This is a genomic window from Bacteroidota bacterium, assembly GCA_016195025.1.
GTDB lineage: Bacteria > Bacteroidota > Bacteroidia > Palsa-948 > Palsa-948 > Palsa-948.
Genome location: JACQAL010000019.1, coordinates 1 through 57671 on the forward strand (window position 1 = coordinate 1; position 57671 = coordinate 57671).

General features: G+C 39.8%; 58 protein-coding genes, 1 tRNA gene and 2 pseudogenes (1 of these 61 running past the window's edge). 39 read left to right on the forward strand and 22 right to left on the reverse strand.

The annotated features are described in order from the left end of the window. Positions 1-5: 5 nt before the first annotated feature. From HY063_04115 to HY063_04125, 3 genes are all read right to left on the reverse strand, one after another. On the reverse strand, positions 6-1532 hold the full coding sequence (locus HY063_04115) for a tetratricopeptide repeat protein (GenBank protein MBI3500959.1): 1527 nt from the start codon (positions 1530-1532) through the stop codon (positions 6-8). Positions 1533-1541: 9 nt separating this feature from the next. After that, on the reverse strand, positions 1542-2003 hold the full coding sequence (gene tnpA, locus HY063_04120) for an IS200/IS605 family transposase (GenBank protein ID MBI3500960.1): 462 nt from the start codon (positions 2001-2003) through the stop codon (positions 1542-1544). Positions 2004-2121: 118 nt separating this feature from the next. After that, the gene (locus HY063_04125) at positions 2122-2379 is read right to left on the reverse strand and encodes a hypothetical protein (GenBank protein ID MBI3500961.1); all 258 of its coding nucleotides are present in this window, start codon (positions 2377-2379) and stop codon (positions 2122-2124) included. A 167-nt stretch (positions 2380-2546) separates the two neighbouring features. Between HY063_04125 and HY063_04130 the strand changes: the two genes are divergently transcribed. The 5 genes from HY063_04130 (at position 2547) to HY063_04150 (ending at position 5978) form a co-directional block, all read left to right on the forward strand. After that, complete coding sequence (locus HY063_04130) at positions 2547-2771, forward strand: hypothetical protein (protein MBI3500962.1); 225 nt, start codon at positions 2547-2549, stop codon at positions 2769-2771. A gap of 33 nt (positions 2772-2804) precedes the next feature. Next, entirely contained in the window at positions 2805-3524 is a 720-nt protein-coding gene (locus HY063_04135; protein ID MBI3500963.1) for a hypothetical protein, read from the forward strand. Positions 3525-3794: 270 nt separating this feature from the next. After that, positions 3795-4265 (forward strand): hypothetical protein, encoded by a 471-nt coding sequence (locus HY063_04140; GenBank protein ID MBI3500964.1) that lies wholly within the window; start codon positions 3795-3797, stop codon positions 4263-4265. 112 nt (positions 4266-4377) lie between these two features. Beyond that, positions 4378-5037 carry a hypothetical protein gene (locus HY063_04145; GenBank protein ID MBI3500965.1) on the forward strand — a complete coding sequence of 220 codons (660 nt, stop codon included), beginning with the start codon at positions 4378-4380 and terminating at the stop codon, positions 5035-5037. A 185-nt stretch (positions 5038-5222) separates the two neighbouring features. Continuing rightward, positions 5223-5978 carry a PorT family protein gene (locus HY063_04150; GenBank protein MBI3500966.1) on the forward strand — a complete coding sequence of 252 codons (756 nt, stop codon included), beginning with the start codon at positions 5223-5225 and terminating at the stop codon, positions 5976-5978. A 61-nt stretch (positions 5979-6039) separates the two neighbouring features. Here the strand turns inward: HY063_04150 and HY063_04155 are convergent, their stop codons facing one another. Beyond that, positions 6040-6684, reverse strand: coding sequence for a hypothetical protein (locus HY063_04155; GenBank protein ID MBI3500967.1), 645 nt, complete (start codon positions 6682-6684; stop codon positions 6040-6042). 123 nt (positions 6685-6807) lie between these two features. Beyond that, positions 6808-7440 (reverse strand): hypothetical protein, encoded by a 633-nt coding sequence (locus tag HY063_04160; GenBank protein MBI3500968.1) that lies wholly within the window; start codon positions 7438-7440, stop codon positions 6808-6810. Positions 7441-7509: 69 nt separating this feature from the next. Between HY063_04160 and HY063_04165 the strand changes: the two genes are divergently transcribed. Together HY063_04165 and HY063_04170 are read left to right on the forward strand one after the other, a co-directional pair. Beyond that, positions 7510-7653, forward strand: coding sequence for a hypothetical protein (locus HY063_04165; GenBank protein MBI3500969.1), 144 nt, complete (start codon positions 7510-7512; stop codon positions 7651-7653). A 621-nt stretch (positions 7654-8274) separates the two neighbouring features. Beyond that, positions 8275-8766 carry a hypothetical protein gene (locus tag HY063_04170; GenBank protein ID MBI3500970.1) on the forward strand — a complete coding sequence of 164 codons (492 nt, stop codon included), beginning with the start codon at positions 8275-8277 and terminating at the stop codon, positions 8764-8766. Between the two features lie 246 nt (positions 8767-9012). Here the strand turns inward: HY063_04170 and HY063_04175 are convergent, their stop codons facing one another. After that, positions 9013-10263, reverse strand: a complete 1251-nt coding sequence (locus HY063_04175; GenBank protein ID MBI3500971.1) for a hypothetical protein — start codon at positions 10261-10263, stop codon at positions 9013-9015. Between the two features lie 9 nt (positions 10264-10272). After that, positions 10273-10737 (reverse strand): hypothetical protein, encoded by a 465-nt coding sequence (locus HY063_04180; protein MBI3500972.1) that lies wholly within the window; start codon positions 10735-10737, stop codon positions 10273-10275. Between the two features lie 112 nt (positions 10738-10849). On the opposite strand from HY063_04180, the gene HY063_04185 reads away from it, so the two are divergent. Continuing rightward, positions 10850-11266, forward strand: a complete 417-nt coding sequence (locus tag HY063_04185) for a hypothetical protein (GenBank protein MBI3500973.1) — start codon at positions 10850-10852, stop codon at positions 11264-11266. 5 nt (positions 11267-11271) lie between these two features. Here HY063_04185 and HY063_04190 read toward each other — a convergent pair whose 3' ends face one another. Further along, positions 11272-11457, reverse strand: coding sequence for a hypothetical protein (locus HY063_04190; GenBank protein ID MBI3500974.1), 186 nt, complete (start codon positions 11455-11457; stop codon positions 11272-11274). 57 nt (positions 11458-11514) lie between these two features. On the opposite strand from HY063_04190, the gene HY063_04195 reads away from it, so the two are divergent. Then, the gene (locus HY063_04195) at positions 11515-12810 is read left to right on the forward strand and encodes an NAD(P)/FAD-dependent oxidoreductase (GenBank protein MBI3500975.1); all 1296 of its coding nucleotides are present in this window, start codon (positions 11515-11517) and stop codon (positions 12808-12810) included. A 179-nt stretch (positions 12811-12989) separates the two neighbouring features. Then, a tRNA-Met gene (locus tag HY063_04200) sits at positions 12990-13063 on the forward strand. On the opposite strand, the gene HY063_04205 is transcribed toward HY063_04200, so the two are convergent. The 3 genes and pseudogenes from HY063_04205 to HY063_04215 all read right to left on the reverse strand — a co-directional run bounded on the left by HY063_04205 (position 13023) and on the right by HY063_04215 (position 15907). Next, positions 13023-14192 carry a recombinase family protein gene (locus HY063_04205; GenBank protein ID MBI3500976.1) on the reverse strand — a complete coding sequence of 390 codons (1170 nt, stop codon included), beginning with the start codon at positions 14190-14192 and terminating at the stop codon, positions 13023-13025. The genes HY063_04200 and HY063_04205 overlap by 41 nt on opposite strands. After that, a pseudogene (locus HY063_04210) lies at positions 14187-14696 on the reverse strand (recombinase family protein). The gene HY063_04205 and the pseudogene HY063_04210 overlap by 6 nt, the downstream one beginning before the upstream one ends. 275 nt (positions 14697-14971) lie before the next feature. Beyond that, positions 14972-15907: a hypothetical protein gene (locus HY063_04215; GenBank protein MBI3500977.1), complete on the reverse strand. Its 936-nt coding sequence runs from the start codon at positions 15905-15907 to the stop codon at positions 14972-14974. 321 nt (positions 15908-16228) lie between these two features. On the opposite strand from HY063_04215, the gene HY063_04220 reads away from it, so the two are divergent. From HY063_04220 to HY063_04275, 12 genes and pseudogenes are all read left to right on the forward strand, one after another. Further along, entirely contained in the window at positions 16229-17308 is a 1080-nt protein-coding gene (locus HY063_04220; protein MBI3500978.1) for a Fic family protein, read from the forward strand. A gap of 275 nt (positions 17309-17583) precedes the next feature. Next, entirely contained in the window at positions 17584-18060 is a 477-nt protein-coding gene (locus HY063_04225; GenBank protein MBI3500979.1) for a hypothetical protein, read from the forward strand. A 348-nt stretch (positions 18061-18408) separates the two neighbouring features. Continuing rightward, positions 18409-20658 (forward strand): annotated as a pseudogene (locus HY063_04230) (type I restriction enzyme HsdR N-terminal domain-containing protein). Positions 20659-20745: 87 nt separating this feature from the next. Continuing rightward, positions 20746-22008: a DUF2130 domain-containing protein gene (locus HY063_04235; protein MBI3500980.1), complete on the forward strand. Its 1263-nt coding sequence runs from the start codon at positions 20746-20748 to the stop codon at positions 22006-22008. A 279-nt stretch (positions 22009-22287) separates the two neighbouring features. Next, on the forward strand, positions 22288-22704 hold the full coding sequence (locus HY063_04240; protein MBI3500981.1) for a hypothetical protein: 417 nt from the start codon (positions 22288-22290) through the stop codon (positions 22702-22704). Continuing rightward, positions 22701-23105, forward strand: a complete 405-nt coding sequence (locus HY063_04245; GenBank protein MBI3500982.1) for a hypothetical protein — start codon at positions 22701-22703, stop codon at positions 23103-23105. The genes HY063_04240 and HY063_04245 overlap by 4 nt, the downstream gene beginning before the upstream one ends. Beyond that, positions 23102-23686, forward strand: coding sequence for a hypothetical protein (locus HY063_04250; GenBank protein ID MBI3500983.1), 585 nt, complete (start codon positions 23102-23104; stop codon positions 23684-23686). The genes HY063_04245 and HY063_04250 overlap by 4 nt, the downstream gene beginning before the upstream one ends. 204 nt (positions 23687-23890) lie before the next feature. Then, a complete protein-coding gene (locus tag HY063_04255; GenBank protein MBI3500984.1) occupies positions 23891-24214 on the forward strand; it encodes a hypothetical protein in 324 nt (107 codons plus the stop codon). Positions 24215-24218: 4 nt separating this feature from the next. Next, positions 24219-24557 carry a hypothetical protein gene (locus tag HY063_04260; protein MBI3500985.1) on the forward strand — a complete coding sequence of 113 codons (339 nt, stop codon included), beginning with the start codon at positions 24219-24221 and terminating at the stop codon, positions 24555-24557. A gap of 5 nt (positions 24558-24562) precedes the next feature. Then, positions 24563-25264 (forward strand): PD-(D/E)XK nuclease family protein, encoded by a 702-nt coding sequence (locus HY063_04265; GenBank protein MBI3500986.1) that lies wholly within the window; start codon positions 24563-24565, stop codon positions 25262-25264. Between the two features lie 12 nt (positions 25265-25276). Next, positions 25277-25519, forward strand: coding sequence for a hypothetical protein (locus HY063_04270; GenBank protein ID MBI3500987.1), 243 nt, complete (start codon positions 25277-25279; stop codon positions 25517-25519). Positions 25520-25521: 2 nt separating this feature from the next. After that, entirely contained in the window at positions 25522-25701 is a 180-nt protein-coding gene (locus HY063_04275; protein MBI3500988.1) for a hypothetical protein, read from the forward strand. 740 nt (positions 25702-26441) lie between these two features. Here HY063_04275 and HY063_04280 read toward each other — a convergent pair. After that, positions 26442-28697, reverse strand: a complete 2256-nt coding sequence (locus HY063_04280) for a hypothetical protein (protein MBI3500989.1) — start codon at positions 28695-28697, stop codon at positions 26442-26444. A gap of 706 nt (positions 28698-29403) precedes the next feature. Then, the gene (locus HY063_04285) at positions 29404-30672 is read right to left on the reverse strand and encodes a hypothetical protein (protein MBI3500990.1); all 1269 of its coding nucleotides are present in this window, start codon (positions 30670-30672) and stop codon (positions 29404-29406) included. Between the two features lie 362 nt (positions 30673-31034). Between HY063_04285 and HY063_04290 the strand changes: the two genes are divergently transcribed. Next, positions 31035-31445, forward strand: coding sequence for a hypothetical protein (locus tag HY063_04290; protein ID MBI3500991.1), 411 nt, complete (start codon positions 31035-31037; stop codon positions 31443-31445). Between the two features lie 137 nt (positions 31446-31582). Here the strand turns inward: HY063_04290 and HY063_04295 are convergent, their stop codons facing one another. Both HY063_04295 and HY063_04300 read right to left on the reverse strand, forming a co-directional pair. Beyond that, complete coding sequence (locus HY063_04295; GenBank protein MBI3500992.1) at positions 31583-32305, reverse strand: recombinase family protein; 723 nt, start codon at positions 32303-32305, stop codon at positions 31583-31585. Between the two features lie 81 nt (positions 32306-32386). After that, positions 32387-32599, reverse strand: a complete 213-nt coding sequence (locus HY063_04300) for a hypothetical protein (protein MBI3500993.1) — start codon at positions 32597-32599, stop codon at positions 32387-32389. Positions 32600-32901: 302 nt separating this feature from the next. Between HY063_04300 and HY063_04305 the strand changes: the two genes are divergently transcribed. The 5 genes from HY063_04305 to HY063_04325 all read left to right on the forward strand — a co-directional run bounded on the left by HY063_04305 (position 32902) and on the right by HY063_04325 (position 38663). Further along, on the forward strand, positions 32902-33777 hold the full coding sequence (locus HY063_04305) for a hypothetical protein (protein MBI3500994.1): 876 nt from the start codon (positions 32902-32904) through the stop codon (positions 33775-33777). Positions 33778-33797: 20 nt separating this feature from the next. Next, positions 33798-34442, forward strand: a complete 645-nt coding sequence (locus HY063_04310) for a phosphatase PAP2 family protein (GenBank protein MBI3500995.1) — start codon at positions 33798-33800, stop codon at positions 34440-34442. 34 nt (positions 34443-34476) lie between these two features. Continuing rightward, positions 34477-34851: a DUF1987 domain-containing protein gene (locus HY063_04315; protein ID MBI3500996.1), complete on the forward strand. Its 375-nt coding sequence runs from the start codon at positions 34477-34479 to the stop codon at positions 34849-34851. Positions 34852-34953: 102 nt separating this feature from the next. Further along, positions 34954-36000 (forward strand): RNA-binding S4 domain-containing protein, encoded by a 1047-nt coding sequence (locus HY063_04320; protein ID MBI3500997.1) that lies wholly within the window; start codon positions 34954-34956, stop codon positions 35998-36000. A 77-nt stretch (positions 36001-36077) separates the two neighbouring features. Next, the gene (locus HY063_04325; GenBank protein ID MBI3500998.1) at positions 36078-38663 is read left to right on the forward strand and encodes an AsmA family protein; all 2586 of its coding nucleotides are present in this window, start codon (positions 36078-36080) and stop codon (positions 38661-38663) included. Positions 38664-38666: 3 nt separating this feature from the next. On the opposite strand, the gene HY063_04330 is transcribed toward HY063_04325, so the two are convergent. The 3 genes from HY063_04330 to HY063_04340 form a co-directional block, all read right to left on the reverse strand. After that, complete coding sequence (locus tag HY063_04330; protein MBI3500999.1) at positions 38667-39599, reverse strand: outer membrane beta-barrel protein; 933 nt, start codon at positions 39597-39599, stop codon at positions 38667-38669. A gap of 180 nt (positions 39600-39779) precedes the next feature. Next, the gene (locus HY063_04335; GenBank protein ID MBI3501000.1) at positions 39780-40118 is read right to left on the reverse strand and encodes a DUF86 domain-containing protein; all 339 of its coding nucleotides are present in this window, start codon (positions 40116-40118) and stop codon (positions 39780-39782) included. Beyond that, positions 40111-40398: a nucleotidyltransferase family protein gene (locus HY063_04340; GenBank protein ID MBI3501001.1), complete on the reverse strand. Its 288-nt coding sequence runs from the start codon at positions 40396-40398 to the stop codon at positions 40111-40113. Before HY063_04340 ends, HY063_04335 begins: the two co-directional genes overlap by 8 nt. A gap of 13 nt (positions 40399-40411) precedes the next feature. On the opposite strand from HY063_04340, the gene HY063_04345 reads away from it, so the two are divergent. Continuing rightward, positions 40412-40648 (forward strand): hypothetical protein, encoded by a 237-nt coding sequence (locus tag HY063_04345; protein ID MBI3501002.1) that lies wholly within the window; start codon positions 40412-40414, stop codon positions 40646-40648. On the opposite strand, the gene HY063_04350 is transcribed toward HY063_04345, so the two are convergent. Then, the gene (locus HY063_04350) at positions 40625-42562 is read right to left on the reverse strand and encodes a cyclic nucleotide-binding domain-containing protein (protein MBI3501003.1); all 1938 of its coding nucleotides are present in this window, start codon (positions 42560-42562) and stop codon (positions 40625-40627) included. The two genes, HY063_04345 and HY063_04350, sit on opposite strands and share 24 nt — an antisense overlap. Positions 42563-42751: 189 nt before the next feature. Beyond that, positions 42752-44350, reverse strand: a complete 1599-nt coding sequence (locus HY063_04355; protein MBI3501004.1) for an OmpA family protein — start codon at positions 44348-44350, stop codon at positions 42752-42754. 289 nt (positions 44351-44639) lie between these two features. On the opposite strand from HY063_04355, the gene HY063_04360 reads away from it, so the two are divergent. The 3 genes from HY063_04360 to HY063_04370 all read left to right on the forward strand — a co-directional run bounded on the left by HY063_04360 (position 44640) and on the right by HY063_04370 (position 47579). Further along, positions 44640-46193 (forward strand): PQQ-binding-like beta-propeller repeat protein, encoded by a 1554-nt coding sequence (locus tag HY063_04360; protein ID MBI3501005.1) that lies wholly within the window; start codon positions 44640-44642, stop codon positions 46191-46193. A 92-nt stretch (positions 46194-46285) separates the two neighbouring features. Then, on the forward strand, positions 46286-46903 hold the full coding sequence (locus HY063_04365) for a hypothetical protein (protein MBI3501006.1): 618 nt from the start codon (positions 46286-46288) through the stop codon (positions 46901-46903). Positions 46904-47348: 445 nt separating this feature from the next. Beyond that, positions 47349-47579 carry a hypothetical protein gene (locus HY063_04370; GenBank protein MBI3501007.1) on the forward strand — a complete coding sequence of 77 codons (231 nt, stop codon included), beginning with the start codon at positions 47349-47351 and terminating at the stop codon, positions 47577-47579. Here HY063_04370 and HY063_04375 read toward each other — a convergent pair. Beyond that, on the reverse strand, positions 47540-48310 hold the full coding sequence (locus HY063_04375; protein ID MBI3501008.1) for a hypothetical protein: 771 nt from the start codon (positions 48308-48310) through the stop codon (positions 47540-47542). The genes HY063_04370 and HY063_04375 overlap by 40 nt on opposite strands. Before the next feature lie 64 nt (positions 48311-48374). Continuing rightward, positions 48375-48767: a hypothetical protein gene (locus HY063_04380; protein MBI3501009.1), complete on the reverse strand. Its 393-nt coding sequence runs from the start codon at positions 48765-48767 to the stop codon at positions 48375-48377. 135 nt (positions 48768-48902) lie between these two features. Here HY063_04380 and HY063_04385 point away from each other — a divergent pair, with 135 nt between their 5' ends. From HY063_04385 to HY063_04415, 7 genes are all read left to right on the forward strand, one after another. After that, positions 48903-50708 carry a DUF4154 domain-containing protein gene (locus HY063_04385; protein ID MBI3501010.1) on the forward strand — a complete coding sequence of 602 codons (1806 nt, stop codon included), beginning with the start codon at positions 48903-48905 and terminating at the stop codon, positions 50706-50708. Between the two features lie 307 nt (positions 50709-51015). After that, entirely contained in the window at positions 51016-52668 is a 1653-nt protein-coding gene (locus tag HY063_04390) for a T9SS type A sorting domain-containing protein (protein ID MBI3501011.1), read from the forward strand. A 235-nt stretch (positions 52669-52903) separates the two neighbouring features. Then, positions 52904-54340, forward strand: a complete 1437-nt coding sequence (locus tag HY063_04395; protein ID MBI3501012.1) for a T9SS type A sorting domain-containing protein — start codon at positions 52904-52906, stop codon at positions 54338-54340. 211 nt (positions 54341-54551) lie between these two features. Further along, entirely contained in the window at positions 54552-54761 is a 210-nt protein-coding gene (locus HY063_04400) for a hypothetical protein (protein MBI3501013.1), read from the forward strand. A gap of 265 nt (positions 54762-55026) precedes the next feature. Next, positions 55027-56457 (forward strand): T9SS type A sorting domain-containing protein, encoded by a 1431-nt coding sequence (locus tag HY063_04405; GenBank protein ID MBI3501014.1) that lies wholly within the window; start codon positions 55027-55029, stop codon positions 56455-56457. Beyond that, positions 56405-57265, forward strand: coding sequence for a T9SS type A sorting domain-containing protein (locus HY063_04410; GenBank protein ID MBI3501015.1), 861 nt, complete (start codon positions 56405-56407; stop codon positions 57263-57265). The genes HY063_04405 and HY063_04410 overlap by 53 nt, the downstream gene beginning before the upstream one ends. A gap of 6 nt (positions 57266-57271) precedes the next feature. Further along, positions 57272-57671 carry the start of a T9SS type A sorting domain-containing protein gene (locus tag HY063_04415; GenBank protein MBI3501016.1) on the forward strand. It continues 809 nt past the right edge of the window, so the window shows 400 of its 1209 coding nt (coding positions 1-400); the start codon lies at positions 57272-57274; its stop codon lies off the right edge, out of view.

Consider the following 57671-nt stretch of genomic DNA (forward strand, 5'->3'; position numbering starts at 1 on the left):
ATTTGTTACTTTGGCATTTTCGCTTTCAGCCGCGCAATTTCTTTTGCAATCCACTTCTCCGTTGGCATCATGCACTTTTGAATGCGCGCGGCATAGCGGATGCTTGCAAGTATTTCTTCCTGCTTTTCTTCTATTTTCTTTTTCTGCTCGCTGATGAGAATGTTTTTCTTTTTTATTTGCGTGTAGGCGCGGAGAATAAACGCAGCGAATGCAACGACCAACAACAAACCACCAACAACAAACAGCAGTATTATTTTTTGTTTGCGCGCTTCCGCTGCTGCCACCGCATCTTTCTTCTCCTGCTCGGCTTTTGTGGCGGCTTCTTTCTTTTCAAACTCGTAGTTCATTTCTTTACGCACCATTTGCTTTTTATTTTCCTCACTGAAAATAGTATCCTTTAATGCCATTGCTTTTTTATAATGCTCTAATGCGAGCTGGTAGCGGTTGGTTTTGGTGTAGAGGTCGGTGAGCGATTCTTCTGTTATCCTTTCTTCATTCAATTCGCCTGTTTCCTGATTCAACTTTAATGCATCCAATAAATATTTTTCTGCTGCTGAGTATTTTTTTGTATCAGTGTATAACTCTCCTATGTTGCCGAGAGCGGATGCAATTCCATTTTTATCTCCGAGTTCTTCCGATATTTTCAACGCCTTTAAATAATATTCCAATTCCTTATCTATCAATTCTTCTCTTTTGGCTTGTGATGGTTCGACTCCGCTCACCACATCCTTTTTAATTTTGCTTTGGTCAGCATATACATTTGCGATATTGCCGAGAGTGTTTGCCTGCAATTGTTTGTCTCCGAGTTCTTCCGCTATTTTCAATGTTTTGAAATCATAGTTCAATGCTTCTGAGTAATCGCCTTGTCTATAATAAACAAGTCCGATGTTGCCAAGGGTTTTTGCAATATCTCCTTTATTGCCGAGTTCTTCTTTCATTTTCAATGCCCTGAAGTAATAGTCGAGCGTTTTGGGATAATCGCCTTGTCTGTAATAGACCCCTCCGAGATTGGCGAGGCGTTTTGCCATTCCGCTTTTGTCTTTAAGTTCTTCATCTATTTTCAATGCCTTCAGGTAAGCGTCAAGCGCTTTTGGATAATCGCCTTCATGCATATAAATATTTCCGTTGTTGTTATTTGCTTTCGCAATTCCTTTTTTGAAATTCAGTTTGAGCGCCAGTTTCAATGCTTCCTTACCGTAGTTTAATCCATCTGCATAGTTGCCAATCTTTCTATATTCATCGCCAATTTTATTCAAGTGATTTACTTTATTCGTATCCTCTTTGTCTTTTTTGAGCAGGGAGAGGAGGGAATCGGTTTTCGCATTCTGCGAAATGGATAATGTAGAATGGATAATGGATAATGTGAATACAAGCAGCCGGAGAATGGATAATGTATTCCCGATAGCTATCGGGACAAAAGTCAGAAGAAAGAAAACTTTGCGGACAGAGAAAGTTGCCCCGACATTTATGTCGGGGATAATGGAGCAGAATTTATTTTTCAGGAAGGGCTTCAGCCCTTTTGTTATGAGCATTAGTAAAAATTATTTCTCTCCGAACGGAGTTACGGAGTCCGTACTTTGTCGGACAAATTTATAATTCCTTATGAACTCCTCGTACTCCTGCTGAAAAGTTTTTTTCTTGTGATGCGCTTCCTGATTGCTGATATAATTATTCACCGCATCAAAATGCGATTCGCTTACCGATACCGCGAAATAATCATCCTGCCAGCCGAATTTTTCAGTCCACTTTAAATTCTTATTCGCCCAGTGCGATGATTCTCCTTTAATGAGATTCATCAGCGTGGCAATGTTTTGTTCGGGTTCTAACGACAAAAAACAATGCAGGTGATTTTGCCAGCCATTTACATTTATAAGATGAATATTTTTTGAAAGAGAATATTCTCTTATGTGTTCGCACAGCGCATCCTTATTCTCTTGGTTCAATAGCGTCTTTCTGTCTTTAGTCGCCCACACTGCGTGAATGAGAATTTTGGTGTAGGGCATTTTATTTTATCAAGGGGCTGAAGCCCCGGTTTGTTTTTTTACTCTCTGCTATCCCCGACATAAATGTCGGGGCAACTGAGGATAGTTGATTGGGTAAAAATACTTTTTTATTTATTCCTCACTGCGGCAGGTGGCAGTTATGCTGTGTAAAAATTCCGCGCTTCCAGCAAAGATGAATGGCTTTACCTTTGTCGCTTTCGCCCAGAATGGAATATACATCGCTCACAATTACTTTTACCGTGCCCAGCGGTATGCCTGAATGAGCGGCAAGTTCCTGCTGTGTGCTGCTGTGCGCCCAATACCTGAAAATAGAAAATTCTTTTTTGCTCAATGTGCGCGTAGAGTCAATGTCGGGGTTAATTGGTTCTTCTTTCATATATTGGTTTTTGAAACTAATATCTGAAACACCTTCCGAAGAAAAATATCCAGTTGGCTATTGCAATTCTTTTTTTCTGTTCTATCATTGCCGCCCAAAGGCAGGAAAATGAAAACAACTCAAACAGGGTCTAAAACGACCGAAAGGTCTGTGAAAAAGACCGAAGGATGGACAACAAATACGATAGGGTCTTTCGGGAAGACGAAAAGGTCTCTGAAAAAAAACAAAAGGTCAATTCCGGAAAACGAACGGTCTTCTTAGCGGACGAGAAGGTCTGCGTAAAAGACCAGGCGGTCTTCTTAGCGGACGAGAAGGTCTTGGTGAAAGACGAGACCGTCTTCTTAGCGGACGAGACGATATTTATAGAAAAAATAAAGAAAAAACAAAAATAAATCATTAATCATTAATCTTAAATCCTTAATCCTATGCCATCACCAGGTTCAAGAATTCCCCGAGACATCGCACACTTCGTTCCTTATATGGACGATACCGATGATTACCAGCAAGCCAACGACCCCAACACCAGCCAGCCCCGCTTTCAGAACTGGAACTGGAGCGGAGGCAACAGCAACGACTGGCACAACTTCCGCACAAAAGCCGACCAGTTGTTTTTGCAGTACAACAACAAAAAATTCCGCAACAGCGATGTAACCGAAAAACTTCATAAACTCATTGAAAAGGTGGTTGCCTATGACCAGCAAGAGCACCTCTTGGATAAAATTGCCGCCACCAAAATTCCCCCGGCCGATATTGCCGACTTTGAGCATTTCCATATCAAGCGCGGCACCATTGTGGCAGATGAAACGCCCTCGCGCGTGGCAGACGGAATGGGCACGCCCACCGTTACCATTAAAAAAACCGAACATCTTTCGCACACGCTCGGCATTGCCAATGCCGCGCATAAAACCAAAGGCAAAGGCAAGCACATTAAAGATGTTCAGGTGTGGCGCGCCCTTGTTGCCGCCAGTGCGCCCGAACCCGATGACGATGCCTACAAATATATTGGCGATGCCAAGCGCGGAAGTTTCAAATCGGAGTTTGAACAAAAAGATGTGCGCAAAGATGCATGGTACAAAGCCCGCTATAAAAACACGCAGGGAAAATTCGGCAACTTCTCCGAGTCGAAAATGGAATCGGTGATATAGTAGTCATCTGAGTTTATGCATTTTTGATAAAATAATGCAAATGCCGCGAACAAATGCGAACACCGCGAATTTTTATTTGAATTTTGTTCGCGGTGTTCGCATACATTCGCATTGTTTGCATGATGTTACCCATAAAAACAGCTCATTATTATAGGTAGCAACTTGCGTTAATAACTGCGTAAGTCCTACTCTTTTTCTCTGTACCCTATTCCAAATATTATTATATATTTGCGCTCTCAAATTATAAACAACAACCAAAACCAAAACACAATGCCATCACTTACACCCACCGAAAAAAAAGCGCTCATTGAGTTTCACTCAAGTGAACTTAAGAAAATGCTCAGAGGAATTGAAAGAACAAAAAACCGCATCAGCAAGTTAGGAGGCAAAGCCAGCGAGTCAGAAGGCAAACCCAAAAGAGTGCGCAGAACTCAGGCGCAGATTGCCGCGGCAAAACACACACCCAAACGCAGAGCGCACCGCAAAGCAGCGCACAGCGTAAGCACCGGCAAACGCCCGCACATAAAATGGGTGGAGTTTGTTCCGCACACCATCAAGCAGCACGGCAAGCCAATGACCGCGCGCGAAATTCTGACTAGGGCGTCAAAAAAGTTCAGCATCCCTACCGGAAGAAAAGAATATAAATCGCTCGCGCAAACGCTCCGCAACATGAGGCGCGCAAAACGCATTACAGCAGAAAGCGGGCAGGGCAATAAAAAGTACTACAAAGTACTTGCCTGAAATCCGGAAATGGAATAGTGGAAGGATGGAAGATTGACTGTTTCCCATCCTTCCATTATTCCAATCTTCCAATCTTCCATTCCATTGGAATAATTCTTGTTGTTTGAGCCGCATGAGCCGGCTCTTGCTCCTTGCTTTTATCACCCTAATCGTAATCGAAGGGTTCTCTCCTGCCCTTTGCACCGCTCAAGAGAAAATCTCTTTTACCAAACAAAACAATGCTTCAGAGAAGGTGCTGCTGAAACTTCCCCTTCATTGCACCCTCCAAACCTACGACAGCATTGCGCACATTGGCGTACTTTACCGCATTGCACATGATTCGCTGTTGTGCTTTCGCGAGCAGCGCAAACTCTGGAATGCCGGTTCAGGCGAAGAGATGAACTTCTGGGATTCCATGCGCGCCATTTATGCCGATACCTCTTTAACGGACGATGAGAAAAGAAAACAAATGAACGCGCTCATCTATCCCGATTCTTTTTCAGTGGCATTCCGTTCCATTCAGCAACTTAAATTCCCCGTGAGCAATGTAAAAAAGCATTCCGAAAAAGTTATTAAAGGAATTGCCATTGCTGCCGGATTGTTTTTGCTGGGCTCGCACCTTATTCAAATGGACTTTGAAAAATTAGAGAGAGAGGATGACGCTGTAAACCATCCCACCGCCTATAAATCGGTGGCGGGCTTGGGATTAATGGTTGCCTCGTTCACTGTTTTCTCCAACTCGTTTCATTATACCATTACTCCTGATAAATGGAAACTGATGACCAATGACTAATAATGTAAGTTGCCACCTATTTGATAAAATAATGCAAATGCAGCGAACAAATGCGAACACCGCGAATTTTTATTTGAATTTTGTTCGCGGTGTTCGCATACATTCGCATTGTTTGCATGATGTTACCCATAAAAACAGCTCATTATTATAGGTAGCAACTTGCGTTAATATTTATCTTCGCGCAAATGAAAAACGAGAAAGTGAGACAACGGGAAAGTGTGAAAGTGAGAATCTCTCACCTGCTCACTCTCTCACCTGCTCACTTTCTCCTTTTCCTTATACCTTATACCCTATACCTTATTCCCTTTACTTCCTCCGCTCAGTCAACCTTCAGAGCAGGGCTGGCGGCAGGATTAGTTTCTTCCGATGTGGTGGGCATTGACCCCTACGATACCGATTACTCAAAACTCGGCTTCACTGCCGGAGGATTTTCCAACCTCAAACTTTCGGAACGCAACTCCCTGCAGTTTGAAATCCTCTATGTGCAGAAGGGAAGTTTGCAGCCCCTCGATACTGCGAACAATAATTATTACTTCTATAAACTGAAACTCAATTATGCCGAAGTGCCGCTGCTGTTCATTCACCGCTTCAAGATTGCCATGATGAAAAAGGAAGCGTTCCCGCTCGGCTTTGAAATTGGTCCTTCGTTCGGCATCCGCACCAGCATCAGGCAGGATGGAATAGCCTACCAGAACGGCTATTACCTCACCGGTGTGTATGACTACACCCAGTTCCGCAAAACAGAAGTTGCCGCCAACATCGGAATAAGTTATTACTTCACAAAAAACTTTCTGTTCAACGTGCGCTATTCCAATTCCATTATTCCCGTAATCAGGCACGCCATTCCGCTCAACACTTTTTTCTGGTACGCATTCAACAAAGGCGACAACACGCTGGTGAGTTTTACTTTTCGGTTGCTGTTTGGCGGGAAGGAAAAGTAGTTTAAATCCTACCAAATACTAATCTGTACTAATGTAACTAATTGTTGCCTGTTTTGATAACTTAATTACCAAATATTGCCTGAGGAGCATCATTGTTCCTTTTAGAAGTGTCTTTGTTAATACTGATTTTTTTTTCTGTAATAATTTTAAATTCTTTGGTTTTGTAAATGATTGAAAAAGTTCTAATCTTAAATGTATCAGACCTTACAGAGTCAGTATAAATAAAATGATGATTCCAGATATATTTATTAGTCGTCCCCAAAAATTTACCTCTTGCAATACTGTCTATATATATGCTATACTTTTTATTTTGATAAAATTCAACGAAGAAAGTATCGTTAACTGTGTAGCCATTTTCACCTGATAGAATTAATACTTGTGATTGAGGCATAGCAACAGGAACAGTACAAGAGCAACATCGCCTTCTAAAAGTTACAAGCCCATCAAGTTCGTTGTCATTATTAATATCTGCGAATAAGAATTTTATTTTCTTATTCTCAGGCAGCGCCATATCTACAATAGGTTTTCCCTTTGCAAGATGCCTTACAACATAGGATGGGTTACAAGAATCTTTAGGAACAAAGTTGCTTTGATTTAATTTTTTTTCCACCCATTCGCTGAACGCTTGCCTGATTTTATCTTTATCGGATTGATGGGAACATGCAAGAAGGATGACCGAAAAAAATATGAATAAAACTTTTTTCATAAGTAAATCATTTTTGTTGTGGACTCAAACCCGTGTTCGTTGTTGTTTTTGAAACTTGAATATGATTTGTAATTTTCGTTATAAAAATTCGTTACTTCGTTACCAGGAATAGAAATTCACATTTCAAATCCCCCACATAAATCCAATTCCGAAAATCACACCGCCCGGCTGCAGCAGTTGCAGCACCTGTTTTGATTTATTGGTAAGCGTTACTCCGTTTTTTATTACATAAGGCGCAGTTTCAATAGATACTCCATAGCCAAACTCAATGTAAAATAATTTATTCCTCCTGAAAAACCAATTGTACGATGCCGCGGCATTCACCGTGCTTGCCGGGAGCAAATCAAGCACCACCTCTTCGGTGCCGTTTGGCTTGCTCGCGGTGGTTTCGAGTTGCGTTTTAAAATCTTTCAAGCCCGTGGAATGTGAATAACTCATGGCATAGCCCCACGAAGAAGTGAACTTGCGGGTGTATTTAATTCCAGCGCTCACTTTGTTTCCCCAACTTCCGATTCCCGCGCCAGCAAGAAGGAACATTGTTTTGTGAATGCGAAGGTTCGCGCCAATGCCCAGCAAGCCGTTGTAATTGTTCAGCCCGCTGCCAATGCCTAAATAAAATTTAGGTGCGGAATCATTCTTCGTGGGCGGTGGAATTTCTTTTTTGTCTTTGTTCTTTGCTTCTTCCTTGTTGTAATAATCCTGCGCAAAGGCGTGAACAGAAAGAATGAAAAGTAAAAGTGTGATTAGTTGTTTCATCAGAGGAAGTAAGATGTACAAAAATAGTATTTCCCTGACTTTTCCCTATTTCCCTATGCCTTATAAACGGTGCTTCAGACATCTGCCGGCAAAGCCACGCTCGATGGTTTTACCAGCGGCACAAAAATGTGGTTCCGCGAGGCAACCATTCTTCCGCTGAAACATGGCGGACAAACTCCGTTCACGCAGCCCGTGGCGGTGACGATTCCGTAAAGACAAACTCTCCCCGCCACTTCGTGTGCGCCCCTCTCTTTTTGAAAGAGAGGGGTTAGGGGTGAGTTTCTTGGGATTTGGGATTTGGGGCTTGGAATTTAAAATTAAGGGGGTGAGTTTACTTTTTTATCTTCGCACATTCTCCAACACCAATTTCAAATGAACACAACTTTTGAAGAACTCAATCAATTATTCAGATTAAAAAGTGCTGATTACAAGCAGATAAAAAAAGGGCTTATAAATAAAATAACAGTGGTGAATGACAATGATGTGCTACTGAAAGACGAAGAACTAAAATCATTGCTTACCGATTTCAGAACAGGCGGAAGTTATGATATGGATGAAGTATGCGAACTTTATAAAATCTCCAAAAATATTTTACTCCAACTGGTGCGAAACAATATCATCTCCAGTTTCAAATTAACTTCCGCTCAGGGAAGCAAAATCCTTTTTCTTAAATCGGATCTTGACAGGGAAAATAATCTGCTGCTGGTTTATTCAAAGAAAAAAGACATTGCGAAACTTTCCCTCTTTGCAGGGAAGTTAATTGAAATATTAGTAGAGGAATGGGGAATGGACAAGGATGAACTTGAAATATTCAGAAAGTATTATTTTTCTTCTATGAGTTTAGAAGAAATTGGCAAGGAATATACATTATCCGGAGAAGCAGTGAGAAGAAGAATTTATAAGAATAATATAAAACTCGTTACTATTTTTAGCTCTGCAATAAAAGACAGAAGCGATAAATATTGGGACAAGAAAAACTATGACGCTCTCGAAAAAAAATACAACCATCTTAAAAATTTCATAGAAGGGCTTGAGTTTATGAAGAAAGAATTGAATGTGCCTGCTGTTCCTGCTGAACCTATGCCTGTAAACTACTCAATCCGGTTTATTGATCTTGATAATATCAATGTTCGCCTGGTGAATTGCCTTAAAGCGGCAGATGTAGAAACCATTGGTGACTTAATGAGTTTGACAAAAATAGATTTACTTAAGTACAGAAATTTCGGAAAAAAATCTTTAAAAGAACTGGAAGATATATTGGCAAAATTTGGCATCTCGTGGAATGGCGAACATCCACAAGCAAATTCTGAAGAAAAAAAGAATTGAGCAAACTCCGTTCACCCAGCCCGTGGCGGTGACGATTCCGTAACTACTCTCCCCTTTCATCCCCTCTCTACCCGTAGAGAGGGGAAAGAGGGGTGAGTCCTTCAAGTCCCAAGTCCCAAGTTTCAAGAAATACAAAAAGTATTCTTGGGATTTGGGACTTTTTATTTCCACAGCGGCTGTTCCTTGGAACTTGGAATTTGGAATTTGGAACTTGGAATTTAAAATTAAGGGGGTGAGTTGGCAACCTCAATAATTATAATCAGGCGGTTCACCGCATAATTTTCTTCCTTCTAAAATTTCTTTTTTAGAATCGAGCATGCCCTGCGGCATTCCCCACCGATGCTCCGGCTCACCGCGTTGTTCAGGCGAAGGAAAGCCGATGCCTGTGTCTAATTTCATGCAATAATCTTCAAAGGCAGCAGGAATGGCTTCAATTATTTTTTTCGCCTTGTATCTGCGATAGGCAATAATCAGCGCCTTGCGGTAATCTTCGTGTGCTTCTATGGGCACCGGCTCGCGGGCATCTTCAAGATAAGCGAGCACATTCTGCGTTTCTTCCTGCAATGCATCGTCTTCTTCTGAAGAACGAAATTCAGCAATGGCATAATTAGCAAATAGTTTTTTATTTTCTTTTGTTTCAAAATTTTCTACCAGTTCTTTAAAAAAATCTTGCTGGGTAAAATCATCATCCAGCCCCAGCCATGGTTTGCGTTCAGCAATTTTTGGCTCTTCAATTTTTTTGCCTGCCTTCTTTGCTTCGTTCTTTTTCTGTTTTTCTTTTTCTGCGTAATAGAGGCGGATGTAATACATTTCTTTCGGAAATTTTATATCGGGCAGCGCCAGCAAACCGGTGGTGCCCATGTAGAGGTCGTAGAAATCATACCAGGGAGGAATCCCCTTATCAAATATAATTGCGCAAGCATAGGTCTGGTAGAATTCCTCCGGTTCAATTTCTTCTTCTTCGGCATAGCATATTTTCAGGTAAGGATAATTCTGCCAGTCGTAATCAAAAAAATCATCTTCATATTCTGCGGGCGTTTCTTTTAAAAAACGAATCATCAAATCCACTTCCGCCTGCGTGATGGGCGGCAGGAAGGGGCAGTTGTAAAGGTCGTTCTGCCAGGGGTAAAAATCATAGGTGGTTTCTATTCCTTCCAATTGCAGCTGGCCCGCGCGCCAGCGGCATTGCAGGTTGAAAAGTTTTTTATGCTGTATTTGCCGCAGGCGTTTGTCGGCATCTTTGCGGTATTCCAATTGTATGTCTTCTGCCTGCCTGGCATAATAATCAGCGCTCTTTGTGAAACGGTGGCGCGCATGTGCATACCATTCCAACTGGTGCATCACGCTTTTTTCATCGTATTCCGAAAAATATTTTTTGATTTTCGGAAGCATCGAAAGCAAATCCTTTTTTATTTTCTCGGCTAATTCCCTGTCAGCACCAGATTCCTTGGTGTTTTTCGAGAATGAATCAAGAAAGTTTTTCAATATTTCTTCCATATTTATATTTCAAAAGGACAACTCTATTGTATTCATTAAATAATTCTCAACAGATTTCCAATTTGGGAATGGCTCTTTGCCGAATAAAATTAATTCTCCATTAAACTTATCTGCTCCGTTATTTGGGCGGTCATCAATTAAAAAATCTCCTTTATTAAGATGTTTATGATGTGATAATATCAAGCGTTTATAAGCATGTTTGCCAAGATGATGTTTTACCCAAGCAAATTTATCAGAAGCAGCAGAAGGATTTTCCCAGGGAGAAGTTGAGAGAATATATGTATCAAAAAATTCTGAAAGTTTTTTGTAAGAATCAATCGCTCCTTCCATTGGAAGCATTAAAGAAAATATTCCTGGAACTTCATCCAATTTACCAGTATATTTTTCCTGCGTATCTTTTGGTAAGAGGTCAATCCCGCTTTTAAAATCAACAAGAACATTATCCATATCAACATACAGAATTTTTTTTGCCATACTTCAAAGATACTAAATGATTATGCTTTTGCGATAAGATTTATACTTTTAGTATAACATTTCTCAGAAGTTAGCAGTTTTGTGTTTATCTTTACTGTGTATCAGTAGAAAAATGAAAAACATCCTGCTCCTTCCGCTTTTATTATTTTACGGGTTGCCGTTAGTGAATGCACAGGTGGGTTATACCCGAAGCGATATAACCGCAAGGTTCGGCACTGCCTATTATAAAACCGGAACGTCAGCCATTGGCGAGCCGTATGTTATTTATAAAACACAGGACTCTACCGCAGCAAGCGGCATCTTTATAAAAACGATGGGTTTTTATTTTAAAAAATCGGATGATGGAACGGAATACTGCAATGAACAATTAATAATGGAGCCCTTGTCGGAATTACAGAAGTGGGTGGAATATTATAAAAGCAAATACAAACAAATCTCCAAAAAGGAATTTAAAGACGAAACGAATAAAATAATTTTCAGAGTTTCAATAATAGACAACCAGTGTGCAGTAAGGATTTGGGCTGAATAAACTGTTCACGCTTTCTTCCCCGGAACTTTTCCTCCTGCTTTGCGCGCCTGGCTCAAGCCAATGGCAATTGCCTGCTCGGGGCTTTGCACTTTTCCGCCCTTACCTTGTTTTCCCGATTTAAGTTTGCCGTGCTTGTATTCGTGCATGGCTTTTTCAACTTTTTCTTGTGCTTTTTCTCCGTACTTTGGCATAGTATTTTGTTTTTAAGGTTGTAAATTAAAAATTAAAATTTCATTCCACCTTTCCATATGAACGATTTAGGAATCCCGGAAACATTTCAAAAGCGAATCGTTATTATCGGAGGAGGATTTGGCGGCTTGAAACTTTCCGAACTGCTTTCTCCTTCACTGTTTCAAATTGTGCTTCTCGATAAAAATAACTACCATAATTTTCAGCCCTTGCTTTACCAGGTTGCCACGGGAGGGCTGGAAGCCGAAAGCATTGCATACCCGCTGAGAAAATCGCTGGGCAAAAATGTTTTCTTCCGCATGATGGATGCAGAAATTATTTTTCCGGAAAAAAATCTGGTTCAGACATCTGCCGGAAACCTCAGTTACGATTTCCTGGTGATTGCATCGGGCAGCAAACCGAACTTTTACGGAATAAAATCCATTGAAAAAAATTCGTTCACGCTGAAATCGGTTCCCGATGCGCTGGACATTCGCAGCTGGCTTTTTCAAAATCTCGAAACTGCCGCTTATGAAAAAGAAATTGTTGAACCGCTTTCGGTTGTAATTGCGGGCGGAGGACCAACAGGAGTGGAAGTGGCGGGCGCATTAGCCGATATGAAAAATCATATTCTTCCGCGCGATTACAGGGAACTGAATTTCCGCCTGGCAAAAATTTATCTCATTGAAGCAGGCGAACGCTTGCTCGGAGCCATGTCAATAAAATCTTCGGAACATGCCTACAACTACCTGCGCACGATGGGCGTGGAAATTATTCTGAAGCAAAGCGTGAAAAGTTTTGACGGCAACGAAGTTCTTCTCTCGGACGGAAGAATCATTCATACAAAAATATTTTTATGGAATGCCGGTGTGATTGGAAATTTTATTCCCGGTTTGAAAGAAGAATGCATTCTGAAAAACCAGCGCATTGCCGTGGATGCATATAATAAGGTAAGCGGCTACACAAATATTTTTGCCATTGGCGATGCTGCCTGCGCAGAACAACCTCACCCCATGCTTGCGCCCGCTGCCATTCAGCAGGCAAAAAATCTTGCGCACAATTTGAATTTGTCGGGCGCCAATCATGCTCAATGGAAAAAATTTCAGTATACCGATAAAGGAGTGCTTGCAACGGTGGGAAGAAACAAAGCCGTTTCAGAAATAAAAAATATAAAGTTGTACGGATTCATTGCGTGGCTCATTTGGGTATTTGTGCACCTGATGGCGCTGGTGGGTTTCCGAAACCGGGTAATTGTTTTTACCAATTGGGTAATTAATTACTTCTCGTACAACAGCGCTATCAGGTTAATCATTCATCCTGCAAAAAAAATAATTGTCGCCAGAGAGAAGGCGGAAGCCGGCAAAGAAGTTCAGTGAATCGCCAGAACATTTCGCGGGAAATACTTTTCACAAACCAAATTAAAAGAGGAACATTCTTTTTCAATTTATAAGTATTGAAAAATAGAAATCGTTTTCCGGAAAAACCGGAAGAAATAAATTTCATATAATAAATGTAATGTGGATTATTATCTTTGTCGCCCGTTTTTAAATTTCATGGCGAGGTAGCTCAGTTGGTAAGAGCACAGGATTCATAACCCTGAGGTCGAGGGTTCAACTCCCTCCCTCGCTACTATGTCGGAAATTTTTGCGTGATGGTCGTAAGTTCCAATATTCATTTCGTCAAACTCCTTTGAAAGTGAGGCAAGTATATTGAAGTATTCATTCACTTCTGGGGTTAGATACTCCCACTTTTTACTATCAAGGAAAATCCCACTCGGAAAGAGGACTTTTTGCAGTTCCACATTGGCTTCATAGGGATTGGAAACCCAAAAATTAGAGACATTTGAAAGGAATGAGAATGTTTTCTCAATCAATTCTTCGAGGTTAGATATTTCCGCAACCGACTTGGCAAGTTCCACCCGCAAGTCCACAATTTGCTGCTCATATTCCGCTTTTAGTTGAGCATAAAATTCTTCCGACTCCTGAAATTTTCCGATGCCTTTATTCTTTCTCAATTCAGAAAATTCTTTTTCTTTCTGTAAAAGTTTTTGCTTAATGATTTTTTTATTCTCGTATTCTTCCCGTTTCACATACTCATACGATTTTCTAAATTGAAGTTTGAACGGCTCAAGAATTATCGGATGGAAAGAATATGATGCAAGCAGACGGACGAACTTCTCGTGCGCTCCCTCCCTGATTGACTTAGGAGTGCTATTTGCATTTATACTAACTCCTTTGCATTCCTGACATCTGTAATACCATAATTCTGCCCAACTTTTTACAACGCGATAACCAACCATTTTACCACTACATTTCTCGCAATACATAATATCGTTTAATGGTAACGCTGGATTTTTTTTGCGGTGTTTTGACTTGATATGCTTGCCTTCAATTATGTCTTGCACTTTTTTGAATAGTTCCTTAGATACCATCGCTTCCCAATGTCCTTTTATGGGAATCCATCCAGTAAGATTATTTATTTGCACTCCGCAATAAAACGGATTGCGCCACATATCGTGGAGTTGTTGGGGTCTCATTTTTGTATCATGTCTAATTGTTAACCGCCTTATTATTTCGGCATCGGTTATTTCTTCATCTACTTTCCAATGCCACGCCTTCTGCAAGATTTTTCCTAAATCGTTAATTACAATTTTTTGAGTAGGAGAAAAAAAATTCATGTCCTTTACTCTCTTTCCATATAGGTCATATCCTTTCGGGACATTGCCCAACCGATAACCCTTCATTACAAATGCTTTCATTCCAGAATAACAAATCTCCCTTTTGTCTTCGTTCTCTTTGTATGCTGTAATGAGATTGTTATAGATGGCTATTTTTCCTTGAGTAGTTGTAGTATCCAATCCAGTTGAAACCTCAAACAAGTGAACGCCCATCTTTTCAACCAACTCATCTACCAAACCAACTGCGCTTCCACCTGACCTGCTAAATCTGCTCATCTTATATATCAAAATAGCATAAGGTTTCACTTTGGCTTTTCTTACTTCTTCAATCATTTTCATAAACTCCTTGCGGGTGAAATCTTTTTTTGCGCTTTCGTAAGTTCCCCCGAAAACTTTTGTAACAGTAAATTCTTTTTTTACTGCACATAACCTCGCATCTTCCTCCTGTCTTTCTACAGAATCATTATTGATAAACTGATGCTTAGTAGATACTCTTGTATATATCCATACGGGAAATATAGTCGTCCTGACTACCTCTTTTATTTTTCTGGCGAACTTTTTGAAATAATCTAATGATGTGTCCATAGTTATTTGATTAAAGGGTGAATATTTATGCTGCCGTCATGGGTGAATCGTTTAATACACACCAGTGACAGGCGGTGTAAAAATTCAATTACTTTTACTCCATCTTCTTCCGAGATTTTCTCGAAACCTTTACATTTTCTTAATTCATCAATAGTAATTTTAGGGCATCCGTTGAATGCGTTTTGATTGTCCACGATAAAATGGTATTCTGTATCGGGATGGGATTACCGAAGCCGATATTGAACTTATGGCGGGCGGAGGTTATCCGAACCGTTTTATTTTTTGATGTGTTCACGCTCGAAGTAAATTTTTCCATCTGCCCTGTGCTTCAGGGTAATGCTTTGATAATTTTTTAATGCAAAGGCATTGACGACTTCCGCTTCCTGTTGCCGTGTAAGTTCTCCGTGTTTCTTCGTAGTTATCTGCAACTGATTTTTTTCTTTGCCGATAAATTTGATAGTGATTTCAGAAACATTTCCGCTTCTGATTTCACGGATGACACTCATCTCTTTTTCATTCAGGATTCGGAAGGGCATCAGAAAATCTTTCTTTGACTCGTCTCCAATAAATTCCGCCAGAATTCTTTTAAGAGATACATAAGTATGTTCCACCGTCAGAAGTTCCTTTACAGAAGCATTTCCGCCATGAAGATTTTCTGCATACGGGAAGCAGTCCCCGTCTGGGAAAAATATGACAGCAACATCATTTGGAATTATCAAGGATGCGATGACAAAAAAATTAAAAAAGTTTATAGAGAAATCTTTTTTCTTCAATAAAGAACCCATGCCTCCTTTTTCAAGCAAGTCAATCATCATTTTTTTTGTCCCTTCATCCATTGGAGTGTTCTTTATTTTTTCTATTGCCTGATTTTTTAATATGGCGTTTTCTCTGAAAGTGCGGTCAAAATCTTGCTCTTGGAAAAGCATCTCTTTACTTTTCTTGATGGCAGGAAGCGGAAGACCGAGATTCCGCGCCTTCTCCACCGTGCAGAGCCATATATATTCCACTAAGTTTAGTTTTAGACGCTTTCCCGCTTCTTCCGTAACCTGTACAATTTTTTCATTCTTCCAATGGTTGAAGTTTCGGGATTTGACATCCGTGTCGGTCAGTAAAAGTTGTCGGTCGGTAATTCGCTGGTTAATTTCCATCCAGTCGCTGTCGCGTACATAAGCGATGATGGAGTTGAAAAATTTTTGTGCGGGCTTAGTCATCTTTATTTTTTTTGTTTCACAAATGTAATCTGAGATAACAGATTACGCAAGAGAAAAGCAATATTTATTTTACACGCGTGTAAAGTTTTCATAGAGGGAATTTACAGGCGCATTTCATCTAACATTTCTGTTAGGATAAAATCATTTTTTGAAAAGATTTAAGAAAAGTCCCATACATTTTTATTAGATGTCATTTCTTTCCAAAAGCCATCAAATATCCCTTTCTTATCCCAGCGTAGAAAAACAAGTATATCACACGATATAACATATACCTTGCCATATATCACAAAATTGTTACTTTTGTAACATATCAAAGAGTATATGTCATTCTCTGCAACACATCCTTTTAACCTGCCCGCACTTCCGCCAAAACTGGATTGCAATACGCAATCATTCATGCGCTGGTTACTGAAGGCGCGGGCGGAACTGGGAGAATTAAAAGGATATTCTTCCGCGCTGCCGAACCCCATGTTGTTATTAAGCCCTGCCATCATTAAAGAATCAGTAGCGAGTTCTGAAATTGAAAACATAAATACCACCGTTGAAAAAGTATTGGAGCAGCAACTCTTTCCCGAATCCGAACAGCGGACAGAAAACAAAGAGGTGCTTCACTACCGAGATGCCATCGTTTGGGGATTTGAGCGGATGAATAAAATTCCTTTGAGCAGCCGACTCATAACAGAGATACATGAAAAGTTGCTCCGCGAAAAAAGTTACGGGTACAGAAAAAATCAAAACCGAATTGAAAATTCTCTGACGGGCGAAGTGCTTTACACGCCTCCCGCTTCAACTGAAATATTACGGCTCATCGGCAACTGGGAAAAATTCCTGCATCATTCCAACGATGATGAACTTGACCCGCTTATTAAATGCGCTGTTTTGCATTATCAGTTTGAAGCGATACATCCATTTGGCGATGGCAACGGAAGGACGGGAAGAATTTTAATGGTGTTGTATCTCGTGCAGGAACAACTGCTGCAATATCCCATTCTTTTTATTAGCGGATACATTACGCGCAACCGCTCGGAGTATTACCGCCTGCTCCGCGAAGTAACTGTGAAAGGAAACTGGTGTGATTTTATTGAGTATATGCTGCGCGGATTTTATTTGCAGGCGAAAGAAACCAAAGAGCAATTATTCAAAGTAGTAGAGTTGCTGAAGAATCACAAGGAAAAAATAAGAAAAGAATGTCCGAATATTTATTCGGCAGATATGGTTGAGATTTTGTTTTCATATCCCATCATTACTCCCGTGCGTCTGGGCAACCTGCTGAATATTCATTACACCACCGCTACCCGTTATTTGAAACAACTGAATGAAAAAAAAATTCTCGAACACAAACAGGTTGGTAAGTACCAACTCTATATCAACAAAAAACTGATGAGTATTTTGCGGGGATAGGGGTAAGCCAGACCAATTCTTATTTCTTCTTATTACGCTTCCCGCTCCGATTAAAAAGCAAAACGCTGGCGGATTGAACTACTTTCCTAAACCCGCATTCCGATTCGTCTGAACGCTTTTATTCGTTTCGTTTCTCAAAAAATTCCAAAGGATTGCATTTTGCATAGGAACTTTTCAACAACCGCAGCGTTTTGGAACGCTTTGGAATAATTGTTGCTGATGTCTTTCCACCCACTTTCATACGAAAAATAAAAATCAACTAAAAATAAATTCCAATGGAAAAAACAATTACCGAAATCCCGAATCCAAAAATTACAGAGAAAGAAAAATTCATTTACAGTCCCGATGTAAAGGTGAAGCCCTGCTCCGAAACCAAACATAAAATCTTGCGACTCGAACTGGATGACGACTTAACCCGCATTGATTTTGTTTACAACAACGGACGCTATGGCTGGGCGCAGATTGCAGCCGACTCTTTTATTCGCCCTGTAGGAACTGAAACCTGCCTGCCACTTGTGCGAGCGGTAGGCATTCCGCTTGCTCCACAGAAATATTACTTCACAAAGCCAAATCAAAACATTTACTACACGCTCTATTTTCCTCCGCTGCCGAGAGAGGTTCGGGCAATTGATATTATTGAAAAGGAAATTCCCAATAGTAACTTTTTTAATTTTTACGGAGTGTCTGTTGAGAAAATTAAGAAGGAAGTAATCACGGTTGGAATTAAATCATCTATCATTTTTGTTAGATGATGCGCCTCCGAAAGAAATAAAGAAAAAGAATCTGGCAGAAAATTTTTACTTTTGTTCTATCGTTAGCAGCAATTTAATTTTTACATCCGAATATTTCAATCAGCGTATAACAACATCTAATATTTTTTTTAATGACATAAACTTAAACATATAACGATTTGCGTTAGCAAATTCTTGGACTGAAAAACTGCGAAACTTTTCAACCGAACAAGAATGAGTGTAACGCTCACGCGCAGCGTGGGCGGTGGCTTGTTTGTTCGGTAGGTTCTTCGCAGTTCCCTCAGTTCAGATAAATCACATAAGTCCTGCGCTGTATTTTTTTTGTGCGGGACTAAACACAAAAAAACGATGAGTGAAAAAATCACAAGCAAAAATTTATGGGGTAAATTAAATTTATCTTCTCTTGACCAACACCCAGAGTTCAAAGAAGACAGCGTTAGAGAGGTCGTTATTGCCCCACTCTTAAAAGCCCTTCAATACAAAGAAGAAAATATTAACCGAAGCAAAACATTAGTAAATCCTTTTCTCAAGGTTGGTACAAAAAAAATTCCCATTCATCAATATCCAGATTATTGCTTCAATGTTGATGGCTATTTTGCATGGGTGCTGGACGCAAAAAGTCCCAAAGAAAGCGTTACGGATTCCGAAAATTTAGGACAGGTTTACAGTTATGCCGCTCACCCTGAAATAAAAAGTACATATTTCGCTCTATGCAATGGAAAAGATTTTTCCTTGTATCGGACACAGGCGCAAGCAAATGATTTGCCTTTGCTTAATTTTTCGCTAAGTGAAATAGAACATTACTGGGAGAAACTTTCAATGTTTCTTTCACTCAATAGTTTTCAGGCGGGTAAAATTTTCACTTATGAAACAACGACCGCAACAGCAAAGCCAGAAGGATTTGATTATAGCACCAGACCCTTGCTGGAAGAAATCCCAGTAAGAAAACAGGCGGCAAAAAGGCATTTTGGTTGTAATGCTTATTTTACTCGTCAATCTTGGGACATTGTTAATGAGTATATAAAAAACTTTTCAAAACCAAATGATTTAGTTCTTGACTGTTTTGGTGGAAGCGGAGTAACTGCGATTGAAGCATTAATGTTGGATAGAAAGGCAATTCACATTGATTTGAACCCATTATCAGAATTTATAGTTACATCTCTTGCTTCTCCTGTCAATCAAAACGAATTTATTGACGCATTCAATAGAATTAAAAAAGATTATGAAAAAGAAGAACCTATAACGAAAGAAGAAATTAAAAAAGCATTGAAAAAATATTTTTCTCCTAAAGGATTCAAATTACCAAAAGGTTCTGATGTAGAAACAATAGAAGATTTATTCACCGATAAACAACTTGCTCAACTCGCATTATTAAAATATTTAATACATAAAGAAAAAAATGGGAATATAGAAATGTCTTTGTTGCTTGCTTTTTATAATACAATAAGCATTATTAATAAAACATTTCACGAAACACCAAAAGGAGGAGGAAATCATTTTGGATACTATTACCGATATAGAATTGCACCACGACCAGCAGACAGAGATACATTAAAAACTTTTGAAGGTAAATTCAAAAGAATTTTAGAAGGGAAAAAAGAAATGTCTTCTAAAATAAACAATCAGACATTTAAAAATCTTACAATAAAAAAGGGAACAGCAACAAATCTGAAATGGCTTCAGAAAGAAAGTGTGGATTACATTTATACAGACCCGCCATACGGAAAGAAAATTCCCTATTTAGATTTATCAATAATATGGAATACTTGGCTTGACCTTAAAGTAACAGAACAAGATTATATGCAAGAAGCCATTGAAGGAGGAGAGCATAATAAAACAAAAAAAGATTACAACAAGTTAATTTCAGAAAGCATTAAGGAAATGTATCGCGTGTTAAAATACGACCGATGGATGAGTTTTGTATTTGCACATAAAGACCCAGAATTCTGGCATTTGATTATAGAGACAGCCGAAGATTGCGGATTCGAGTATAAGGGGGCAGTTCCCCAAAAAAACGGGCAATCAAGTTTTAAGAAAAGACAAAATCCTTTTACTGTTTTATCTTGACAACTAATTATCAATTTTCAAAAAGTAAAAAATCCAAGAGCGGTAATGAAAGCGCATTTAGGAATGAAAATTGCCGACATAGTTTTACAAACCATTGAAGGAATTATAGCGAAGAATGAAGGCGCATCACTCGAACAAATAAATGATGAACTTATTATTAAAGGAATGGAATTAGGATTCCTCCACCTGTTAAAAAAAGAGTATTCCGATTTAACTCCTATTCTGTTGGAGCATTTTGATTACAGCGAACAAACAAAACTTTTCACTATCAAAAAAGACAGCAAATTCAAAACGCATGTTGATACCGCGCTACGCATCCGTTATTATCTGATAAGTTTTATGAGAAGAATGGAAAGGGAAGGAAGGAATCCAACTTTTGATGAGATTGAATTTAACATTTTACCGCTATTAAAAAATGGTGTGACTCCACCCAAACAATCCATTGAGAAAGTTCTAAAAGATATTGGTGAACATATCGGTGAGGATAGATGGAAATTAAAAAAGGGTGGGCAGGGAAAATTATTTGAGTAGCGCGAATTGAGTGACCATCAGTTGAAAGAATACTGGAAAGAATTTCAAATTGAAAAATAATAATTCATAAATAAATATCAATGTCCAATGGCAAAAGAAAATTCCATCAAATGCCCTGAGTGCGGGGCAGAGATTGATGTAAACGCAGTGCTTTATCATCAACTCTCCGAGCAGGCAAAAAAAGAGAACGAAAAAAAGTTCGCCAAGAAAGAGCAAGAACTTTCGGAAAAAGAAAAACAACTTAAGGAGGATAGGAAAAAACAGGATGAAGTAGTCGAACAGGAAGTGGATTCCAAACTTAAAGCAGAGAAGAAGAAATTGGAGGAATCCATTCGCAAAAAAGTGAATGACGACAAAATGGATGAGATGGAAGCAATGAAAAAAGAATTGGATGAAAAATCTGAACAAGTAAAACAGTTAGGAAAATTAAAAGCCGACCTCGCTCGCACCGAAAGAGAAAAGCAAGAACTCAAAGACCAGATAACTGCCGAGCAGGAAGAAAAGTTCAATCAACTTCTGGCGAAGGAAAAGGAAAAGATTCAAAACGATGAAGGGGAAAAAAATAAAACCGAACTCCAGAAACGCCAAAAACTCATAGAGGATTTGAATAGCAAACTTGAAGAAGCCAAAAGAAAATTAGTGGAGAGTTCAAACAAACAGACGGGCGAAATCAAAGAAATAGAGTTGCGGGATTTTCTCAAAGTAACTTTTCCTATTGATGAAATCGGAGATGTGCCGTCAGGAGTGAATGGAGCGGATGTAATGCAGTATGTCCGCAGCAACATCGGGCAACCGAGCGGACTAATTTTATACGAGAGAAAGGAAACCCAAAAGAAGTGGGGTGCAGATTGGGTTTCCAAACTGAAAGATGATGGGAGACGAGCAAAAGCGGATATATGCGTTATTGTTTCTCATGCGATGCCGCCAGATAATCAGGAAACGCATTTCAGGGAAGGTGTTTGGGTTTGTACATTCTCCGATGTAAAAATTCTAACTACGCTGTTAAGAGATGGACTTATCAAGCAATACGCTGCTATTACTTCTCAAACCGACAAGGGAACGAAAGCAGAAATGCTGTATGCCTATTTGCATAGTCCAGAATTTAAGAATCATATTACTGGCGTGCTGGATGCCTTCAAAAAAATGGATGCAGCCCTCCAAAAAGAAAGAGTAGATGCGTTAAAAAAATTTGCTGAAAGAGATGCGGACATTTTGCAGGCGAAGCAAAGTTTAATCAACTTCTGGCACAAAGTGGATAGGATAGCAACGGATAGTTTGAGCAAGGAAATTAAAATTCTGGAAACGCCTGTTCAACCACAGTTGGGCGAAGGGCAAGTGGAAGCAAATTAAAAAAATCTTAAAAATAATTTCATGTATTACAACAATCCCAATCCCCTTAAATTCAAAACAAAATGTTTAACCTGCGGGAAAGAGTTTTTGGACAGCGGGAATCACAACATTAGTCCAACTTTTCAGTGCAACTGCTATGATGATTTGCTGATTGAAAAATATATCTGTAATCCTTGTCATCAAAAGGGAAATTTGAAATGCCCCAAGTGCGGTATGCCAATAGAAACGGTGAGTGTATTGTACTAAAAATAGGATATAAAACTTAAAATCATAAACACAATGAACGAATACGATTACTACAAGCGAGAACAATACCGTAAACAACGCATTAAAAAAATAATACAGGCAGAAGAAGATTCCGTTAGAGAAAATTATCAAATCATCTATAATTTCCTGAAGTCAGTAGGAAAGAATTTTGCGCGAGATGAAAAAATTAAACACCTGAAAGAGTTTGAACTATTCATTGATGATTTGCCCGAACCGAAGAATGCCAAAATAAACTGTTGCAATTTAATTTTCTGGTCAGTCCTGATGTTTCCTTTCAAATGGTTAGCCACATACGAGGATTTGGACGGGAACATAATGGGCGAAATAGCAGACAAGGCGGTGCAAGCGCAGAAACTTATGCCTGATGATAGGAAGCAAGCGCAGGATTGTTCTTTATTCAGGAAGTATAATAAAACTCTATTCGTATGAAAGAAGAATTTATTTCACTTGAGGATGAAAAAATAATCAGAGATTCTTATGCTGAACTTCTTGATTGGCTTAAAGAGCGCGGAGTTTTTGCTTACAAACTTGAACAGGAAGGCAGAAAAAAAGGAATTCCATTGAGCGAAGAAAACGACCCTTATCTGAAGGCGTTAGAAAAAGTAAAAGAATTGCCCGCAGCAGAAAAAGCACACTTTACCGAAATGAACATTTTATTTTTTGCTGTGATTATGGGACGGCTTCAATTTGCTGGAAAATATTTTAGGAGTGCAATTACTTTTCTGGAACAGGCAAATAACGCATTGAAATTGCAAGGGCAATCATTCGCAGATTTTGAAATCTATAAAAAAAGTTCTCTATACCAAAAATATAAAACACTATTCCTATGAAAAATTCTGAACTTGAAATTCCATTTTTTGAAACATCATTCTTGCAGGAATGGTACATCCAATTTTTGGAGCAAATAATTATTGACGAATATCCTTTTTTCATGGAGGATATAATAAAAGATGAATCTGCTCAGAAGGCAATCATAGCCCACAGAAATTTCGGTTTGATTTCTATGGCAAGTAAGAAAGGAACTTCGCTTTTCAATCTGCTGGATGTGGCTGGCAAATGGGAGAATTTTCTTCTTGCTGCAATTACCTCCCGTCACGGAGAAACACTAATGCGAATACTTATTCATCAACCGAAAAGTTTATCCGAGAAGATAATAATTCAAAAATTGGTTGCCAATGCTGGTTTTACCAGATTGTTTCTTGAGGAAGAAATGGTTGGCTGCCCTGAATTATCATACACGATTCACAGAGGAAGAAAATTATCCATTGAGGAAGCAAAGCCGTATGAAGATGCCCTATCAATGCTTCAGCACTTATGCAAGCAGGTTGGGGCGCGGGATATTGTTCAGGATGTGAAGGTGCGGGAAAATAAAAACGGAAAATCCGTTAAAGGAAGGCGAAAGAATAACTGAAGAACGATTTAACGAACTTATTAAATCGCTCGACAACAAATGAAAGCAAAAATGGCGCACGAAGAATTTAAAATATACGATACAATTACCAGTTTAAATATTTACATCGGAATATTTTGATGAAGAAAATCGTACACAATAAAAAACATGATGCACTACAATTTATTTTTAGACGACAGAAGAACATTACATGAAATATCTGCAATGACGAATGATACTTCTTATGTAGATAACAAATGGATTGTTGTTAGGAGTTACAATGAATTTGTTTCGACTATAAAAGAAATGTTTGGGCGAAATTATTTTCCATTACTCATTTCGTTTGATAATGATTTAGGGTATGAAATTCCAGAGGATGAAAAGACGGGGTATGACTGCGCAAAATGGGTTGTGGATTTTTGCATTGACAATAATCTGGAACTTCCCAAATATAAAGTGCATTCTCAGAATCCAGTTGGACAGAAAAATATCAGTTCTTATTTGGCAAATTATCTTAAACATTCGGCTGGAGCAAGAAACAAAAATTGATTGAATGAATAATCATCAGAATAAAATAGAACTTGTATTCACTTTTCTTGAATTGCCTGACGGCAGAAAAAAGGCAGTCGAATTAGGATTGGAAAAAATGTTCGATGAAGAAATTGAAAGAATCAGAAAGAAACTTCCTGTCATAACTTTAAGAGAATTGGCGATATTGCAATCAGAGCAGTTAGCCAAGCAAAAGCCAGTTACCTTAGAAGAAGCAAGGGCGCAATTTCTTTGGATACGATATGGCACGAAAGGAGAAACGAAAGAGATGTATTTGGAAAAATATAAGAAGGGAGAATTTGATTTTATCTATAAAAAATTTGATGACCCAACTGAAAAATAAAACCAATGAAAGAACAATTACGAATTTCCGCTAAAGATTTAGGCGCAATGGCTCTGCCCGATTTCTGCCCGCGCTGTTTCTGGATTGAATGGCATTCCGATTCACTTCCGTTTCCGACACCTTTTGCTGGAATATTTTCTTCCATTGACAGTTACACGAAAAAAGTAACCAACATTCATCACGATAAGCACAATCATATTCCAAAGTGGTTTCAAAAGTTCGGCATCAAAGGCGTTCCGCAAGAAGTTTCAAAGAATTTTTTTATCGAAGACAATGCAACTAATATTAAACTCACGGGAATTCCAGATGAAGTCCTAAAGGATGGAAAGAATTATACTATCCTTGACTACAAGACCGCCCGCTTCACCGAGCATCAGGATGAACTGTTTCCGATGTACGAAATTCAGTTAAATGGCTACGCTTGGATTGCAGACCAAACAGGATTCAGTCCTGTTACCAAACTGGGACTGGTATATTATGAACCGCAGACAAATTTAACGCTGGATAGCATCCAAGATTTTCTTCGCCCCACAGGATTTACTATGCCCTTTGATGCAAATTACAGAGCCGTTGATTTGAATGTGTCCAAAGTCAAACGGCTGTTGAAACAATCGCGGGAAATTATGGATTTGAAAAAGCCGCCTAAAGGAAAATCCGATTGTGAAAATTGTGAGTCGGTGAAAAATCTTTTGGAATTGTTAAACTAAAAATTTTAGAATATGGGACAATACGAGCGTAGGGATGTTAATGAAAGGATAGCAAGAATGAGCGATGAGGAATTCAAAGCATTGCTTGATAGAGCAATCCTGATACTTGCAAAATTTGAATCTGAAAAGAAGAATCCTCCATCTGAATTACAGCGCGAAAGAACGATTCAATGGTTGCCATATATGAAAAAGGTTTATGACATCGCAGATAAAATAAGAGCGGAACAAGCAAAAAATAAAACTTCAAAAAAATAAATATGGAAAACACAAATGCACAACAACAGACCGACTCCAACAAAGGCGCATTCCTCCGCTCACTCATAAAAATAAATCATCCCGACTGGACAGCCGAGCAGATTGAAGCGGAGTTCCAGCGGCAAATGAAGGCGAAGGACAACGAGCAGGACGATGGTTACTGCGAAGCGTGCAGTGGTTGAATAATCACGGAGAATACAATAATGCAAAACTCAGAAAAACTTCAAATATTTTTTAGAATATGAAAAAGAATTCAAAACACCAATCACAAACTACGGCAAAGAACAAATCTTGCTCACAGAAATCCAATCTGTATATCAAAGAAGATTTCGATTTGCAAAAGACATTGGCATTGATACGGCAACACAACGAATGGATAAAAGAATTGAGGACGCAAGGAATTTACTTAGAGTATTTTTAGAAAAAGACGCATTACTTCTTTTCCTGCACCTGTAAAGCGTAACAGCAGTAGCCAGACAGATGCGCGTTTCAGTTCTTATGAGATACTGAAGGACGGAAAAAATTATTCCATCCTCGATTACAAAACTGCTCGCTATACACCTAACCAAGATGTATTGTTTCCGATTTATGAAATCCAACTTAATGGCTACGCATGGATAGCAGACCAGACGGGATTTAGCCCCGTTACTAAACTTGGCTTGGTTTATTACGAACCTCAGACAAACCTTACAATTGATAATATCAAGTCCTACATTCATACTGATGGGTTCGCCATGCCGCGTTGAAGTGAATGTTTCCAAAGTTAAACGGCTACTCAAACAAGCGCGTGAGATTTATGACTTAAAACGCCCGCCAAAAGGAACGGTAGATTGTGAGGACTGTCAGTCGCTAAAGAACCTGATTGACTTGGTCAGTTAAACTCCTCCTTTATTGCATTTGGGTTAGGGGTTTATGTCAGTTCTTAAGAATGTATGATTAGGTTAGAACTACCGATTTGCTTACTTTGCTCAAATAGTTTATTCATAAAATTTCTTATCGGCTCTGCAAGTTGTTCCCTGCTTTGTATAAACTTAATCCCTTCTTGAATAAATATTTTTCTAAGCAATTTAGTTTCCGAAACGGATATGCCCCTTAATGCAAAATGTTTTTCCGCGATAGCGATGGTTTGCTGTCCGACTGCTTTTTTGAATTCAGCACAATCGTTCAGGATTTCTTTATTGAATATCACGCCAAACGCCCTTGACATAAGTACTCCAGAATATCTGCCCGTCCTGCCAAGAAGAATCAAATCTTCCTGCGTGAACCGAAATTCGGTTGATAAACTAATATCTTCAGTTTCTCTTATACTCTCGATAAAGAATAATAATTCTTTTTCGTCTTCTGGAATCGGCTTTCGGTTTTTTGGCGGGACGATGGACAGGTATATGTGTGAAATTTTTTTAGGAAAGATAAACGAGAAGTCATTCAGAAAATTAGTTAGCCCTTCTTTGACTGCATCGCTGACAGTCCCCCAACTCAACTGCTCATTGCCATTTACAAAAGTTATGCCCGTAGTTCTGCTTAAAGAATCAATAAAAATATTTCCGCTTTGATTATAGAAATGCAGTTTGGTTTTTCTTTCAAATATTCCGTTTAGGATGGCGCGGAATCTCTCCCGTTGAATTCCCCCTATATCCTCCACCAGTTTTATTTCCGAATTCAGTTTTTTTAAGGTGAATTTCTCGTACCTTTTTGTGGGAGGCAAGCCGATTAGTTCTCCGTGCTTTTTAACAATAATGATATTCTGGTGAAATAAAATATAATCTGCATCATTAAAAAAATCTTGAGCAACTTCTCCCTCAAATAAAAAATACAGAACATTCAATACATTTATGCTCCCGATATTTGATAAATTTCCACCAGTCATTACCTCACACAAAGCGTGGCTGTTTTCCGATGTCAATATATCCTGTCTTTCGCAAAATTCACATAACTCCTTGTTAGTTCTCAATAAATCTTTCCATTCTTCAGAATACTTATCAAACGCTTTTGCTTCTTCATCTACTTCTTTATTCAATTCTTTGAGGCGGGATAAAATCAAATCTAATTTTGTTACATCGAGTTCTTCATAACTGATTTCATATTTTTTCTCTTCAGGAAAATATTCCATAGTAAAAAACTTTTTCCCTTTTTTGACTTTTATCAAGTCCTCATAGCCGACTGGAACAACGGTAACATTATCCGAATTTAATTTTACGATGATGTGCCTGATGATTTTCTTTTGTTTGCCCTCTATGTAAACAGTCGTCATTTTACTGGGATAAAACTTCGGGTTATACTGCTCAAGGAAGTATTTAATTTCGGCAATCTTATTTTTCTTTTTTTCTTCTTTGCGACTTCCTGTAATTCTTTTAATATGGGGATAAAGAGATTTAAGCCACCTGTCAGATAATTGCTGGTAAAATAATTTTTCATCGAAATCCCTTTCAATGATATGCCAGTATTGGCTTTCTTTCAGGAATTTCACATAAGAAGGGAGGATGTTGGCTAATCGCGGCTGTTCTATGTTTTGCGTCTTGAATTTTTCCAAATCTAAAATGCTAAGGCATTCGCTGTATAGGAATGATGTGATATTTTTGAAAATCAGATTTTTTCTGATTCTATTTATGAGCAATACCAAATTGAAAAAATTATGTGTTTCTACACCTTTAATGATAAAAGATTTCTGTATTTCCAATTCATCATGAATTTTATTGATATTCAAGAGACCTCTTTTTTTCACCGCGATGTTTACTTCTGCTTCTACTTTTATATTCCTAAGTTTGAATTCGCGTTCCAGAAAATCGCAAATCTCCTGTGATTGGATATTGGAATAATTTCGGATAGTATCACCGTTGATTTCTTTCCCATCTTTCAGTATTTCCCAAATTGCATCCACAATTTTTTCAAGGGAGATTACTCCTTTTAACTGTCGCGTAAATGTTTGTCTGGTTTTTCTGACCGCTTTCCTGATAGCACTTTTTTCCGCCTTTTCTTCCTGAAATTTTCTAAGTTCCTCAAGTTCATATTTGCTTTGTATTTCGCATCGTGTCAGGAACTCGCAAATCTCCTCAGGTATTTCATGCGGAATAATTTTTCGGATGCTGTCATACTCAATTCCCTTTTCTTCTATCAATGCTATCGCAATTATTTCTTTGACTTGTTCTTCCGAAAGTTTTGGGAAAATTTTATTCAGCACAATGGTTAATACCTCCTCATTTTCATCCTTTTCGTTGCATTTTTTTTCTTCCCAATGCCTGACAAATTCTTTGCAAAATTCCGACTGAACTTCGTATGTTCTGAAGTTGAAAATCCGATGATGATATTTTTTCTCGCTGTTGCAGAAGCAGGCGACTGCATCGTCTAAAATCAGCGGGGGCTTCTGGCAGATGAAATGTTTTATTCGTTTGTAAAAAGAATAATGAAAGGAGTGTATTTCTTTCTGGAAATCTTCTTCAAATTGTTTTATATTATTTACAATCCTTTTGGCGTAGATGGATGACTTTTCACTCTCTAATTTGATGTCTGGATATAATTGCTGTTGCAGCAAATCGGCTATCTTCTCACGATATGCTATTTTTTTTACTCCTATTGCATTGTTACTCCGATTAGATGTCCTGATTAAAATTCCATCCAGTTCAAATTCTGGAACGAACCTGAAATCCGCATTTGGCGGTATTTCGTCAATCAAACTGAATGCAAAAAAGAATTCAGGGGAAACAGGCAGGTCTGAATTTGTATGCTTCCCGATAATCACTTTTGCTTTTTCAATATTTATTTCTTCTTCAAGTTGCTTTTCAAGGTTCTCCCTGTTGAGTTTAACGGCTTCTTCAACCCCAGAAGACAGGTAATCAAAAAATTCCTGCTTTACCGATGCCTGCAATGCCGTTGTTGTTTTCATCTGCTTAATATTTTTCGATTATATCAAAGAAACTGCCTACTATATTTTTATGCCTGTCTAATCGCTTGAGTGTTTTTTGCCGTATGATAGGTCTGTCGGATTTTTCAAACGAAAAGTATTGGGTGAGATACCGTTCAAGGTTCGATAATGAAATGCCGTTTTTATGTATGGGCTTTAGTGTTCTTTCTGACTCAAAATTAAAATATATTGAGTTGATAATTTCGCAGGCAGTAACATTGACATAACTCATGGATTGCATTAAGTAATTTTTTGTCGTCAGCGGGGAGTCGTCAAAGGTGTGGTAAACTTCCAGCATAGCCAGTTCAACATTTTTTTCTGGGCGCACCAACTCTTTTTCAAAAAACTTTTTTTCATCTGGATTCACGGCAAAAATCATTTCGAGCGATTTCGCGTACTCGTCAATTATCCGTATCAGGAGCATCTGCTGTTTTACGCTTAGTGGTTTCCCGCCACAAATGAACCGATACGAAATGCTTTTCAGTATCCTCAAATCGTCTTTTATCTTGGAAGATTTAGAGCCGAAGAATTCTTCTATTCTGCGGTTTTCCATTTTGAGTTTGACCATCAGTTCCGTATGGCTCTGAATAAGCGAATAAAATTTCTGGGAAAAGGTGTCGGTCAATCTACCCTTTCTTTTCGGGTACATTTCTTTTTGCACCTTTAGTAGCATCAGCAAAAAATCTATCGGGTTGTCCTTGTAGTCGAACATCCTCGCCCTGAAATCAATGTTGAACCTGAACAGGTCTTTTTTTGCAAAAAGTATCTGCTGACATATATAACTGAGCCACTCCATTGTGGGCGCATAATTTTCTCCCTTGACTTCAGCGTTCTGCATCCTCTTTTCAATTTCTTTCATCTTAGGAAATTTGTTAAACAGCGGGACTCTAAACACAAGGGAGAAATACGGCTTTATTATTTTCCAAATCTCATCTCTTGTCATTTTCTGCGCGACATCGGAATATTTTTGAAGTTCCCGAAGTTCTTGCTGCGTTATGTTTTCAAAATTTATTTTTGCTTTGTTTGCAGAGATATACCGTTCCGAAAGGTTTGAAATTATTTCTTCGTCTTCCTTTGTAAGTCCTCCTTCAATTTTTATGTCGCTTATAGTCGGGAGGCGGGGCAGGTCAATCGGCTTGCGTATCACCAAAAATTTTTCTTGTTGTTTAATAGCCAGAATAAGTTCTTTACCGTTTGTATCTTCGGAATATTGCACGCGGTCTTCATCAGTAATTATGATGTCTATGTTTTCCATTTTAACTTTATGTCCAGAATGTTAAATTTTGGTGTGAAAATGTGTTATCCGATGTTCTACTCAAAAGTAATAAGAATCCTACCAATCTACTTTTATCTTGATTAAAAAATAAAAGAAGCGAGAAGCAGATTAGTTAGTGTAGAGATTTTGGGACTTCGCTATATGAGACCGACATCTATTAAAAAAAGAAAAACTGGGATAAATAATATTAAATATCTCCTGTGAATCACCCCCAAAGACCAGATTAAATATTATTTCTCCCTTTTTCTTGCCATAACTCTTTTCTAAATAATATTTTTTGTTCAGAACTTAGTCCATAGAAATAATATTATTTCCATAATTTTATTTTATCTTAGCGTCTGATGAGGCAGAAAAAAGTCAGCATAAACGGCAACCTTTTTAGTACCAAACTCGAAGGGCTTTTCCATTCATTACTAAGACGGGAAGGAATAGCATTCCGCCAGAACCAGAATGCAGAACTGATTCCAAAATTTAATTATCTGAATGAGGACTGCTCTGCCTTAAAACTGAAGATACAGTTTATGTTCAAAGACATGGCAGGACGGCTTTATTATGTGTTTGTAAGCAATAGGAACGACAATGTGAAGCGAATTAAGATTCTTATGCTGAAAAATCTTTTGAGGCGCACAAATCAAATTGCATACATCTTCAATGTTTCTGACGAGGCAGGAGCAAATGAAGTGCTACACTCTATTAAAAAAATTTCTTCTTCACCTACAAATTCAAATTCTTCTGCTCCGTTATCAGTATAATTTTTTTTGAAAAATTTAATATTATTTTTTCTTTCCCCTTTTTTTCCGATGAGTTATGGCAGGTCATCGTTTTTTTTCTTAATGTATAAAATCGGCAGAAAAACTACTGCCCGTAAGTCATAAAGCGGTACTATGACCTAAGCCGCCCGTTCCTTTCTCCAATAAAGTATCTGAACTGCCTTAGGGTAAAAACTTTTTCCTCTGGAAGTTCTGAATCCTTCGCGGTTGAGACGGTCGGCAATTTTTTGGTAGGTCATCTTTCGTTCTTTCCGCAACGCATAAACATATCCGATTGCCCGCTTGTTATTCGGATTCTCTTTTGCCAATCGGATAATGACCTTTGTTCCCTTCTCCCTCGCTTCATCGGTAAGATTTTCTGGTGTTCCGAGTTTTTTGCCTCGCTCCTTTAATGCTTTTAATGCGCTGCGGGTTCGCTCTGAAATCCGTAAGATTTCTTCTTCATTCAAACTTGTTTTTAGTTTAATGATAAGCGGTGTATCACGCGGGCTTTCCGCTGAAACAAATTCAACATTACTGCTAAGTAAAAAATCAATCAATAGTGAAAAGCGAGACAGACGGGACGCTTCTTTTACAACGAGTATTGCGCCTTCTTTCTTTGCTGTATTGATTGCTTTTAACAGCAATGGTCGTTTCTTCAGCAGGGTATCAATACTTACATGGCTATCCATGCGAATCCTGTCTTTGTTCGCTGCGGTTTCTATTTCTGTAAAACTCTCTATGATTACACCATCCACAGATTGCACATAGGTTTCCACAGAGAATTTTTGTGCATCGAGTCCCAGCCCAGAATGTTTTTGCTTCTGAGTGCTGACCCTATAATACGCTATATATTTTTTCATTTTTCTTGAATTTGCAATTCCATAAACGGACGATTAAGAAATTACATTTACGCGCACACGGACACTTTTGCAAACGATTCTTCATTGCTGAATGGATGTTTTAAGTTGCTTGTACGATACGACTGTCCCCGCCATCACCTTCATCATCACTCCTGCCAGATAAAGCACTACAAGCATTACAATGAAGAACAGGATACCCTTGAATAGAGGACTGGAAGTTATCTTATCCATCTTGTCCTGATACTTCCACTCGCTGTTCATTCTCTTTTCGCTTGCATTCTTTTCCATATTCAAAATATTTATTTATTATTTATTACAACAGGTTCTATTCACTCCCATTAGTATTATTTTGCCTATGTTTGGTGATGAAAGTTTGAGGGGATTGAAGGACTATCCAGCCGTTCCGTGAATTCTGCAACCTTTAAGAAATCGGAAATAAGTTGGTTAGATATTTTGAACCCCCTCGCTACTCTTTTTGCTGAAGTCGAGGGTTCAACTCCCTCCCTCGCAACTTCTTCTATCCTTTCAAAAATTTTATATAACTGTTTGCAGATTAGATTTTTTTTATACATTGCCCGCAGTTTTACACACTCGCCATGGCAAAAAGAAAAAAACAAAAATCGCGCAAATCAAAAGCGAAGCGGAACAAACCGAAAAAAAAGAAATCCGCTGCAAAAAAATCTTCCCGCTCAAAAACAAAACTGAAAAAGAAAAAACCGGCAAGAAAAAAATCGAAAAAGATTTCGAAAGCAAGAAAAGTAAAGCAGGCAAAGAAAAAGGCATCTAAAGCAAAAAAGAAGAAAGCAAAAAAAGTTTTGAAGAAAAAAAAACTTAGCAAGAAAAAATTAAAAGCCGCTGCTAAGAAAGAGAAGATTTCAAAAAAGGAAAAGAAAAAAGAAAAACCGGCAGTGGCTCCGCTTGAAATAGTTTCTGCCAAGACAAAAGAAACTGCCGAACAACTTCCCAAGCCGCCCAGCCCGAAAGTTATTGCGAGAGCAAAAGCAGCGCTCGAGGCAAAAGAAAAAGCAAAAATTCCTCCGCTCCCCATTGATAAAGCCGCTGCGGAGAAGCAGTTAAAACTTGCCGAGCCGAAAAATAAACTGGTACTCGAATACATCATTCACTCTTCCCCTGCCCTGCTTTTTGAATTCCTCACAGCGCCCAGCGGATTATCAGAATGGTTTGCCGATAATGTGAACATCAGCGGAAGCGTATATTCATTTTTATGGGAAGGCGCAGAGCAAAAAGCAAAAGTATTGTCGGCACAAGAAAATAAATCCATCCGTTTTCAATGGATGGACCGTCCGGCAAATTCCTACTTTGAATTGCGCATTGAAAAAAATGAACTCACCGATGAACTTTCTTTGCTCATCACCGATTTTGCCGAATCTCCCGAAGAAACAAATTCGCTTGAAGTGCTCTGGCAAGGACAGGTTCAGCGCCTGATGAAAGTAATTGGTTCCAAAATTTAATTTCTATCTTTATTTATTCTATGAAAAAATTGTTCAGGGATAATCTTGCATTTTTTTTCCCTTACTTTTTATTTCTTCTCATCGCGGGAATTTTTCTTTCCCTGCATTCAAAAGGCGAGGCACACCTCATCCTGAACCAATACAGATATGAAATTTGCGACACGCTGTTTTGCTATGCAACCTGGCTCGGAGATTTTTTTGCGGTGATTGTAATTGTTTTCGTTTTATGTTTTTTCAACTATCGTTTTGCTCTGCTGGTTGGATTGAGCAATATTTTTTCAGCGCTCATCACTCAACTGCTCAAGCACACTTTATTTTCGGATGTTGACCGTCCTACGAAATTTTTCGAAGGAATTCATCAACTGAATTTGGTTGCCGGCTATGAAAATTATCTCTACAATAGTTTTCCGAGCGGGCATACCACTGCCGCCTTCACCACTTTTTTCTGCCTGGCGCTTATTTTCGAAAATAAAATTCTGAAGTTCGCCATGTTCCTGATTGCGCTCACAGTCGGATTATCGCGCGTATATCTTTCGCAGCATTTTCTGAACGATGTGTATGCAGGTTCATTAATCGGAGTCATCACTACCCTGTTATTTTACTCCTGTCTTTTTTCAGAAAAAGCAAAAACAATTTCATGGCTCAATAAATCACTGCTGAAATAAATAACTCTCTTTATTTTCTTACCTTTGATTTACTATGGAATTGCTTTTACTAAAACCATCCAACAACACGCTGGAAATTTGCCTGAATGCCGAAACAGGAACTTTTTCCTTCATCGGCAGGTCGTATCCTGAAAACAGCATATTATTTTTCAAGCCCGTGAATGAGTGGATTGAAAAATATATTCAAACTCCCGCGTCAAAAACCATATGCACTTTTAAGATTGAGTATATGAATTCCGCTTCGCGGAAATGCCTCATGGAAATTTTTAAACTGCTGGAGCCGCTTCATAAAACCACCCGTTCGGTTACCGTTCACTGGAATTTTGAACAAGACGATGACGCCATGAAAGAAACCGGAGAAGAATACAGCAATCTTTTCAAACTCAATTTCCAGTTTAATTCCTTTTAAGAATTGAGTACATTTTATAAAATCCAAACTTCAAAACCGTATTTTCTCAAAAGAAAAAGAAGCCATTGTGTGGCTGAGAAATGTTCAGAGAGATAAGTTATCATGAAAAAACAATTCAACCGGAAAAAATTCGACTCCCGCCCGCGAAGAGACAGCGATGATAAAAAGGAACGTGGCGAAAAAAAAGATTGGGGCAAAGGAAATTCACGCAGCAATAACCGTGTCGGAAATAATAAACACGAAAGAAGAGAAGAGAAGCCCTGGGAGAAAAAACGATTTGACAGGGAACAAAAGCCCTGGGAAAAAAGACGCGATGAAAAAAGATACGACCGGAAAAAAAGTTTCGTAGAAAAAAAAGAACAAAATCTTAAAAAAGCATTTGAGCGAAGCGAAAAAACAAATCATGTATCTGCGCCCAAAATAATTCCTCCTGCTGAAGGATTAATCCGCCTGAATAAATATCTTGCCAATGCCGGCATTTGCTCACGGAGAGAAGCCGATAAATTTATTGAAGCGGGTGCAGTGAAGGTGAACGGAAAAATTATTACCCAACTCGGTTATAAAGTTTCTCCCGGAGATAAAGTTCAGTTTGGCGATAACCGCGTGCAGAAAGAAAAAACTGTTTACATTCTCCTTAACAAACCCAAAGGATACATTACCACTACCGATGACGAGCGCAACCGCGCCACCGTGCTCGATTTAATTCAGGGCGTTGAAGAAAGAATTTATCCGGTCGGGCGGCTGGACAGAAACACTTCCGGGCTTCTTCTTCTTACCAACGATGGCGAACTTGCAAAAACATTAATGCATCCGAAATACCGCGTGCCGAAAGTATATCACATTGTGCTCGACAAATCGCTCAAGCCCGATGATTTGGATAAACTGAAAAACGGAGTTGAACTGGAAGATGGCTTTGCCAAGCCCGATGATATTGCGTATGTAGAGGGAACCGAAGGAAGAAAAGATATCGGCATTGAAATTCATTCCGGCAGAAACCGCATTGTTCGCAGAATGTTTGAACACCTCGGATATAATGTGGTGAAACTTGACCGCGTTCTCTATGCGGGGCTTACCAAAAAAAATATTTCGCGCGGCAAATGGCGCTTCCTCGCAGAGAACGAAGTGCGGATGCTGAAGCGCATCAAATAATTTTTCCAACGCTTCGTTGTGGATAGATAAACATTCTGAAAAGAAAAGCAAAATTCTTTTTTTGCAACTTTGTGCGCATGAAAATCATCAGGCGAATCCTATTCACGCTGCTGTTTTTGTTTCTTCTCATTGCGGGAACATTGTTCATCATTGCTTTCGCCTATGAAAACGAGGTGAAAGAGTATATGATTCAGCAGTTGAACAAGCATTTGAAAACACACGTGATTGTTGACAGCAAAAACATTCATCTCTCGCTGCTCAAAAATTTTCCGTACGCTTCGCTTGATTTCAAAAATGTGCGGATGCTCGAAAGCCCCGTTGGAAAAAAAATAGCTGTTGATACTTTGTTTTCAATGGAAGAAGTTTCGCTGCAGTTTAATGTGCTGGATATTCTGCAAAAAAAATATGTAGTAAAAAAATTAAGAGCCGAAAACGGAAAAGTAAAACTCCGCAGGGCGAAAGACGGAACGGAGAACTGGGATGTTTGGCAAAAAAGCAATGACACCACTTCCGCTGCGTCTTCCGAATCGGCTTTCAATCTTGAAAAGTTTCAGTTCAGGAATATTGAATTGGTTTATCTCGACCAAAAACACCGCGATGATATTGCGTACACTATTCACAGCGGAAGCATTGGCGGAGAATTCACTAGCAAAAAATATACGCTTGCCATTGCGGGCGATTTGCTCGCAGAGCATTTCAGCATTGACAGCATAAATTACCTCAGCCGAAAACCCGTGAAGATGGATATGCATCTTGAAGTTGACAATGAGAAAAAAAATTATGTCTTCAGCGATGCCGCAGTAACCATTGCCGATTTAAAATTTTCAGCGGAAGGAAATTATACCGATGAAAAGAAACCCTATGTAAATTTAAAATTGAATGCGAAAGATATGGACGTGCAATCCGTTCTTTCGCTTCTGCCGGAAAAATTTAACGAGCGCATGAAGGAGTATGACAGCGATGGAGATTTTTTCTGCACCGCAAGCGTGACGGGCGCTGTTGATGCTCCTGAAGTGAGGGCTGCGTTCGGAATTTCAAAAGGAGAAATCACGCAGTTGAGTTCAAATGTGATGCTGAAGAATGTAACACTTTCGGGAAATTATTTTTATTCTCCGGCAAAAGATTTTCTTGAACTGAAAACTTTCTCTGCCGTACTGGCAAACGGAAACATTGAAGGAAATTTCAGGATGGATAATTTTTCTTCTCCTTTTGTGAGCGCAAAATTAAATGGCGCTTTCTCTATGGAGGAATTGCGAAAGTTTCTGAAGATGGATACGCTCTGGAATTATCCGGTTGAAACTTTTTACGGAAACATGAAAGTGAATCTGGATTACAAAGGGCAGTTGAATGCTTCGCGCAAGTATAAAAAATCTGATTTCGACAACATGAATCTTACGGGTGAAATGCAACTGGAAAACGCAGGCATTCAACTAAAAAATTCTTCGCTTGCGTTCGACAGCATTAACGGCTCTTTCGCGCTTAACAACAACAGCATTGCCGTGAATTCATTCAGCGGAAAAACTTCCAAAAGCGATTTTTCCCTGAAAGGAAACCTCGAAGATGTGCTCGCTTTTGCTTTTACCGATGATGCGGGAATAAATGTGGAAGCAACTTTTCAATCGGAGAATTTAGACCTCGATGAATTTTTAATCAACCAAAAAGTTTCCACGAAGAAAGATACCGTATACCGCATTCATTTCTCTCCGCAACTTAATTTTTCTCTCAGCACACGCATCGGGCATTTATCGTTCCGGAAATTTGCGGCAGATAATCTTCGCGGAAGTTTTCAACTGCGCGGGCAGAAACTGATTGGCGACCCTATTTCATTTTCCACTATGGAAGGAACTGTTTCAGGCAGCGGAATGATTGATAATTCCATTGACAGCAATTTATTGATTACCTGCAATGCCAACCTGAAAAAACTAAACATCTCCAAACTGTTTGAAGAGTGCGGGGACTTCGGGCAAAAAACTATTTCATACAATCATTTGCGCGGAACCGGAACTGCCGATGTGCAGTTTGCCAGCGTGTGGAAATCCGATTTAACTGCCGACCTCAACCGCATTTACGTGCACAGCAACCTGCTCATTGAAAAAGGCGAACTCATAAAGTTTGAACCCATCCGGGCGCTTTCAAAATATATTTCAGTTGCGGAATTAGAGGACATAAAGTTTTCCACGCTCGAAAATCAAATTGAAGTGAAAGACAAAAAGGTTTTCATTCCGAAAATGGATATTCAATCAAGCGCGCTGAATGTTACGCTCAGCGGAACGCACGGGTTTGACAACGCCATTGACTATCATTTCAAAGTGCTGATGAGCGATGTGCTGTTCAGCAAAGCGCGCAAGGCAAAAAAAGAAAACGATGAGTTTGGCGTGGTGGAAGACGACAAGAGCGGGCGAACCAGTTTGTTTATTTCAATGACCGGCACGGTGGACGAGCCGAAATTCAACTACGACAAGCAGGGAGCGAAACAAAACCTGAAAGAAAACATGGCGGAAGAAAAACATACACTGCGCCAGATTTTGCACGAAGAATTCGGATGGTTTAAAAAAGACAGCACGCTGAAAAAAGATAAACCTAAAGATGACGGCAAGTTTATTATTAAATGGGATGAAGAAGAAAAAAAGAAAGAAAAGAAAAATGAGGATGAGGATTTTTGAGAATTAAATTTTAAATTTCAAACCAACGCTTATTCCTATTAAAGAATTTTTGAATGAAACAAATTGATTAGGGTCGTACTTGCCTAAAAAATTATAATACTTATTTGTTTTGCCATTGTATAAAAAATCGGAATCAGAATTTTTCACATCAATGAATCCGCCTTCGTAGTTAAGCATTACAACGAGCAGTGACTTTTCATATAATTTTCCTTGCCACCCCACTCCTATCATTTCACCTATATCGTATTGCTTAAACGGGCGACTTGTGAACTTAATTTTAGCATCTGCCTTCCCGTAATACCATGGAAAAGAAACATTCAAATAATAATGAACGGAATCTCCGGTAGCAGTATACGATTGGTTGAATGAACCGTATGAATTGCTTGCTTCCCAAAAAAAGTAATCGGTATATTTAATCAGGCGTGCATAATAAATTCCAATATAGCAGCTGAAACCGTTTTCTTTATCTTCAGAAGTATTGTAATGCAGTTGCAAAGGAATAGTAAGATAAGTTAATTTCGTACTCTTGGAAAAAGAATACAGCACCTCTTTATTACCCGTCATGCTGTCATTTTCAGTGCCGCGATAGTCAGAATACTCCTGCCCTTTGGATGAAAGTGCCGCCCCAATACTCATTCCTAAATTTTTACTTATGTGATAACCGGCTGAAGCGCCCACTTGAAAATGATAAGTCGGTTTTTTCTTCATAGAGGATATATCGGGAGAATAACTGAAGGGTGATGTAAGCACTTTAAAATCTCCTCCGAACGTTCGCTGATATTGTCCAATAGTATTTACAAAAAACTTTTCCTTAGAAGCAGATGATTTTTTTTCAGGAACAAAATCAACCTGCGCATACAAGCCAGATGAAATAAACAGGTGCGCGCTTACCGCAAGAATCAGAACGAGGAAGGATTTAGATAAAACTTTTGACATAAATTTATTTTGTCCTCGCAGAGTCTCCGCCTCTGGACTCTGTTGAAATGTATTCCGCAAAAATACAGATAGCAATAACACAGGCAAAAAAATATTAATTGCCGTTTACCTATTCACCTTCTTCGCAAGTATAAAAAACTATTTTGCCGTATTAAGCAATGTTAAACGCGCAGGTGGAAATTATTGAGCCGGAATTATTTTTTTGAGTTCAGAAATTAAAGCGGGAAGATTGCTCTTGGCGGTGTCCCATAGGCGAAAGGGATTCACGCCTTCATAATCGTGTATTATTTTATCGCGCATGCCTGCCATTTCCTTCCATGGGAGCGCAGGATGCAGGGTTTTGAAATCATCTGAAATTCTTTTTGACGCTTCTCCAATCACTTCAAATTCACGTATAACAGCGCTTTTGGTTTTTTCATCGTTGCAAAATGCGGATTCATCCATGCCTTCCATGAATTGCAAAATTCTTTCGGCTCTTTCAAGAATATGCCCGATGTAAACAAAGTTGTCCTTATGCATGATAAACGGTTTTCAAATCGCGCAGAATGTATTTCATTATAGGAGGATAAACGGCTTCTTTATCCACAAGGTCAACTTTTCTTCCCAGCTTTTCCGTGAGTTCAATTTGCATTCCGGCAATGTCAAACAATGTTGTTCCGCGCGAATATTCCACCAGCACATCAATATCGCTTTTGTCGGTCATCTCATCACGCACAAACGAACCGAAAATACCTATCTCTTTTACCTTATATTGTTTCAGGTAATTAACAATTGTATTAATAATATCTGCTTTGCTCATGGGTTATTTTTTTATGCAAACATACATAAAAAAGAAGGAAGATATATTCCGCAAAAATACAGATATTCCCAAGCGAAATCAACGCTGGCGTGCGTCTGCCTGCCCTGATGAATATCAGGAAGAGAAAAATCGTCTGAAATCATTTAGAAACGCGCGCGTCATTCATCCCGATGGAAGCTGCATCGGGGTGGATTCAAACCTTTGCTGCAAGTTCATTTTATTGCGGCTATATCCTAATCCCTATCACTAAAACGTCATCCACCTGTTCCAAATCGCCTTTCCATTCGCGGAAGGTTTTATCGAGAAATTCTTCCTGCTCTTTCATGGGCAGTTGCTGAATGCCAAGCAGTATTCGCTGAAAGTGGCGGTTCATGAATTTTTTTCCGCCCGGTCCGCCAAACTGGTCGCAGTAGCCATCGGAGAAAATATAAAAGGTATCACCGGGGTTGAGGTAAACCTGGTGGTTGGAAAACTTTTTTTCATCGCCTCCCGTAAGCAATCCTCCTATGGAATGTTTGTCTGCCCGCACTTCTTCCACTTCCAGCGCGTCCTTGCGCACCAAATATAAACTCCTGAGCGCGCCTGAGTATTGAAGCAAAATATTTTTATCGCCTTGCTTGTGCGCATCAAGGGCGCAAACGGCAATGTCCATTCCGTCTTTCGTATCGGGGTTATCGTCCTGGTGAAGCGCTCTTCGTATTCCCGCTTCCAGTTGGTTGAGCACTTCCGAAGGCGTGGTGATTTCTTTTTCCACAATTATCTGGTGAAGCGTGTCGTGCCCAATCATGCTCATGAACGCGCCCGGCACTCCATGCCCGGTGCAATCGGCAACTCCAACAATGTACTTGCCTTTTTTTTCTTCGAAGAAATAAAAATCACCGCTCACAATGTCTTTCGGGCGGTAATAAATAAAGGACTGGGTGAACGCATTGAATATATCTTCTACATTGGGAAGCAGCGCCTGCTGAATGAGTTTGGCGTAACTGATGCTGTCCTTAATATCTTTGTAAGCGGCTTCAAGTTTTTCATTTTTCAGGTTCAGTTCGCGGGTGCGTTCATCCACCAGCGCATGCAAATGTTTTTCGCGCTCTTTCAACTCCTGAATGATTTTTGTATTCTGGCTGCGCAAGCGCCCCAGCAGCACGCGCATGATGCCGCGCGCCACATCGTTGTATTTATGCGACACTACGGAAAAATCTTCCTGGTCTAACTGCAGAAGCACGCAATCGGTAACGGCAGTTACATCGGCAGAGCGCGGTTCGGTATCGAGCAAAGATATTTCTCCGAAAAACTTTCCGGCACTCAGTTCGGCAATGTCATAAATACCATCGTGCACTTTCACTTTTCCTTCGTCAATAATATACATGCAGGTGCCGAGTTCGCCTTTTTCAATAATGTGCGTGCCGGCAGGAATGGACATTACTTTCATGGCAGCGGCAATTTCGGTAACGATGTTTTCGGAAGTGGTGGAGAAAATATCCACGTGTTTCAGAATTTCTACTTTGTTCAGGGCAATATCGGTGCGAACGGTGCTTGCCAGCCGCGTTTCGGCTGCCGATTTGCGCGCGTGATTTTCCTTGTTGAGTTTCCCCAGCAGAATTTTTATTTCTTCTATATACTTCTGCTTGTTTGCTTCTCTGAGTGCAATGGCGGATTGGGTAAAATACCTGTGCTTCTGCATGAAATCGAGTTGCTGCGTGTACCACTGGAGAAGCGATTTTGGTTTTCCGTATTCGCTCCATTCTCTCTTGAGCGAATGGGAGATGCTGAAAAAATCATCTCTTCCCAGATAATCCAAATCGGCATCACAAATAAGTTTCTCCAGCAGGTTCTGCGGCTTGTGCGGAATGGAGGTGGCGAGTATGAGTTGGGCAATGGTGTTGATTTGATTGCGCGTGTAGCCGAATGTTTCCAGCGTGCCGCGCATCATGGTAACGCCCAGCGCTTCGTTGTCGTAATACTTGAAGAGGAAACCGCAATCGTGATACAAGGCGGCAGTTTTTAACAGCAGCGTATCTTCCTCGCTCAGCCGTTCGAATTTTGCCAGCCGCGCAGCCGCGTTGCAAACATCAATGGTGTGATGCACGCCATGATAATAGAGATTTTTCGGAAGGTCTTTCTCTAATTTTCTGATGATGTATTTTTCGGCATCTGCAAAATGCATGGCACCACGAAAATAAAATAAATACAAACAGGTACGACTACTAATGTAAATTGCCACCTATTTGATAAAATAATGCAAATGCCGCGAACCTGCCTGACCGGCAGGCAGGCAAATGCGAACACCGCGAATTTTTATTTGAATTTGTTACCCATAAAAACAGCTCATTATTATAGGCAGCAACTTGCGTTATTATTCCTGCCGCTTGTTCGCAGCAATGCTGGTTTCCTTTTGCGAGAGAATTAAAATTTCCACGCGTATATTTTTATTTGCCTGCGTTTGGTTTTTAGGTTCGGGAAAAACCGGCTTGCTTCCTCCGTAACCAATGGCGGAAAGCCGCGCGGAAGAAATTCCTTTGCTCACCAAATAGGTTTTGATTTTCTCTGCCCTGCACTGCGAAAGTTTTTTTGAACTGCCGCTGAAATTTCCTTCATACGATTTGCGGATTCTTTTATTGCCGTTCGTGTGCCCTTGTATTTCAATAGTGGTTCCTCCGCTGGCTATGAGGTATCCTGCCAGTTTATCCAATTCATCCAGCGCGCCTTCTTTCATATCACTTGAGTTGGGGTGAAAATAAATTTTATCCATCGTGAAATTATCTCCTTCGTGCAGGGAAGAAAGATATACTTCGTTGGTGAAAGCGCGCGCACTGTCGCCCGTAATAAAAAACACATCAAACGGTTTATACCCGAGGGCGGAAAAACGCAAATGATATTCTTTGTTCTTCTCCAGAGGGATTTCAAATTTTCCTTTCTCAAGTTTTGAAACAAGCGGAAGGATTTCTTTTTGCTTTCTTGCCAGCAACACTTCGGCATCAATGAACTCGTGTTTAGCGCTGTCGCGTACAAGAAAAACTGCTTTGGGTTCTTCTTCTTCCATATTTTTTCGAAGAGGCAGGGAAAAGACATCAGTATGTATAATTGAATCGGCAAAATTATTTTTCACTTCACTGTTTTTCATTGCGGCAGTTTCAACCAATGGATGGGCGTTCATTGCGCTGCCAAGACCATCAAGGTTTTTGAAACCTTGATGGTCTGATGCTGTATTTATCTTTTTCAATTTTGCCTGTTGAATTGGCTCTTCGTAGCATTTATCATAGAGGCATGGATGGGCGTTCATTGCACTGCCAAGACCATCAAGGTTTTTGAAACCTTGATGGTCTGATGCTGAATTTATCTTTTTCAATTTTGCCTGCTGAAGCGGCTCTTCGTAGCATTTATCATAGAGGCATTTGAATTTCTGAGCGCGCGCTTCATTTCTCAGCGTGAAAGAAAACCCGCAATCAATCCCTTTCACGTGATAGATGTTCAGAAAATAAATTTCCCCTTTCTTCGCCTGCACGGCATCCTGATAGGGAGAATTATAAATATCTTTTTTGTTCTTTGCCGGAGAAAAAGAAAGCCCGGTTCCTGTTTTCAGCATTTCATTTCTGTACATGTTTGCGCGCACGGGAGGAATTTTATTTGTTTTGATTTTACAGGCAGTGGTCTGCGGAGAAGTTTTGTAGAGAAAAAAGTTATAGGAGTTGCCTTTCTGAAAAGGGAAAATTTCAAAAGCAAACGAACAATCCTCACTGAAAGTTATTTTATACCAGAAGGATTTGGATGAATCCGCAAAATGTTCGTACACGGTGCCCGATGCATCCGTTACAAGCGTATCGGCAAAGGGATGAATGCCGCTTTCATCCATTCTTATTTCATTGAAGACCTCCGAACAGGCAGCGTCCTTGCTTTGCGGAAAAGCAAACTTCACGCAGAATAATACAACAACTAACGGGAGAAATGCTCTCATCCTGCGGCAAAGGGACGATGAAATAACGCATGCTCAGCGCGCAAACAAAGGAGAATTCAAACAGGAGTGTGTTAATTAGACCAACAATATAGTTTCCGAAAATCATAATTACTCCTACTAAATACCACTCTTTACCAATGTACTAATTGCTGCCTGTTTTGATTGGTATATTGGTAGGAATTAGTATTTGGTAGTGATTTGGTATAACTTTTGTGGAATATGAAAAGTTTCTGCATCCACAATAAAAACCTTCTTCATAAGTTATTACACCAAACTAAAATTCTTCACAATGAAAAAAACAATCTTCATCGCTGCGCTTTTGCTGATTGGCAGTTTCGCAGTGTTTGCTCCTTTCACAAAAGAAGCAACCGGCACAACGCAACCCCTCCCCGACTCCACCCTCACCGCCACCGATGAAGGAATTGATGTTCTCAACTATGTTCAGGAAATGAATAAAGGTGTGAAGCCCTCTCCGCGTTTCAATGCAGGGCATGTTTCGTTCACCGATATTAATGATTACTTAACGAAAACGAAAGACGGCTTCACGATTAAACTTCCGAGCAACACCAATGTTCCCACGCCAACGGTTCACGATGGAAAAGTGTACGTGAGCGGTGGCTTCGGAAGCAAGCAATATTTTGCTTTCGATTCAAAGAGCGGAGAAAAAGCATGGGCGGTGAATATTGACGATGACGGTCCTTCTTCAGGCGTGATTGAAGACGGGGTTTTGGTTTACAACACCGAGTCGTGCACCATCTTTGCCACCGATGCCAAGAGCGGAAAATATTTATGGAGCCACTGGCTGGGAGACCCGCTCATGAGCATGCCCGCAGTTGCCAACGGAAAGGTGTTCACGGCATATCCTTCTTACTCCAATAGTTTCACGCAGGAAGTGAAAGACAAAGGTCCCAACGGGACAAGCAAAACCGTTTATAACATGAAATCATCGCACGTGCTTGCCGCTTTCGATTTGAAAACCGGAAATGTTATTTGGCAAAAATGGATTGACGGAGATGTGATGAGCGCGCCCGTTGCCGATGGAGAAAATCTTTACATCACTTCTTTTCCCGGCACGGTTTACAAATTCAATCAGAAGGACGGAGAAATTCTTTCGGCAAAATACATGCGCGCCACTTCCGCTCCCATAATTAAGGACGGAGAAATGACCGTGAGCCGCAGAGCCGATAATGGGAAAGATGATAAAGCCGTTGAAACCATTGCGCAGATGGATGAACAAAAAATGAGTGTGAAGAAAGAGTACGGTAAAAAGGAAGCCGACTACCTGAGCAAAACTATTCAGCATAACTCAAAACTGAAAACCACTTCCATGACATACGATGCCGGAAATGGTTTCTCCGGAGGCGCGCCTGCTTCTTCGGGCGCGTATGTTGCCGAAGAAAACATAGGGCAGAGCAATGTTTCTTCGCTGCAATCCTTTCAGGGTTCGCGCATTCTTTCTTATAAAGGAAAAAACTACAACACCATGGGCGATGAAATTGTATGCACCAATCCGAAAGACGGAAAAACCATGTGGAGTTCAAAACTCGCGGGCGATATTCACAGCGAAGGAGGATTCCTCGGCACTCCTCCCCTTGCCGTGGGAGGAAAAATTATTGTGGCAACTTACACGGGAGAAATTCAAATCATAAATTCCGAAACGGGAAAGTTGGAAAGCAAATACGAAACGAAAGAAAACATTCGCTACCAGCCCGTGGTGCAGGACGGCTGGATTTATGTTACCACCACCAGCGGAAAAATGATTGCCATTAACACCAACGATTCTTCCCTCACCGGCTGGCCCATGTGGGGAGGCAACGCGCAGCATACGAATATTGTGCAGTAGGGGGCAATGTCTCACTTTAGAATTTATTTATACAAACCACGCTGAACGGGGAAAAGAAATAAATTTACTTAACGTTCGTTAGTACCGCTATCATGTTTGTTCCAGCCATGACATTAGATGAACTCCGCAGGGAGTTTGAAAAAGATTTAGAAATTGTTAACCGCAAGGTTGCTTACACGGGGGAAAAAATTTTTAAAACACACAAGCCCCGCGGAGAGCAGTGCATTATCCATTTTCTTGATTACCGTTCCAAGTACAACAACAACTGGCTTTTCAGGTTTCACGTATCAAAGAACGAACGGCTTTGTCAGACACTCACGTGGTTCATGGGGAAAAAAGGAATGGTGGCTCTCTGCATGATATACCATCACAAGATTCCGTACCTGGTTTATTTTACAGGGCACATGTTTGAGCGCTATTGCGAGCGGAACAAACTTAACTTAACTTCATCAAAAGAAATTATACGCTCATTCATGAACGAGAATAAATCCTTCCAGATACAAGATATGGAACAGTTTGCACCCGGCATGTGGGAAATTTTTTGCGTTACCTCTTCGGGAGGCATTGTGCTTGGCACGGCTGACCGCACTAAAGACATTTACAGATTTAACACCTACCTATCGCCCGACATGCTGAAGACAGACCAGGTTGCTCTGCGCGCGCAATTGCAGGAAACAAGTTTAACCTATAGGGGAATGAATGTTGAATAACTGATTTGCACTGCGTGGCTGCCGGCTTAATTATGGATAACATCATGCGAAAAATGCGAATGTATGCGGCATTTGCATTATTTTATCAAATAGGTGGCAATTTACACCAAAGGCAGTCAGAAATCCGAAAATGGGACAAGGGACATGGGGCAAGCGGCAAGGGAAATTCACCTGTCCCCTGTCCTCTGTCCCCTGTCCCTCCGTTCGGAAACCTGATTTGTTTCAGTATACATTAACAGTATTGAATATTGGCTTAACAGTATTGAATATTGGCTTATACTGAAAGTAGTCATGTTTCCGAAAATGGGACATGGGACATGGGGCAAGTGGCAAGGGAAATTCACCCGTCCCCTGTCCTTTGTCCCCTGTCCCACCGTTCGCAAAGCCGAGTTGTTTTGGTATAACAGTATTGAATATTGGCTTAACGAAACTCAGTTATGGCTTAATGAAACTCAGTTATGTCTTAACAGAACTCAGTTATTTCTTAACAGAACTCAGTTATGGCTTAACAGAACTCAGTTATGGCTTAACGAAACTCAGTTATGGCTTAATGAAACTCAGTTATGGCTTAACAGAACTCAGTTATGTCTTAACAGAACTCAGTTATGTCTTAACAGAACTCAGTTATGGCTCTTCTTATGGCACTACAAAGTATATAAAAGCCGTCCAGGTGTAAGGGTCATCGGTTTTATCGCTGAAAACATGATGGCTGGAGATTACGGCAGCGGAAGAAGTAGATTTGTCAGTTGTTTTTGAAGTATGATGCGTTTTTGAACTCTTGCCCTTCCGTGCGGTTCCTATACTGGTATGCCGGGCGGCAACGAGAGTTCCGCTGTCGAGGTCGCTGAAAATAACATCGGTTTGCGGGGTAAATCTTCTTTTAAGTTGGGCTGCAGTGGGAATTGTTTTGTTATTGGGAACAACGGCATAATCCCATCCATGCGCTTCGTTTTGTTTCGGATTCGCTTTTTTTGCATGCAGGTGAAGTGTGCCGGGTCCTGATTTGATTTGTCCGAAATCGGGTTTCTTGCCGGTGTTTTTGTTTTTAAGTTTTAACCCTATGCGGTGCACCACCGTGATGCCTGCGTCCACATCTCCTGCCGTTTTTGCCACCGCGCGCGCCACCCCCTGTCCGTAAGAGGCATTGAGGCGGTAGGTTTCATTTACAATCAGCCGCTGCTCATTTTCCTGCGCAGCCGTGGCGGTGGGCGGAATGGTTTGCCGCTTGTTGTGAATTGACATGAGCAAATCGGCTTGCGGATGCGCGGTGCCATCGGGCACGGGCGGGTTGGTGGCATCGGGGTCGCCTGTGAATACAACGCCTTTTACTTCGCTCACCGCATCGGTAACCGTGAGGGATCCGATGTCGGTAATGACTACGATTTTGGGAAGGTTCTTTGCTGCCATGGTGAAATTAAGGATTAAGGATTAGTGATTAGTTATTTTTAATAGAAGTTTGAAATTAATTTTGTCAGTTATAGTCCTCCGGTTTTTTTCCGATGGCATAAACAACTGAATAATAGTTTATCTTTGATAAGTCATGTGTGCCGCTGGTGTATTTGGTTAATGTTTCGGGTCGTATGCCTGCCCTCCCTGCTATTTCTTTTCTTTCATCCTTATGAGAACAAATATCTTTTCTTAATTTTTCATGCTTGCGCTTTACATGCTCTATTGCTTTTTTCTTGCAGTCGGTGATTTCCATTTCGGAAATAAAAATAAAACCTATTTTTGAGATTGGCTTGGCGCGCACGCCAAGAAATGAAATTTGTTGAAAACTCTTGCCGGCATGCAATGGCGCAAGGGGCGAATAAATAAGTAAGTTTGCTCTGAAGGAGCGGAGAGCCGAAGGATGCAGTGGCGGCAATCCTACTAATAATGGTGCGATTGGCGCATTGCGGCAAGCCGGAAGTTAACTACAACCGCCCAAATACAAACAACATAGACAGTCTCGCAACGGTAGACAGCAACTCTTATCTTTACAGTTGAATAGAAACAGACAATGCAAAACATACATCTAACAAAATACCTTTTCATCGGACTAATAATTTTCTTTTCTCGTTTCATTTGCTTTGGACAAGACAATGATAAAATCAAAGCAACATTCATTTATAATTTCACAAAATATATAGATTGGCCTAATCAAAATGAATTAAAAGAATTTAGTATTGGATATTTAGGTAGCGGTTCATTCGCTGAAACAAGTAAAGTATTGTTGTCAAATAAATTTTTTAATAATAACATACCTTACAAAATAAAATATTTCAATTCAATTCAGGATATAGAGCCTACTCAAATTTTATATGTTAATGGAGACGATGGGTTTGACCAAGATAAAATATTTAATAGTATAAAAGGAAAGGGAACTTTATTAGTCGCTGAAAATCTGGAATACTTCGATAAATCAATGATTAACTTTATTATGACTAGTAATAACAAACAACGATTTTCATTGAATCAAAAAGTTGTCGAAGGTGAAGGATTTAAAATAAACTCTACTTTACTTTCCTTGGCGATATTAGATGGAACAGGATGGAAAGATGTTTTTTCAAAATTTCGCGAGTTATTAAAAAGTGAGAAAACAAGAGTAGAAGTAAGTAAAAAAGATTTAGAAAAAATATTAAATACCTATGACACTCAAAATAAAAAAATAGAAGAACAAAGTATTGAAAAAACAAAAACATTGAACGATATTGAGAAACTGAATACTGAGAAAACAAAAACACTTGAAGAAATTGAAAAAATGAGTTTTCAAGCACAAGCAAAAGAATTAAAAATAAAAACACAATTGAATGAAATTACAAATAACAAACTTGAAGCAGAAAATAAAAGACAAGAAAACGAATTATTAAAAAAGGAAAAAGAAATACAGGAGGGGGAAAATAAAAAACAAAAAATAATTATTGCATCAGTTATCGGTGGCTTACTCGTAGTAATTTTATTTTCTGTATTTGTTTTTCGTTCTTTATACATTACGCGAAAGCAAAAAAGAATTATTGAATTACAAAAAACAGAAGTGGAAAAATCAAAATATATTATTGAAGAAAAAAATAAAGAAATAACAGACAGTATCACTTATGCAAAAAGAATTCAACAAGCCAAACTTCCAGACAGAAAAGATATTTTTTCAGCATTCCCGAATTCATTTGTTCTTTACAAACCAAAAGATATTGTAAGCGGTGATTTTTATTTCTTCCATAAAAACGAGCAGATAGTTTTCATTGCCTCGGCTGACTGTACAGGTCATGGAGTTCCTGGTGCATTTATGAGTATGATAGGTTCTGAAAAATTAGATGACGCTTTGGCGCACAGCGCAGACACTTCTGAAATTCTTTCGCATCTAAATAAAGGCATAAAAGTTTCGCTTCACCAGACAGACAGCGATGAATCAACTCGTGACGGAATGGACATCGCGCTTTGTTCAGTAGACACAGACGCGCGTGTTGTAAAATACGCTGGTGCAAACCGACCGCTTTGGATTATTCGCAACGGGCAGACAGTTGTTGAAGAAATTAAAGCAACTAAAAAAGCAATTGGGGGTTTCACAGAGGACAGTCAACACTTCGACACCCATGAAATAAAATTTGCTCAAGGTGACACCTTTTATATATCAACTGACGGCTACGCAGACACTTTTGGAGGACAAGAACAAAAGAAAGTAACGACAAAAAGATTCAAAGAAATTTTACTTTCAATTCAGGACAAATCCTTAAAAGAACAAGAGCATTACCTCGACAACTTTATCGCAGATTGGAAAGGCGGGACAGAGCAAGTAGACGACATTTTAGTTATTGGTGTGCGCTTGTAGTGGCGGACAGTTGCGCACTCGGTGGACAATTGCGCAAGAACAAAGCAGGACGTGGAGCGGATGTAGTTAACAGCAAATTTGCGCTATTGCCGCTTTCGTTCTTGTATTGAGTTTTGTTTTTCATATCTTTGTTTCGGTTTCGGCAGACAATTTTTCGCTTCGTAAGTCGGCAACATCGCAAATTTGCAAAACGTTAGAGCCAATGCCCACAACTTCGGTGGACAATTTTGCAATTCGTACATTTGCCTTGACAATTTCTTGCAGACAATTTATTTCTCTTCTGACAACTAACAAAAAATAAAAGCCAATGAAAAAAGTTCTTCTCATCTCGACAGCAGTTTTTTTCTGCTTGACATTTGCGCGCGGTCAGACACCCAACTGGCAATGGGCGAAAAGCCCAAGTGGAAGTTTTGATCAATATATGTTGTATTCTGTTGCTGCCGATGCTAACGGTAATAGTTATTTAGTAGGTTCTTTTCAAAGTGACTCCGTCACTTTCGGTTCCATCACTCTTGCTAATGCCAATACGGGTTCTGCTGACATCTTTCTTGCCAAATATGATGCATCAGGAAATGTCCTTTGGGCAAAACGTGCAGGAGGAATTGGTAATGATGCGGGGTTTTCCGTTACTAACGATACCAGTGGAAATGTATACATCACGGGCTATTTCGCTAGCACCTCTATCACCTTTGGCTCTACTACTCTGCCTAATTCTGGTATTTTTATTGTCAAATACGATGCTTCGGGCAATGTGATCTGGGCGAAATGCAGGGACGGAGGTAGTCTTGCTTATTCTGGCGGAAACAGCATTGTCATAAATGGGAACGGGGATGTGTATGTTACTGGCGGATTCAGTGCTTCCACTCTCACCTTTGGCAGCACTACTTTAATCAATGCAGGTTTGACGAATATTTTTATTGTCAAATATGATACTTTGGGCAATGTGCTCTGGGCGAAAAGTGCAGGCGGAATGGATACTGATGAGGGACTCAGCATTGCTACCGATGCAAACAGCAATGCCTATGTTACAGGATATTTCTATAGTTCCTCTTTCACTTTCGGCTCAACTACTTTGACCAATGTATATTATGGTCAAACCGATATTTTTATTGTTAAATACGATTCTTCAGGGAATGTAATATGGGCGAAAAGTGCAGGCGGAACTCAAGGTGATAGAGGAAACGGCATTGCCACCGATGCGAGTGGTGATGTGTATGCTACGGGCATTGTTATTAGTGATTCCATCACTTTTGACTCAATTACTTTGTACAATTCAGGTGTTTTTGTTGTCAAATATGATCCTTCGGGCAATGTGCTTTGGGCAGAAGGATATGCAGGACTTGCAGGTGGTAGCGGTACCAGTATTGCCACTGATGCAAGCAGCAATGTGTATGTTGCGGGCGCTTTCGGTTCTGATTCTATCGTTTTTGGCTCCACTACTTTGACTAATGCAGACCCATTTACCACAGTTGATATTTTTATTGCCAAATTCGATGCATTAGGAAATGCCCTTTGGGCAAAAAGCGCAGGAGGAAGTTCAAATGATGGAGCGACTTCCGTTACCAGCGATGTGAACGGCAATGTCTTTGTAGCTGGACTTTTTCAAAGTCCCACTCTCACCTTTGGCTCTACAACTTTGACCAGTTCGGGTGGTTGGGAAATTTTCCTTGCGAAATTAGGTTTGGTTACAGGAGTAAATGAATGGAGCAATAAAGAAAGTTTTTCTGTTTATCCCAACCCCTTTTCTTTCACAACAACTTTGCAGGTAGACAAATTTTTAAAAAGCGCAACCTTGACAGTTTACAATTCTTTAGGGCAGACAGTAAAACAAATAAAAAATATCAGCGGGCAGACAGTTACTTTCTCCCGTGACAATCTCGCAAGCGGACTGTATTTCGTTCGGCTGACAGAAGAAAACAAAACCATCGCAGTAGACAAATTAGTAATCGCGGACAAATAATTTTCTCGGCTCGACAGTTGCGCTCGACAGACCGCTTCTCTCTCGGTGGACAACATCGCAAGATAAAAAATGCACTGTGGGTAACAGCAAGTTTGCGCTATGCGGGCTGACGTTTAAGTTTGAAAAATTGTATCTTCGTTTTATGTTTGTAATGGCAGACAATTTTGTATTCCAAAAGCCCGCCCATCGCAAACTTGCGGAACGTTAGCACCAACACCCAAACAACAAAAAGACAATGCAACCTTCGACAGCGATTTCGCATCTTGACGGCATAGCAAGTCCAATGAAAAAACTTTATGCGGTTGGTTTAGTTTTATCATTTTCTTTTTTCACTCATAATTCCTATGCCCAACTTATTGCTGCAGGGGGACTTCATTCTCTTATGCTTTGCACCGATTCGACCACGAGGGCTTGCGGACAAAACTTGTATGGGGAATTGGGTGATGGTACTACCACAAACAAATTAATTCCTGTGCAGGTCGGTGGGCTTACTGGCATTACGACTGTATCTGGTGGTTGGCGTCATTCTCTCTTTTTAAAAAATGATAGCACAGTTTGGGCTTGCGGATATAATAATTATGGTGAATTGGGGGATGGAACCATAATACAAAGAAACTTCTCTGTGATAGTGAGTGGGTTGATAGGAATTACGGCTGTGTCTGCGGGACAAAATTATTCACTTTTTTTGAAAAATGATGGCTCGGTCTGGGCTTGCGGGCAGAACTTGTACGGGGAATTGGGTGATGGTACTACAATAGATAAATGGACACCTGTGAAAGTGAGCGGGCTTGCAGGAATTACATCTATATCTGCTGGATACGAGCATTCTCTCTTTTTGAAAAATGATGGCACAGCTTGGGCTTGCGGGTATAACGGAGGAGGAGAATTGGGCGATGGAACTACCATTGACAAATGGACTCCAGTGCAAGTGAGTGGGCTGACGGGAATTATAGCCGTATCTGCAGGTTATGATCATTCCCTCTTTTTGAAAAATGATGGCACTGTTTGGGCTTGCGGATTAAATCTTGACGGGGAATTTGGTGATAGCACTATTTCAAACGGCTCAACTCCCATGCAGATAATATCACTGACAGAAATTACGGCTATTAGTGCGGGCAGTGGGTATTCCCTCTTTTTGAAAAATGATGGTACATCCTTAGCTTGTGGGGGTAATGGGACAGGAGAATTGGGCGATGGAACCATTATACAAAGAAAAACACCCGTGCAGGTAGTTGGGCTAACGGGAATTATAGCTGTGTCTGCGGGCTGGTTTCATTCCCTCTTTTTGAAAAATGATAGCACGGTTTTGGCTTGTGGATATAACGGGGATGGGGAATTGGGTGATGGCACTACTACACAAAGAAATAGTCCCGTGCAGGTAACTGGTTTATGTAGCGTTGCATCAGTAGAAGAGAATTTATTAAAAAATTTAATTTCCATTTCCCCTAATCCCTTCTCCACCCAAACAACTTTGCATTCAGACAATCTTTTACACAACGCAACTCTCACGGTGGACAACTGTTTCGGGCAGACAGTAAAACAAATTAAAAACATCAGCGGGCAGACAGTTACTTTCTCCCGCGACAATCTCGCAAGCGGACTGTATTTCGTTCGGCTGACAGAAGAAAATAAAATTATAGCGGTAGACAAATTAGTAATCACCGATAAATAACTCTCCCCTCTTTCCCCTCTCTACCAAGTAGAGAGGGGAAAGAGGGGTGAGTCCTGTGACAAACAAATTAATAATCACCGACAAATAATTTTCTCGGCTCGACAGTTGCTTTTGTTCCGACCGTTTTTATCGGGTGACAGTTTCGCACGGACAGAAAAGAAAAAATAAAACCCTACATTTACAAATTACAAAACAAATTAAACTTAAAACAATGACACAAGAACAAGACAAACTTTCAAAAGGTTGGAAAATCTGGACAATCTCTGGTATTGTAATTTTCGTTGCAGCAATTGCTTATTCAGCATACAGAACTTTCGGTCAGGACAGCGTTACAAGTGGCGACTATTCTCAACTGACAATGATGGGAGTTTTGTTTATTGTAATGCTTGTAACATTGCGACCAGTATTTAAAAAGTGGTAGCGGACAGACAAGTTTCTGCTCGCGGACAGTGACACTGGACAAAAAAAGAAACACTACTGCCAACAGCACCTTGCGGCAATGGCAGTTGACATTTAATTTGGAAGTTTCTGCTTTCTATTATCTTTGTAGCGGCTTGACAGTTTTGTAGCAGTAACACCGCCACTTCTCCAACCTGCAAACCGTTAGCAATAATGCCCAAATACAAAAAGACAATGCAACGGTAGACAGTAAATTTGTATCTTTACAGTAACTAATTCAAAAGACAATGAAAAAACTTTTACTCATCATATCAGTAATGGTTTGCGTATTTGCAAACGCACAATATACCAAGCTCCTTGATTTTACAGGTCTTGCAAACGGAGGTCGTCCTCACGGGTCTCTTATTTCTGACGGAACTTTTCTGTATGGAATGACACAGCAGGGCGGTGCAAGCTTTTTTTATGGAACCATCTTTAAAATAAAGGCAGATGGAACTGGCTATTTCAAACTATTAGATTTTGCAAACGATACTGTACACGGTATTTATCCTAATGGCTCTCTTGTTTCTGACGGAGTATCTCTTTATGGAATGACATCTCAAGGCGGGATAGGCAATTGTAGTACAGGTTGCGGAACCATCTTTAAAATAAAGCCAGATGGAACCGGGTATTCCAAACTTCTTGATTTTACAGGCGCAAATGGAAGCCAGCCCGATGGCGACCTTATTTATGACGGAGCCTTCCTGTATGGAATGACACAGGTTGGCGGCACAAACAATTTTGGAACAATCTTTAAAATAAAACCCGATGGAACGGGGTATTCCAAACTACTTGATTTCACGGGTGCAAATGGAAGTACTCCTTGGGGCTCTCTCATTTCTGACGGAACATTCTTGTACGGAATGACACAGGTTGGTGGCGCAAATAATTGGGGAACAATTTTTAAAATAAAACCCGATGGAACCGGAGATACAACATTGTTGAATTTCTCTGGCTTGGCAAATGGAAGTGACCCTCTTGGTTCTCTTATTTTTGACGGAACTTTTCTTTATGGAATGACAAAAAGTGGCGGCACAAACAATTCTGGAACCATCTTTAAAATAAAACCCGATGGAACAGGGTATTCCAAACTACTTGATTTCACAGGCGCTGCAAACGGAGACACTCCTTTTGGCTCTCTTATTTCTGACGGCACATTTCTGTATGGAGTGACATATATTGGCGGCACAAACAATTTTGGAACAATTTTTAAAATAAAACCCGATGGAACTGGGTATTCTAAACTATTAGATTTTACAAACGATACTGTACACGGAATTAATCCTACTGGCTCTCTTATTTCTGACGGCACATTTCTGTATGGAACGACAATTCAGGGTGGAACAAACAATAACGGGACAATTTTTAAATTAGGAATTGAGACTGGCGTAACGGAGAACAATGTGGAAATTGATTTTACAATTTTCCCAAATCCATTTTCTTCCCAGACAACTTTACGGATAGACAATTCATTCCACAACGCAACTCTCACGGTTTACAATTCTTTCGGGCAGACAGTAAAACAAATAAAAAATATCAGCGGGCAGACAGTTGTTCTCTCCCGTGACAATCTCGCAAGCGGACTGTATTTCGTTCGGCTGACAGAAGAAAACAAAACCACTCATCTTGACAGCGGTTCTCGCGCTGACAGTTGCGCATGGACAGTATCCAACCTTTGACATTACAACTGGTGCTTCGGGGACAACGACAACTGTTCCTCAAAGTTTTAATGAAACAAGAGGAGTTGATATAACAGTTCTTCAACCTGTGTTGATTCAATCAATCATATTACATAGGTTTTGCACCGGAACAGTTAATGATTCCGGGTTTGTTGGATTAAGAATATATGACAGTGGAACACAAGCATTATTATTCTCGCGTGACAGCGTTATAAGTCCTATGTATGACAGCGCAATTAGTTTTTCCGCATTGTTTATTAATACTTGGCAGACTGGACAATCCTTTCGTGTAAGTTTTTCCTGCTATGGTTATGGCAACAGCAATACAAGTGGCAGTGGATATATGTTTCAACCGACAACATTTCCTTACAATGGCAACAATGGCTTTGTTCAAATTAATCAAGCATATGACGGTGCTCTAAATACATTTCCAAACAATACAAATATATTTGTCCCTTTTATAAGTTTTGAATATAATCCTTGGGTAAATGTTAATGAGATTGAAAATAATTCCACACTTAGCATTTCCCCTAATCCTTTCTGCTCGCAGACAGTTTTACAAACAGACAATCTTTTACACAACGCAACTCTCACGGTGGACAATTGTTTCGGGCAGACAGTTGCGCAAATAAAAAACATCAGCGGGCAGACAGTTACTTTCTCCCGCGACAATCTCGCAAGCGGACTGTATTTCGTTCGGCTGACAGAGCTGCGCTCGCAACCTACGGTTGTCTCTCCCAGCGGGGGAGGGACAGAGGGTGGGGGCAGTGAGGTTTTCACAGGCAAATTAGTAATCACCGATAAATAAACAGCAATGAAAAAGTTTTTCCTCGCCTCGACAGCAGTTCTCGCATTGACAGTTGCGCACGGACAGACATATCCGATATTCGGAAACGAAATACCTGTGACCATTAATGGATTAACCTTTAGCGTACAAGACCCTTTTATTTCTCCTGACGGAAACACACTGATATTTAATCATGACAACAACTTACCTAATGTAAAATTATATTATGCAAGCAAAATAAACGATTCAACTTTTAATTTTATAGGAGAAATTGCTGGCGCTAATCAAACTACACCTAATGCAACTAATCTGTCTTCGTGCTTGGATTCAGCCAATAATCTTTTCTGGACTTCATTAAGAAATTATAATCCGCCAACATCGTATGAAAATCTTATGCACGCAAAATACACTTCGGGAAGTGCAACAA

Coding starts and splice junctions, on each gene's coding strand:
- HY063_04115 (MBI3500959.1), bottom strand. CDS start 1,532: ATGCTCATAACAAAAGGGCTGAAGCCCTTCCTGAAAAATAAATTCTGC.
- tnpA (MBI3500960.1), bottom strand. CDS start 2,003: ATGCCCTACACCAAAATTCTCATTCACGCAGTGTGGGCGACTAAAGAC.
- HY063_04125 (MBI3500961.1), bottom strand. CDS start 2,379: ATGAAAGAAGAACCAATTAACCCCGACATTGACTCTACGCGCACATTG.
- HY063_04130 (MBI3500962.1), top strand. CDS start 2,547: ATGGACAACAAATACGATAGGGTCTTTCGGGAAGACGAAAAGGTCTCT.
- HY063_04135 (MBI3500963.1), top strand. CDS start 2,805: ATGCCATCACCAGGTTCAAGAATTCCCCGAGACATCGCACACTTCGTT.
- HY063_04140 (MBI3500964.1), top strand. CDS start 3,795: ATGCCATCACTTACACCCACCGAAAAAAAAGCGCTCATTGAGTTTCAC.
- HY063_04145 (MBI3500965.1), top strand. CDS start 4,378: ATGAGCCGGCTCTTGCTCCTTGCTTTTATCACCCTAATCGTAATCGAA.
- HY063_04150 (MBI3500966.1), top strand. CDS start 5,223: ATGAAAAACGAGAAAGTGAGACAACGGGAAAGTGTGAAAGTGAGAATC.
- HY063_04155 (MBI3500967.1), bottom strand. CDS start 6,684: ATGAAAAAAGTTTTATTCATATTTTTTTCGGTCATCCTTCTTGCATGT.
- HY063_04160 (MBI3500968.1), bottom strand. CDS start 7,440: ATGAAACAACTAATCACACTTTTACTTTTCATTCTTTCTGTTCACGCC.
- HY063_04170 (MBI3500970.1), top strand. CDS start 8,275: ATGAGTTTAGAAGAAATTGGCAAGGAATATACATTATCCGGAGAAGCA.
- HY063_04175 (MBI3500971.1), bottom strand. CDS start 10,263: ATGGAAGAAATATTGAAAAACTTTCTTGATTCATTCTCGAAAAACACC.
- HY063_04180 (MBI3500972.1), bottom strand. CDS start 10,737: ATGGCAAAAAAAATTCTGTATGTTGATATGGATAATGTTCTTGTTGAT.
- HY063_04185 (MBI3500973.1), top strand. CDS start 10,850: ATGAAAAACATCCTGCTCCTTCCGCTTTTATTATTTTACGGGTTGCCG.
- HY063_04190 (MBI3500974.1), bottom strand. CDS start 11,457: ATGCCAAAGTACGGAGAAAAAGCACAAGAAAAAGTTGAAAAAGCCATG.
- HY063_04195 (MBI3500975.1), top strand. CDS start 11,515: ATGAACGATTTAGGAATCCCGGAAACATTTCAAAAGCGAATCGTTATT.
- HY063_04205 (MBI3500976.1), bottom strand. CDS start 14,192: ATGAAAGCATTTGTAATGAAGGGTTATCGGTTGGGCAATGTCCCGAAA.
- HY063_04215 (MBI3500977.1), bottom strand. CDS start 15,907: ATGACTAAGCCCGCACAAAAATTTTTCAACTCCATCATCGCTTATGTA.
- HY063_04220 (MBI3500978.1), top strand. CDS start 16,229: ATGTCATTCTCTGCAACACATCCTTTTAACCTGCCCGCACTTCCGCCA.
- HY063_04225 (MBI3500979.1), top strand. CDS start 17,584: ATGGAAAAAACAATTACCGAAATCCCGAATCCAAAAATTACAGAGAAA.
- HY063_04235 (MBI3500980.1), top strand. CDS start 20,746: ATGGCAAAAGAAAATTCCATCAAATGCCCTGAGTGCGGGGCAGAGATT.
- HY063_04240 (MBI3500981.1), top strand. CDS start 22,288: ATGAACGAATACGATTACTACAAGCGAGAACAATACCGTAAACAACGC.
- HY063_04245 (MBI3500982.1), top strand. CDS start 22,701: ATGAAAGAAGAATTTATTTCACTTGAGGATGAAAAAATAATCAGAGAT.
- HY063_04250 (MBI3500983.1), top strand. CDS start 23,102: ATGAAAAATTCTGAACTTGAAATTCCATTTTTTGAAACATCATTCTTG.
- HY063_04255 (MBI3500984.1), top strand. CDS start 23,891: ATGACGAATGATACTTCTTATGTAGATAACAAATGGATTGTTGTTAGG.
- HY063_04260 (MBI3500985.1), top strand. CDS start 24,219: ATGAATAATCATCAGAATAAAATAGAACTTGTATTCACTTTTCTTGAA.
- HY063_04265 (MBI3500986.1), top strand. CDS start 24,563: ATGAAAGAACAATTACGAATTTCCGCTAAAGATTTAGGCGCAATGGCT.
- HY063_04270 (MBI3500987.1), top strand. CDS start 25,277: ATGGGACAATACGAGCGTAGGGATGTTAATGAAAGGATAGCAAGAATG.
- HY063_04275 (MBI3500988.1), top strand. CDS start 25,522: ATGGAAAACACAAATGCACAACAACAGACCGACTCCAACAAAGGCGCA.
- HY063_04285 (MBI3500990.1), bottom strand. CDS start 30,672: ATGGAAAACATAGACATCATAATTACTGATGAAGACCGCGTGCAATAT.
- HY063_04290 (MBI3500991.1), top strand. CDS start 31,035: ATGAGGCAGAAAAAAGTCAGCATAAACGGCAACCTTTTTAGTACCAAA.
- HY063_04295 (MBI3500992.1), bottom strand. CDS start 32,305: ATGAAAAAATATATAGCGTATTATAGGGTCAGCACTCAGAAGCAAAAA.
- HY063_04305 (MBI3500994.1), top strand. CDS start 32,902: ATGGCAAAAAGAAAAAAACAAAAATCGCGCAAATCAAAAGCGAAGCGG.
- HY063_04310 (MBI3500995.1), top strand. CDS start 33,798: ATGAAAAAATTGTTCAGGGATAATCTTGCATTTTTTTTCCCTTACTTT.
- HY063_04315 (MBI3500996.1), top strand. CDS start 34,477: ATGGAATTGCTTTTACTAAAACCATCCAACAACACGCTGGAAATTTGC.
- HY063_04320 (MBI3500997.1), top strand. CDS start 34,954: ATGAAAAAACAATTCAACCGGAAAAAATTCGACTCCCGCCCGCGAAGA.
- HY063_04325 (MBI3500998.1), top strand. CDS start 36,078: ATGAAAATCATCAGGCGAATCCTATTCACGCTGCTGTTTTTGTTTCTT.
- HY063_04330 (MBI3500999.1), bottom strand. CDS start 39,599: ATGTCAAAAGTTTTATCTAAATCCTTCCTCGTTCTGATTCTTGCGGTA.
- HY063_04335 (MBI3501000.1), bottom strand. CDS start 40,118: ATGCATAAGGACAACTTTGTTTACATCGGGCATATTCTTGAAAGAGCC.
- HY063_04340 (MBI3501001.1), bottom strand. CDS start 40,398: ATGAGCAAAGCAGATATTATTAATACAATTGTTAATTACCTGAAACAA.
- HY063_04345 (MBI3501002.1), top strand. CDS start 40,412: ATGCAAACATACATAAAAAAGAAGGAAGATATATTCCGCAAAAATACA.
- HY063_04350 (MBI3501003.1), bottom strand. CDS start 42,562: ATGCATTTTGCAGATGCCGAAAAATACATCATCAGAAAATTAGAGAAA.
- HY063_04355 (MBI3501004.1), bottom strand. CDS start 44,350: ATGAGAGCATTTCTCCCGTTAGTTGTTGTATTATTCTGCGTGAAGTTT.
- HY063_04360 (MBI3501005.1), top strand. CDS start 44,640: ATGAAAAAAACAATCTTCATCGCTGCGCTTTTGCTGATTGGCAGTTTC.
- HY063_04365 (MBI3501006.1), top strand. CDS start 46,286: ATGTTTGTTCCAGCCATGACATTAGATGAACTCCGCAGGGAGTTTGAA.
- HY063_04370 (MBI3501007.1), top strand. CDS start 47,349: ATGAAACTCAGTTATGTCTTAACAGAACTCAGTTATTTCTTAACAGAA.
- HY063_04375 (MBI3501008.1), bottom strand. CDS start 48,310: ATGGCAGCAAAGAACCTTCCCAAAATCGTAGTCATTACCGACATCGGA.
- HY063_04385 (MBI3501010.1), top strand. CDS start 48,903: ATGCAAAACATACATCTAACAAAATACCTTTTCATCGGACTAATAATT.
- HY063_04390 (MBI3501011.1), top strand. CDS start 51,016: ATGAAAAAAGTTCTTCTCATCTCGACAGCAGTTTTTTTCTGCTTGACA.
- HY063_04395 (MBI3501012.1), top strand. CDS start 52,904: ATGCAACCTTCGACAGCGATTTCGCATCTTGACGGCATAGCAAGTCCA.
- HY063_04400 (MBI3501013.1), top strand. CDS start 54,552: ATGACACAAGAACAAGACAAACTTTCAAAAGGTTGGAAAATCTGGACA.
- HY063_04405 (MBI3501014.1), top strand. CDS start 55,027: ATGAAAAAACTTTTACTCATCATATCAGTAATGGTTTGCGTATTTGCA.